The sequence below is a fragment of the Micromonospora zhanjiangensis genome (genome assembly GCF_042650605.1).
GTDB lineage: Bacteria > Actinomycetota > Actinomycetes > Mycobacteriales > Micromonosporaceae > Micromonospora_J > Micromonospora_J zhanjiangensis.
This window is the reverse complement of the sequence record NZ_JBHSBN010000015.1, coordinates 57,672-113,500: the sequence shown is the minus strand read 5'-3', so window position 1 is coordinate 113,500 and position 55,829 is coordinate 57,672. Positions and strand designations below refer to the sequence as shown.

56 protein-coding genes and 2 tRNA genes (2 of these 58 cut by a window edge) are annotated in these 55,829 nt (G+C 71.6%); 41 read left to right on the top strand and 17 right to left on the bottom strand.

Annotated features, from left to right (window positions below; genetic code table 11):
* Positions 1-435 carry the 3' portion of a hypothetical protein gene (locus ACFOX0_RS21005; protein WP_377548743.1) on the top strand. It extends 111 nt beyond the left edge of the window, so 435 of the gene's 546 nt are visible here — the last part of the coding sequence; the start codon falls outside the window, past its left edge; it ends in the stop codon at positions 433-435.
* A 66-nt stretch (positions 436-501) separates the two neighbouring features.
* On the opposite strand, the gene ACFOX0_RS21000 is transcribed toward ACFOX0_RS21005, so the two are convergent.
* Positions 502-918 carry a PIN domain nuclease gene (locus tag ACFOX0_RS21000; protein ID WP_377548600.1) on the bottom strand — a complete coding sequence of 139 codons (417 nt, stop codon included), beginning with the start codon at positions 916-918 and terminating at the stop codon, positions 502-504.
* Positions 909-1,133: a type II toxin-antitoxin system VapB family antitoxin gene (gene vapB / locus ACFOX0_RS20995; RefSeq protein WP_377548597.1), complete on the bottom strand. Its 225-nt coding sequence runs from the start codon at positions 1,131-1,133 to the stop codon at positions 909-911. The genes ACFOX0_RS21000 and vapB overlap by 10 nt, the downstream gene beginning before the upstream one ends.
* 96 nt (positions 1,134-1,229) lie before the next feature.
* Here vapB and ACFOX0_RS20990 point away from each other — a divergent pair, with 96 nt between their 5' ends.
* Positions 1,230-2,162, top strand: coding sequence for an ABC transporter ATP-binding protein (locus ACFOX0_RS20990; protein WP_377548594.1), 933 nt, complete (start codon positions 1,230-1,232; stop codon positions 2,160-2,162).
* Positions 2,163-2,280: 118 nt separating this feature from the next.
* Here the strand turns inward: ACFOX0_RS20990 and ACFOX0_RS20985 are convergent, their stop codons facing one another.
* Positions 2,281-2,865 (bottom strand): TetR/AcrR family transcriptional regulator, encoded by a 585-nt coding sequence (locus tag ACFOX0_RS20985; protein WP_377548592.1) that lies wholly within the window; start codon positions 2,863-2,865, stop codon positions 2,281-2,283.
* A gap of 75 nt (positions 2,866-2,940) precedes the next feature.
* Between ACFOX0_RS20985 and ACFOX0_RS20980 the strand changes: the two genes are divergently transcribed.
* Together ACFOX0_RS20980 and ACFOX0_RS20975 are read left to right on the top strand one after the other, a co-directional pair.
* Positions 2,941-3,519, top strand: coding sequence for a dihydrofolate reductase family protein (locus ACFOX0_RS20980; RefSeq protein ID WP_377548589.1), 579 nt, complete (start codon positions 2,941-2,943; stop codon positions 3,517-3,519).
* 106 nt (positions 3,520-3,625) lie between these two features.
* Positions 3,626-4,843, top strand: coding sequence for a NosD domain-containing protein (locus tag ACFOX0_RS20975; RefSeq protein WP_377548587.1), 1,218 nt, complete (start codon positions 3,626-3,628; stop codon positions 4,841-4,843).
* A gap of 102 nt (positions 4,844-4,945) precedes the next feature.
* On the opposite strand, the gene ACFOX0_RS20970 is transcribed toward ACFOX0_RS20975, so the two are convergent.
* The gene (locus ACFOX0_RS20970; RefSeq protein WP_377548584.1) at positions 4,946-7,234 is read right to left on the bottom strand and encodes an ATP-binding cassette domain-containing protein; all 2,289 of its coding nucleotides are present in this window, start codon (positions 7,232-7,234) and stop codon (positions 4,946-4,948) included.
* Positions 7,235-7,305: 71 nt separating this feature from the next.
* On the opposite strand from ACFOX0_RS20970, the gene ACFOX0_RS20965 reads away from it, so the two are divergent.
* The 20 genes from ACFOX0_RS20965 (at position 7,306) to ACFOX0_RS20870 (ending at position 32,364) form a co-directional block, all read left to right on the top strand.
* Positions 7,306-8,157, top strand: a complete 852-nt coding sequence (locus ACFOX0_RS20965; RefSeq protein WP_377548582.1) for a TetR/AcrR family transcriptional regulator — start codon at positions 7,306-7,308, stop codon at positions 8,155-8,157.
* 79 nt (positions 8,158-8,236) lie between these two features.
* Positions 8,237-9,046, top strand: a complete 810-nt coding sequence (locus ACFOX0_RS20960) for an ABC transporter permease (protein WP_377548579.1) — start codon at positions 8,237-8,239, stop codon at positions 9,044-9,046.
* Positions 9,047-9,056: 10 nt separating this feature from the next.
* Positions 9,057-9,866: an ABC transporter permease gene (locus ACFOX0_RS20955; protein ID WP_377548577.1), complete on the top strand. Its 810-nt coding sequence runs from the start codon at positions 9,057-9,059 to the stop codon at positions 9,864-9,866.
* Positions 9,867-9,928: 62 nt separating this feature from the next.
* Complete coding sequence (locus tag ACFOX0_RS20950) at positions 9,929-11,062, top strand: YihY/virulence factor BrkB family protein (RefSeq protein WP_377548575.1); 1,134 nt, start codon at positions 9,929-9,931, stop codon at positions 11,060-11,062.
* A gap of 160 nt (positions 11,063-11,222) precedes the next feature.
* On the top strand, positions 11,223-12,401 hold the full coding sequence (locus ACFOX0_RS20945) for an ROK family protein (protein ID WP_377548573.1): 1,179 nt from the start codon (positions 11,223-11,225) through the stop codon (positions 12,399-12,401).
* A gap of 32 nt (positions 12,402-12,433) precedes the next feature.
* A complete protein-coding gene (locus ACFOX0_RS20940; RefSeq protein ID WP_377548571.1) occupies positions 12,434-13,999 on the top strand; it encodes a sugar ABC transporter ATP-binding protein in 1,566 nt (521 codons plus the stop codon).
* Positions 14,000-14,166: 167 nt separating this feature from the next.
* A complete protein-coding gene (locus ACFOX0_RS20935; RefSeq protein ID WP_377548740.1) occupies positions 14,167-15,279 on the top strand; it encodes an ABC transporter permease in 1,113 nt (370 codons plus the stop codon).
* Positions 15,280-15,369: 90 nt separating this feature from the next.
* Positions 15,370-16,437, top strand: a complete 1,068-nt coding sequence (locus ACFOX0_RS20930; protein ID WP_377548568.1) for a substrate-binding domain-containing protein — start codon at positions 15,370-15,372, stop codon at positions 16,435-16,437.
* Between the two features lie 54 nt (positions 16,438-16,491).
* Positions 16,492-17,676 carry a Gfo/Idh/MocA family protein gene (locus tag ACFOX0_RS20925; protein WP_377548738.1) on the top strand — a complete coding sequence of 395 codons (1,185 nt, stop codon included), beginning with the start codon at positions 16,492-16,494 and terminating at the stop codon, positions 17,674-17,676.
* A gap of 341 nt (positions 17,677-18,017) precedes the next feature.
* Positions 18,018-19,163 (top strand): inositol-3-phosphate synthase, encoded by a 1,146-nt coding sequence (locus ACFOX0_RS20920; protein WP_377548565.1) that lies wholly within the window; start codon positions 18,018-18,020, stop codon positions 19,161-19,163.
* Positions 19,160-20,116, top strand: a complete 957-nt coding sequence (locus ACFOX0_RS20915) for an SCO3242 family prenyltransferase (protein ID WP_377548562.1) — start codon at positions 19,160-19,162, stop codon at positions 20,114-20,116. The genes ACFOX0_RS20920 and ACFOX0_RS20915 overlap by 4 nt, the downstream gene beginning before the upstream one ends.
* Positions 20,113-21,099, top strand: coding sequence for a sugar phosphate isomerase/epimerase family protein (locus ACFOX0_RS20910; RefSeq protein ID WP_377548559.1), 987 nt, complete (start codon positions 20,113-20,115; stop codon positions 21,097-21,099). The genes ACFOX0_RS20915 and ACFOX0_RS20910 overlap by 4 nt, the downstream gene beginning before the upstream one ends.
* Complete coding sequence (locus ACFOX0_RS20905) at positions 21,075-21,689, top strand: EboA domain-containing protein (protein ID WP_377548556.1); 615 nt, start codon at positions 21,075-21,077, stop codon at positions 21,687-21,689. Before ACFOX0_RS20910 ends, ACFOX0_RS20905 begins: the two co-directional genes overlap by 25 nt.
* Positions 21,689-22,591 (top strand): TatD family hydrolase, encoded by a 903-nt coding sequence (locus ACFOX0_RS20900; protein WP_377548554.1) that lies wholly within the window; start codon positions 21,689-21,691, stop codon positions 22,589-22,591. The genes ACFOX0_RS20905 and ACFOX0_RS20900 overlap by 1 nt, the downstream gene beginning before the upstream one ends.
* Positions 22,591-23,829, top strand: coding sequence for a metabolite traffic protein EboE (eboE, locus tag ACFOX0_RS20895; protein WP_377548552.1), 1,239 nt, complete (start codon positions 22,591-22,593; stop codon positions 23,827-23,829). The genes ACFOX0_RS20900 and eboE overlap by 1 nt, the downstream gene beginning before the upstream one ends.
* Positions 23,826-25,259: an alkaline phosphatase family protein gene (locus ACFOX0_RS20890; protein WP_377548549.1), complete on the top strand. Its 1,434-nt coding sequence runs from the start codon at positions 23,826-23,828 to the stop codon at positions 25,257-25,259. Before eboE ends, ACFOX0_RS20890 begins: the two co-directional genes overlap by 4 nt.
* On the top strand, positions 25,256-26,326 hold the full coding sequence (locus ACFOX0_RS20885) for a polyprenyl synthetase family protein (protein WP_377548546.1): 1,071 nt from the start codon (positions 25,256-25,258) through the stop codon (positions 26,324-26,326). Before ACFOX0_RS20890 ends, ACFOX0_RS20885 begins: the two co-directional genes overlap by 4 nt.
* Positions 26,327-26,493: 167 nt before the next feature.
* Positions 26,494-29,346, top strand: coding sequence for a PQQ-dependent sugar dehydrogenase (locus tag ACFOX0_RS20880; RefSeq protein ID WP_377548544.1), 2,853 nt, complete (start codon positions 26,494-26,496; stop codon positions 29,344-29,346).
* A gap of 28 nt (positions 29,347-29,374) precedes the next feature.
* A complete protein-coding gene (locus ACFOX0_RS20875; protein WP_377548541.1) occupies positions 29,375-31,078 on the top strand; it encodes a ThuA domain-containing protein in 1,704 nt (567 codons plus the stop codon).
* Between the two features lie 281 nt (positions 31,079-31,359).
* Positions 31,360-32,364 carry a sugar phosphate isomerase/epimerase family protein gene (locus ACFOX0_RS20870; protein ID WP_377548539.1) on the top strand — a complete coding sequence of 335 codons (1,005 nt, stop codon included), beginning with the start codon at positions 31,360-31,362 and terminating at the stop codon, positions 32,362-32,364.
* On the opposite strand, the gene ACFOX0_RS20865 is transcribed toward ACFOX0_RS20870, so the two are convergent.
* Positions 32,351-32,704 (bottom strand): transposase, encoded by a 354-nt coding sequence (locus tag ACFOX0_RS20865; protein WP_377548736.1) that lies wholly within the window; start codon positions 32,702-32,704, stop codon positions 32,351-32,353. The two genes, ACFOX0_RS20870 and ACFOX0_RS20865, sit on opposite strands and share 14 nt — an antisense overlap.
* Positions 32,705-32,772: 68 nt before the next feature.
* On the opposite strand from ACFOX0_RS20865, the gene ACFOX0_RS20860 reads away from it, so the two are divergent.
* A complete protein-coding gene (locus ACFOX0_RS20860; RefSeq protein ID WP_377548536.1) occupies positions 32,773-33,924 on the top strand; it encodes an RNA-guided endonuclease InsQ/TnpB family protein in 1,152 nt (383 codons plus the stop codon).
* A gap of 175 nt (positions 33,925-34,099) precedes the next feature.
* Here the strand turns inward: ACFOX0_RS20860 and ACFOX0_RS20855 are convergent, their stop codons facing one another.
* Positions 34,100-34,477 carry a hypothetical protein gene (locus tag ACFOX0_RS20855; RefSeq protein ID WP_377548533.1) on the bottom strand — a complete coding sequence of 126 codons (378 nt, stop codon included), beginning with the start codon at positions 34,475-34,477 and terminating at the stop codon, positions 34,100-34,102.
* A gap of 329 nt (positions 34,478-34,806) precedes the next feature.
* Here ACFOX0_RS20855 and ACFOX0_RS20850 point away from each other — a divergent pair.
* The 3 genes from ACFOX0_RS20850 (at position 34,807) to ACFOX0_RS20840 (ending at position 38,564) form a co-directional block, all read left to right on the top strand.
* Positions 34,807-34,879 (top strand) — tRNA-Asn (locus ACFOX0_RS20850).
* Positions 34,880-35,038: 159 nt separating this feature from the next.
* Positions 35,039-37,291, top strand: coding sequence for an MMPL family transporter (locus ACFOX0_RS20845; protein ID WP_377548531.1), 2,253 nt, complete (start codon positions 35,039-35,041; stop codon positions 37,289-37,291).
* A complete protein-coding gene (locus ACFOX0_RS20840; protein WP_377548528.1) occupies positions 37,266-38,564 on the top strand; it encodes an NAD(P)/FAD-dependent oxidoreductase in 1,299 nt (432 codons plus the stop codon). Before ACFOX0_RS20845 ends, ACFOX0_RS20840 begins: the two co-directional genes overlap by 26 nt.
* Here ACFOX0_RS20840 and ACFOX0_RS20835 read toward each other — a convergent pair.
* Together ACFOX0_RS20835 and ACFOX0_RS20830 are read right to left on the bottom strand one after the other, a co-directional pair.
* Complete coding sequence (locus tag ACFOX0_RS20835; RefSeq protein ID WP_377548526.1) at positions 38,545-39,447, bottom strand: TIGR02452 family protein; 903 nt, start codon at positions 39,445-39,447, stop codon at positions 38,545-38,547. The two genes, ACFOX0_RS20840 and ACFOX0_RS20835, sit on opposite strands and share 20 nt — an antisense overlap.
* 74 nt (positions 39,448-39,521) lie before the next feature.
* Complete coding sequence (locus ACFOX0_RS20830; RefSeq protein WP_377548524.1) at positions 39,522-40,079, bottom strand: TetR/AcrR family transcriptional regulator; 558 nt, start codon at positions 40,077-40,079, stop codon at positions 39,522-39,524.
* A gap of 105 nt (positions 40,080-40,184) precedes the next feature.
* Between ACFOX0_RS20830 and ACFOX0_RS20825 the strand changes: the two genes are divergently transcribed.
* Positions 40,185-40,646 (top strand): nuclear transport factor 2 family protein, encoded by a 462-nt coding sequence (locus tag ACFOX0_RS20825; RefSeq protein ID WP_377548522.1) that lies wholly within the window; start codon positions 40,185-40,187, stop codon positions 40,644-40,646.
* A 43-nt stretch (positions 40,647-40,689) separates the two neighbouring features.
* Positions 40,690-40,766, top strand: a tRNA-Ile gene (locus ACFOX0_RS20820).
* A 68-nt stretch (positions 40,767-40,834) separates the two neighbouring features.
* Here the strand turns inward: ACFOX0_RS20820 and ACFOX0_RS20815 are convergent.
* Positions 40,835-41,356, bottom strand: a complete 522-nt coding sequence (locus ACFOX0_RS20815) for a VOC family protein (RefSeq protein ID WP_377548520.1) — start codon at positions 41,354-41,356, stop codon at positions 40,835-40,837.
* Between the two features lie 30 nt (positions 41,357-41,386).
* On the bottom strand, positions 41,387-42,295 hold the full coding sequence (locus tag ACFOX0_RS20810) for a LysR family transcriptional regulator (RefSeq protein ID WP_377548518.1): 909 nt from the start codon (positions 42,293-42,295) through the stop codon (positions 41,387-41,389).
* Between the two features lie 262 nt (positions 42,296-42,557).
* Between ACFOX0_RS20810 and ACFOX0_RS20805 the strand changes: the two genes are divergently transcribed.
* On the top strand, positions 42,558-43,025 hold the full coding sequence (locus ACFOX0_RS20805; RefSeq protein ID WP_377548515.1) for a GNAT family N-acetyltransferase: 468 nt from the start codon (positions 42,558-42,560) through the stop codon (positions 43,023-43,025).
* A gap of 44 nt (positions 43,026-43,069) precedes the next feature.
* Complete coding sequence (locus tag ACFOX0_RS20800) at positions 43,070-43,234, top strand: hypothetical protein (protein WP_377548765.1); 165 nt, start codon at positions 43,070-43,072, stop codon at positions 43,232-43,234.
* 37 nt (positions 43,235-43,271) lie between these two features.
* Here ACFOX0_RS20800 and ACFOX0_RS20795 read toward each other — a convergent pair whose 3' ends face one another.
* Positions 43,272-44,753 carry an FAD-dependent oxidoreductase gene (locus ACFOX0_RS20795; protein ID WP_377548513.1) on the bottom strand — a complete coding sequence of 494 codons (1,482 nt, stop codon included), beginning with the start codon at positions 44,751-44,753 and terminating at the stop codon, positions 43,272-43,274.
* 34 nt (positions 44,754-44,787) lie between these two features.
* Between ACFOX0_RS20795 and ACFOX0_RS20790 the strand changes: the two genes are divergently transcribed.
* On the top strand, positions 44,788-45,525 hold the full coding sequence (locus tag ACFOX0_RS20790) for a TetR/AcrR family transcriptional regulator (RefSeq protein WP_377548511.1): 738 nt from the start codon (positions 44,788-44,790) through the stop codon (positions 45,523-45,525).
* Between the two features lie 67 nt (positions 45,526-45,592).
* Here the strand turns inward: ACFOX0_RS20790 and ACFOX0_RS20785 are convergent, their stop codons facing one another.
* The 4 genes from ACFOX0_RS20785 to ACFOX0_RS20770 form a co-directional block, all read right to left on the bottom strand.
* The gene (locus ACFOX0_RS20785; protein WP_377548509.1) at positions 45,593-45,991 is read right to left on the bottom strand and encodes a type II toxin-antitoxin system VapC family toxin; all 399 of its coding nucleotides are present in this window, start codon (positions 45,989-45,991) and stop codon (positions 45,593-45,595) included.
* Positions 45,976-46,233 (bottom strand): type II toxin-antitoxin system Phd/YefM family antitoxin, encoded by a 258-nt coding sequence (locus tag ACFOX0_RS20780; protein ID WP_377548507.1) that lies wholly within the window; start codon positions 46,231-46,233, stop codon positions 45,976-45,978. Before ACFOX0_RS20780 ends, ACFOX0_RS20785 begins: the two co-directional genes overlap by 16 nt.
* 132 nt (positions 46,234-46,365) lie before the next feature.
* The gene (locus tag ACFOX0_RS20775) at positions 46,366-46,611 is read right to left on the bottom strand and encodes a FitA-like ribbon-helix-helix domain-containing protein (RefSeq protein WP_377548734.1); all 246 of its coding nucleotides are present in this window, start codon (positions 46,609-46,611) and stop codon (positions 46,366-46,368) included.
* A 99-nt stretch (positions 46,612-46,710) separates the two neighbouring features.
* Positions 46,711-46,959, bottom strand: a complete 249-nt coding sequence (locus tag ACFOX0_RS20770; protein ID WP_377548505.1) for a GntR family transcriptional regulator — start codon at positions 46,957-46,959, stop codon at positions 46,711-46,713.
* A 212-nt stretch (positions 46,960-47,171) separates the two neighbouring features.
* Here ACFOX0_RS20770 and ACFOX0_RS20765 point away from each other — a divergent pair, with 212 nt between their 5' ends.
* The 6 genes from ACFOX0_RS20765 to ACFOX0_RS20740 all read left to right on the top strand — a co-directional run bounded on the left by ACFOX0_RS20765 (position 47,172) and on the right by ACFOX0_RS20740 (position 53,338).
* Complete coding sequence (locus ACFOX0_RS20765; protein ID WP_377548503.1) at positions 47,172-47,456, top strand: hypothetical protein; 285 nt, start codon at positions 47,172-47,174, stop codon at positions 47,454-47,456.
* Positions 47,457-47,777: 321 nt separating this feature from the next.
* A complete protein-coding gene (locus tag ACFOX0_RS20760) occupies positions 47,778-48,137 on the top strand; it encodes a PadR family transcriptional regulator (RefSeq protein ID WP_377548501.1) in 360 nt (119 codons plus the stop codon).
* 2 nt (positions 48,138-48,139) lie between these two features.
* Positions 48,140-48,520: a DUF1048 domain-containing protein gene (locus tag ACFOX0_RS20755; RefSeq protein ID WP_377548498.1), complete on the top strand. Its 381-nt coding sequence runs from the start codon at positions 48,140-48,142 to the stop codon at positions 48,518-48,520.
* The gene (locus tag ACFOX0_RS20750; RefSeq protein ID WP_377548495.1) at positions 48,517-49,320 is read left to right on the top strand and encodes an ABC transporter ATP-binding protein; all 804 of its coding nucleotides are present in this window, start codon (positions 48,517-48,519) and stop codon (positions 49,318-49,320) included. Before ACFOX0_RS20755 ends, ACFOX0_RS20750 begins: the two co-directional genes overlap by 4 nt.
* A complete protein-coding gene (locus ACFOX0_RS20745; protein ID WP_377548493.1) occupies positions 49,317-50,081 on the top strand; it encodes an ABC transporter permease in 765 nt (254 codons plus the stop codon). The genes ACFOX0_RS20750 and ACFOX0_RS20745 overlap by 4 nt, the downstream gene beginning before the upstream one ends.
* A gap of 149 nt (positions 50,082-50,230) precedes the next feature.
* On the top strand, positions 50,231-53,338 hold the full coding sequence (locus ACFOX0_RS20740) for a BTAD domain-containing putative transcriptional regulator (RefSeq protein ID WP_377548490.1): 3,108 nt from the start codon (positions 50,231-50,233) through the stop codon (positions 53,336-53,338).
* On the opposite strand, the gene ACFOX0_RS20735 is transcribed toward ACFOX0_RS20740, so the two are convergent.
* Complete coding sequence (locus tag ACFOX0_RS20735) at positions 53,293-54,060, bottom strand: ABC transporter permease (RefSeq protein ID WP_377548487.1); 768 nt, start codon at positions 54,058-54,060, stop codon at positions 53,293-53,295. The genes ACFOX0_RS20740 and ACFOX0_RS20735 overlap by 46 nt on opposite strands.
* Positions 54,057-55,016 (bottom strand): ATP-binding cassette domain-containing protein, encoded by a 960-nt coding sequence (locus ACFOX0_RS20730; RefSeq protein ID WP_377548485.1) that lies wholly within the window; start codon positions 55,014-55,016, stop codon positions 54,057-54,059. The genes ACFOX0_RS20735 and ACFOX0_RS20730 overlap by 4 nt, the downstream gene beginning before the upstream one ends.
* Before the next feature lie 282 nt (positions 55,017-55,298).
* On the opposite strand from ACFOX0_RS20730, the gene ACFOX0_RS20725 reads away from it, so the two are divergent.
* Both ACFOX0_RS20725 and ACFOX0_RS20720 read left to right on the top strand, forming a co-directional pair.
* The gene (locus ACFOX0_RS20725; RefSeq protein WP_377548482.1) at positions 55,299-55,553 is read left to right on the top strand and encodes a hypothetical protein; all 255 of its coding nucleotides are present in this window, start codon (positions 55,299-55,301) and stop codon (positions 55,551-55,553) included.
* 50 nt (positions 55,554-55,603) lie between these two features.
* A protein-coding gene (locus ACFOX0_RS20720; RefSeq protein ID WP_377548480.1) for a sensor histidine kinase crosses the window boundary here: on the top strand, positions 55,604-55,829 show its 5' end (the start). The gene runs 1,355 nt beyond the window's last position; only the first 226 of its 1,581 coding nucleotides appear in the window; it begins with the start codon at positions 55,604-55,606; its stop codon lies off the right edge, out of view.

The following is a 55,829-nucleotide window of genomic DNA, read 5'->3' as shown; positions in this document are numbered from 1 at the left end:
GCCGGTCCGGCCCGCCCCGTGGTGGTGACCAACCTGGGGTTGTGGCTGCCCGGCCGGGAGCACCGGCTGGGCTGGCACGACGTGCACAAGGCGGTCTGGTCGGGGCGGGAGCTGACCGTCACGCCCGCCGAGCGGGTCGCCGAGCGGGACGGTTACCTGGTGGTCGCCGACCGGCCGGTCGAGACGTACCTGCTGCTCGAACCGGGTGACGTGCCCGAGCAGGTGCGTGCCCGGGTGACCCGGTCGGTGGGTTACACCGCGCATCACCCGCTCGACTCCGGCGGCGTCCGGGTGGTCGGTCGCCGGGTCGCCGGGGTGGACGGACTGAGCTGGGCGGTGCGGTACGACGCCGGCACCCCGGCCGACGACCCGGCGGTGGTCGAGGCCACCGACCAGTTGGTCGCCGCCGCCCGCGCGGCCGTCGTACCGCGCTGAGGCCGTGAGGGATGGACTCCGGTTTCTCCTGCGGATCTGAGGAGTCTTGCGTCCGGGTGGGAGCGCTCAGCCGGCGATGCTTTCGACCGGTTGACCGGTGACGGCGGCGATGAGGTCGAAGTCCTTGTCGACAGCCAGGACCGTCAGCCCCGTCTTTTCCGCAGTCGCCGCGATCAGCAGGTCGGGAATTGACGGGGCGCGGTGCTGTCCGCGGTCGGCGAGCAGCAGTTGCACCTCCAAGGCCCGGTCCTCGATGGCAGGTGTCAGGTGTTCAACCGGCATCAGGGACAGCGGTGGAACGGCGAACTGCCCACGCCCCGCATCGCCGGATCGTGCCGAGTAGCCGAGTTCCAAGCGGGTGATCGTCGAGAGCCGGACGAGTCCACGGCTGATGCGTGCACTCCACTCGTCGCGGTTCGCCACATGGCCGAGTTGGAGTCGAATGTACGCGGACTTGTCGATCAGCCAGCTCGTCACCGCCACGCGGCCTCCATCACCGCGGGGTCGGCCAGGTCCGCGAACACCTCTGCGGACCGTTGCCAGTCCTCATCGGTGACCGTCCGGTCGCCGGCGGAGCTGATGTTCTCCTCGAAACGACGGCGTAGGTACTCGTTGCGGGACAGCCCGAGGTTGGCGGCCGCCGCGTCGATGCGGTCGACGGCGTCCTGGCTGAGATCGCGGATGAGGATGTTGGGCATGTGAATCACCTCCGGTCGGGATGATGATATCACGATATCACGCTTGTTGTAGGAAACTCGGTGGGCGGTGTCGGAGGTCGCGGTTAGGGTCGGCCGATGAGCACTGCGCAGCCACTCATCCGGGCCCGGGGACTGGTGAAACGGTTCGGCGACTTCACCGCCGTCGACGGGATCGACGTCGAGGTGCGGGCCGGCGAGGCGTTCGGCTTCCTCGGCCCCAACGGCGCCGGCAAGTCCTCGACCATGCGGATGGTCGGCTGCGTCTCCCCGCCGACCGGCGGTGAGCTGCGGATCCTCGGCATGGACCCGGTCTCCGACGGCCCGGCCATCCGGGCCAGGCTGGGCGTCTGCCCACAGCTGGACAACCTCGACCCCGAGCTGACCGTCCAGGAGAATCTCACCACCTACGCCCGCTACTTCGGCATCTCCCGACGGGTGGCCCGGGCGCGGGCCGCCGAGCTGCTCGACTTCGTCCAGCTCGCCGACCGGGCGAACAGCAAGGTCGAACCGCTCTCCGGCGGGATGAAGCGCCGGCTCACCATCGCCCGCGCGCTGGTCAACGAGCCGGAGATCGTGCTGCTCGACGAGCCGACCACGGGCCTGGACCCGCAGGCCCGGCACCTGGTCTGGGAGCGGTTGTTCCGGCTCAAGCAGCAGGGCGTCACGCTGGTGCTGACCACCCACTACATGGACGAGGCCGAGCAGCTCTGCGACCGGCTGGTGGTGATGGACGGCGGCCGGATCGTGGCCGAGGGCGGCCCGCGCGAGCTGATCGAGAAATACTCCACCCGCGAGGTGGTGGAGCTGCGGTTCGCCGCCGATTCGCAGGAGGAGTTCGCCGGCAAGCTCGACGGGATCGGCGACCGGGTCGAGGTGCTGCCGGACCGGATCCTGCTCTACGTCGGCAACGGCGACGAGGCGGTGGCCGAGGTGAACGCCCGGGCGCTGGCCCCGGCCAGCGTGCTGGTCCGGCGCAGCAGCTTGGAGGACGTGTTTCTGCACCTCACGGGCCGCACCCTGGTGGAGTGAGTCTTGTTTCGGCGGCTGCCGCGCTAGCCGTCCACGACCTCGGCGTCGTACAAACTGTTTGTACTACAAACTGTTTGTAGTACAAGGGCCGTGTTCTGCGTGCGGTCGTTTCGGGCTCTCAGGGCGTCCGGGCTGCCGGACCGACCAGGCGGTCGACCAGGGCGGTGACGGCCTCGTCCGGGGTCAGGTCGGCGCCGATCGAGGTGGTCAGCAGGTCCAGCAGCAGACCGTCCATCGCGTAGTGCAGCAGGGCGAGTTCGCGCGCCCCGCCGGGCAGGCCGGTGCCCTCGTGGAAGGCGATCTCCTCCCGGTAGTTGCGGCGCAGCATACCGCCGAGGATCTCGGCCAACGCCGGCCGGCGTACCGCCTCCAGCCGCAGTTCGATAAGCGCCCGGGTCAGCTCGGGCTGCCGGGTGGTGCGTTCCAGCACGTAGCGCAGGTAGTCGGCGAACAGTTCCAGCGAGGGCTCCCGGGCCGCGAGCCCGGCCAGCACCGTTTCGTCCGGGGCGAACCGTTCCATGATCCGCTCGCCGAGCGCGCCGAGCAGGGCGTCCCGGGAGGGGAAGTAGTTGGACGCCGTACCGGTGGGGACGCCGGCCTCGGCGTCCACCGCCCGGTGGGTCAGGCCCCGCGCGCCCGCCTCGGCCAACACCCGCAGGCCCGCGTCGGCGAGCAGGGCGCGTCGTTCGATGTTCTTCGCCACAAAAAAAGACTAACACCAACCACGACACCTGTTGTACGTTGAACCACGACAGCAGTAGTGATTGGAGACCCCGGTATGCGACAGCTCGTCTACTACGTGGCCAGCACCATCGATGGTCGGATCGCCGGGCCGGACGGGCAGTTCGACTTCTTCCCGTTCGCGCCGGGCACCGAGATCAGCGACTACATCAACGCCCGGTACCCGGAGACCCTGCCGACCGGATTCCGCACCGCTCTCGGCATCGACGCGCCGCACGGCCGGTACGACACCGTCCTGATGGGCCGGGGCACCTACGAGCCGGCCCTGAAGGCGGGCGTCACCAGCCCGTACGCGCACCTGAGGCAGTACGTCTTCTCCCGTACCCTGCCGCCCGCACCGGAGCCCGAGGTGGAGATCGTCGCCGGTGACCCGGTGGCGTTCGTCCGCGACCTCAAGCGGCAGGACGGCCGGGACATCTGGCTCTGCGGCGGCGGGCAGCTCGCCGGGCAGTTGCTGCCGGAGATCGACGAACTGTTCGTGAAGCTGAATCCGATCGTGGCCGGTGCCGGCATCCCGATCGTCGACCGGGACTTCGACCCGCGCCACTTCACTCTCGTCGAGGCGAGACCGTTCGACACCGGGGTGGTGGTGCTGCGCTACCGCGCGACGACCTGATTCGGGCGAAACGCGGTCGGCTCGGTGACAGAAAGCTTCCGACCGGCAACCCTTCGTACTCAGATGGCAGTAAACGCTATCCGAGCATTACGAAAGGGGGATGGTCATGGCACGGGAGCGACTGCTGACCGTTCTGCTCGCCGTGTCGGCCCTGCTGGTCATGCCGGCGACCCCCGCGGTGGCCGCGCCGGTGGTGGCCTGCGGTGCCACCCTCACGGCGAGCGTGACCCTGCGGGCCGACCTGAACTGCACCGGGGACGGGCTGATCGTGGGGGCCGACGGCGTCACCGTCAACCTGAACGGGCACGTGATCGGCGGCCCGCGCACCGGCGTCGGCACCGGTATCGCGACGACCTCGCACCACAACGTCCGGATCACGAACGGCACCGTGCACAGCTTCGGCCGGGGCGTCGCGTTGTCGAACGTGAACGGGGCCACCCTGACCAACGTCCAACTGCTCTACAACGGGCTGACCGCCTCCAGCGTCACCAACCTGCGGATCACCGGTGGGCTGATCACCGACCCGCCGACCGGCCCGGTCGTCTCCGTGCAGAACACGGTCACGGTCAGCATCGACCGGGTCGAGGTGCTCGGCGACATGTTCTTCACCTACACGGCCGGAGTGTCGATCAGCAACAGCACGCTGCACATCGGCAATCTGGGCTTCGCGACCACCGGCCAGGTGGCGATCCGCAACAACCTGCTGACCGACCGCGTCATCACGCTCTCCCAGGCCGGCAACACGGCGATCACCGGCAACGACTCGGCCGGCGGCGGGATCTCGGTCGCCCTCTCCAACGGTGTGCTGGTCCAGAACAACCGGTTGCGGGCCTCCCAGTACGGTGTCGTGGTCTCCACTGCCCCGAGCTACGACCTGCGGGTTCAGGGCAACTTCATGGACGGCAACGAGTACGGCGTCTCGGCCCGGGCGCGCCTGCTGACCGACCTGTCCGGCCTCACCGTCACCGGGAACACCCTCACCGGCAATCATCAGGCCGCGGTGTTCGTCGAGGCCGCCCAGATCACACCGTCGGCCGCGGTGGCCCCGGCCCAGGTGCCGAGCCCGCTGACGATCTCCGGCAACCAGATGCGGGCCAACGGGTTCGGCTCGACCGACCACGACGCGGCGGGCCGCGTCATCAACGACGGTCTGCACACCAACGTCCCGACGGGCAGCCCGGTGGTGGTGGGGAGCAATCAGGCCTTCGCCAACGCCGAGTACGGCATCGAGGCGGCGCCGAACGGCACCGTCCAAGACGCCGGCGGCAACGTCTCCATCGCCGACCCCCGCGGCTGCCTCGGCGTCACCTGCGCCACGGCCTGACCCGCGCACCCGAAGAGCGCCCCATGATCGTTGACAGTTCTCCGGTACGACGCGCCGGGAAGGCGCCGGAAAAACTGTCAACGATCATGGAAGTCCGAGGGGTCAGTCGGTGCCGGCGTCGACGTAGGCGCGCAGATGGCGGGCGGTGAGGGAGTCGCCCTTGGCGACCAGGTCGGCCGGGGCGCCGGTGAAGACCACCCGACCGCCGTCGGAGCCGGCGCCCGGGCCCAGGTCGATGATCCAGTCGGCGTGCGCCATCACCGCCTGGTGGTGCTCGATGACCACGACCGTGTTGCCGGCGTCGACCAGCCGGTCCAGCAGCCCGAGCAGTTGGTCGACGTCGGCCAGGTGCAGCCCGGTGGTCGGCTCGTCCAGTACGTAGGTGACCGCCTTCTCGGCCATCCGGATGGCCAGCTTGAGCCGCTGCCGCTCGCCGCCGGAGAGGGTGGTGAGCGGCTGGCCCAGGCTGAGGTAGCCCAGCCCGACGTCGCCGAGCCGGTCCAGCACCGCCCGGGCCGGCCCGCTGCCGAAGAAGTCGCGCGCCTGCGCCACCGACATGGCCAGCACCTCGCTGATGTTCTTGCCGCGCAGCGTGTAGGTGAGCACCTCCGGGGTGAACCGTCTGCCCTCGCACTGTTCGCAGATTGTGGCCACCCCGGCCATCATCGCCAGGTCGGTGTAGACCGTCCCGATTCCCTTGCAGGTCGGGCAGGCGCCCTCGGAGTTGGCGCTGAACAGCGCGGCCTTGACCCCGTTGGCCTTGGCGAAGGCGGTCCGGATCGAGTCGAGCAGCCCGGTGTAGGTGGCCGGGTTGCTGCGTCGCGAGCCGCGGATGGCGGACTGGTCGACCACCACGACGCCGTCCCGCCGGGACAGCGAGCCGTGGATCAGTGAGCTCTTGCCGGAGCCGGCCACGCCGGTGACCACGGTCAGCACGCCGAGCGGCACGTCCACGTCGACGTCCTTCAGATTGTGCAGGTTGGCGCCGGTGATGGCGAGGTGACCGGTCGGCTGGCGGACCTTGTCCCGCAGCCGGGCCCGGTGGTCCAGGTGCCGGCCGGTCAGCGTGTCGGACCGGCGCAGCGCCGCCACGTCCCCGGTGAAGCAGACCCGACCACCGGCCGTGCCGGCACCCGGTCCGAGGTCGACCACGTGGTCGGCGATCTCGATCACCTCGGGCTTGTGCTCCACCACCAGCACCGTGTTGCCCTTGTCGCGCAGCATGAGCAGCAGGTTGTTCATCCGCTGGATGTCGTGCGGGTGCAGCCCGACCGTGGGCTCGTCGAACACGTACGTCACGTCGGTGAGGCTGGAGCCGAGGTGCCGGACCATCTTGACCCGTTGCGCCTCGCCGCCGGAGAGCGTGCCGGACTCCCGGTCCAGGCTGAGGTAGCCCAGCCCGATGCCGACCATCGAGTCCAGCGTCTCGCTCAGGTTGGCCAGCAGCGGGCGTACCGATTCGTCGTCGATCCCGCGGACGAAGGCCGCCAGGTCGCTGATCTGCATCGCCGCGCAGTCGGCGATGTTCCGGCCGTTGATCCGCGACGACAGCGCGGCGGGGTTGAGCCGGGCGCCGGCACACGCCGGGCAGCGGGCGAAGACCACCGCCCGGTCGACGAAGGCCCGGATGTGCGGCTGCATCGCCTCCCGGTCCTTGGCCAGGTAGAGCCGCCGGACCTTGACCAGCAACCCCTCGTACGTGGTGTTGATGCCGGCGATCCGCAACTTGGTCGACGGCTTGTGCAGGAAGTCCGCCCACTGCTGTTCGGTGAAGTCCTTCAGTTTCACGTCCGGGTCGTACAGGCCGGACTGGGCCAGCCCGCGCCAGTACCAGCTGTCGACGCCGAAGTTGGGCACCGTGATCGCGCCCTCGTTCAACGTCTTGTCGACGTCGACGAGCTGGTGCACGTCGATGTCGGAGACCTTGCCCAGCCCCTCGCACTCCGGGCACATGCCCTCGGGCAGGTTGAAGCTGAACGCGCCCGAGGTGCCGACGTGTGGGCTGCCGATCCGGCTGAAGACGATCCGCAGCAGGGTGTGCGCGTCGGTGGCGGTGCCGACGGTGGAGCGGGAGTTGGCACCCATCCGCTCCTGGTCGACGACGATCGCGGCGCTGAGGTTGCGCAGCGCGTCGACGTCGGGGCGGCCGATGGACGGCATGAAGGACTGCAGGAAAGCGGTGTAGGTCTCGTTGATCAACCGCTGCGACTCGGCCGCGATGGTGCCGAAGACCAGGGACGACTTGCCGGAACCGGAGACCCCGGTGAAGACGGTTAGTCGTCGCTTGGGAATGTCCAGGCAGACGTCACGCAGGTTGTTCTCCCGGGCGCCGCGTACCTCGATCATGTCGTGGCTGTCGGCGGCGGTCCGGCCGGCCGGTTGCTGATCCATGCGTTCCCCCTGATACTTTACGGCGTAAAGCGAAGCTCGGCCACGTTACTTTATGGCATAAGGAGTTGCAAGTGGTGGTCTACGCCGGGCAGGGTGACCCGCGCCGCTCGATGGCCCTGTTGTGGCGTACCGGGAAGGCCGACGACGGTCCGACGCCCGGCCCTCGGCCCGCGCTCAGCGTGGACCTGATCGTCGAGGCGGCGCTCGCGGTGGCCGACGTCGAGGGCATGGCCGCGCTGTCCATGCGCGCGGTGGGCGACCGGCTCGGCCGTACGGCGATGGCGCTCTACACGTACGTCCCGGGCAAGGCCGAGTTGATCGACCTGATGTACGACCGGGTGCTGGCGGAGTTGCCCACCGACTACGACCTCGACGCGGGCTGGCGGGCCGCGGTCACCGCCTGGGCCGAGGACTTCTGGGCCCTCTGCCTGCGGCACCCGTGGCTGCTGCAGGTCTCGCACGCCCGGCCGGTGCTCGGCCCCAACGAGTACGTGATGACCGAGACGCTGGTCCGGATCGTGCACCGCACCGGGCTGGCCGGTCCGTTGCTCTGGCGCGTGGTCGGCACGCTGCTCAACTTCGTCCGGGGTGCCGCCGGCACGGTCGCCGAGGCGCGACAGGCCCGGGCCGTCACCGGCGTCTCCGACGACCAGTGGTGGCAGGCCCGGTCCGCGATGCTGGACGAGATGGCGCCGGACTTCGCCGACCGGTTCCCGATGCTGACCCGGCTGGCCGGCGAGCGGGCCTTCGAAATGGCCGACCCCGACACGCCGTACCTGGAACAGGAGGCCCGGGAAACCTTCGAGGTAGGCCTCGCTCTCCTCCTGGACGGCATCGAAACCACCCTCATCCGCGCCATCCAGCCGTCGCCGCATCCCTCCGGCGGAGGAAATGGGGTGAGCGGGGGTGGGGGGAGGACGTAGGTTCTGCGGTCGGGGGCGGGTGGCGGTGTCGTACCCGGGGAGTAGACACGACGGGTGGCGGCGAGTGGGGGGCGGTTCGATGAGTGTTGAGACGGTCGAGCGGGACCGGACCACCCGGCCCCGGCTGCCCCGGGTGCCGGCGCTGCCGGTGCTGGAGTACCACCTCGTCGCCTACCGGTGCACCTTCCGGGGCAGCGTCTTCTCGTCATTCCTGCTGCCGCTGCTGACCGTGCTCGGCTTCGGCGTCGGCGTCGGGGCGTACGTCCGCCAGGGCGTCGGGGGGTTCTCCTACCTGGACTGGGTGCTGCCCGGCCTGCTCGCCTCCACCGCGTTGCAGGTCGCCGTCGCCGAGTCGAGCTGGCCGGTGCTCGGCAACTTCGAGTGGATCAAGATCTACTTCGCCCAGGCGGCGGCGCCGCTGCGGGTGGTCGACATCCTCGGCGGGCACCTGGCCTTCGTCCTGTTCCGGGTGCTCACCAGTTCCCTCGCCTTCCTGCTGGTCGCGGCGGCGTTCGGCGCCCTGCACTCGGTCTGGGCGCTGGCCGTGCCGGTGCTGGTCCTGCTGATCGGGCTGGCGGTGTCCGCGCCGACCGTCGCCTTCACGGCGAGCATCAGGACCGACAGCTACCTGGCCATCCTGTTCCGCTTCGCGGTGGTGCCGATGACGCTGTTCTCCGGGGTGTTCTTCCCGGTGGACGCCCTGCCCATGGTGCTGCGCTGGCTGGCCTACGTCTCGCCGCTGTGGCACGGGGTGGACCTGGTCCGGTCGGCCGTCCTCGGCGTCGCGCCGCAGTGGTCGATCGTGGGGCACCTGCTCTACCTGGCCGCCTGGGCGGCGGTCGGCTGGCTGCTGGCCGTGGCCCGGTTCCGCCGTCGGCTCGTGATCTGAGGAGACTTTCGTGGTCAGCATCGTCCTGCCCCGGCTGATCAGCTTCGAGGGCGCACCCCGCCGCGCGACCTCGGTGGCCGAGCGCAACCTCGCCGCGCTGAAGTCCGCCTACTGGATCGTGATGATCTCGGGCTTCGTCGAGCCGGTGCTCTACCTGCTCTCCATCGGGGTCGGCGTCGGCGCCCTGGTCGGCGACCTCACCCTGCCCGGCGGTCGGGTGGTGAGCTACGCCGCCTTCGTGGCGCCGGCGATGCTCGCCTCGTCGGCGATGACCGGCGCGTTGGCCGAGACGACGTTCAACTTCTTCGGCAAGTTCAAGTACATGAAGCTGTACGACGGCGTGATCGCCACACCCGTGCAGCCGTTCGAGATCGCGCTCGGCGAGCTGGGCTGGGCGATGCTGCGCGGGACGGCGTACTCGGCGGCCTTTCTGGCGCTGATGGTCGGCCTGGACCTGACCAGCCCCGGCCGGGCGCTGACCGCCTTCCCGGCGGCGGTGCTGGTCGGCTTCGCCTTCGGCGCGCTCGGCATGGCGCTGTCCACCTTCATGCGCAGTTGGCAGGACTTCGACCTGATGGGTTCGGCGCAGTTCACGCTGTTCCTGTTCTCCGGCACGTTCGTGCCGGCCGAGGCGTACCCGGCGGTGCTGCGCTGGCTGGTCGAGGTCACCCCGCTCTACCGCTCGGTGCACCTGATCCGCGGCATCAGCGTCGGCGGCGCCGGCTGGACCTGGCTGCTGGACCTGCTCTACCTGTTGGCGGTGCTGGCGCTCGGGTTGTTCGTGGCGTCCCGGCGGATGGGCAAACTGTTGTACAAGTGAGCGGTTATCCGGCGGCCCGCCGGGGCATCAGGTCAGGGACCGAGCACCGTGAGGAGCGCCCCATGACCTCCGACAAGACCCCCACCGGCCGGGACGCCGCCGCCGGTACCCCCGGAACCACCGACGCCGACGCGCGGAGTGCCGACGCGCGGAACGCCGACGTGCGGAGTGCCGACGTGCGGAACGTCGAGGCGCGGTCGGCCGGCGGGCCCGTGGAGACCGGACCGGTCGGGCCGGAGGACGGGCCGGACAGCCCGACCGACCTGGCGGCGACCTCCTGGTGGGCCGCGTTCAAGCGGACCGCCCGCGAGTTCCAGGAGGACAACCTCGCCGACTGGGCCGCCGCGCTCACCTACTACTCGGTGTTGTCGATCTTCCCCGGGTTGCTGGTGCTGGTCTCGCTGCTCGGCCTGCTCGGTGACAAGACCGCCAGCGACGTCAAGGGCACCATCGCCGGTCTGGTACCGCAGGACCAGGTCAAGCAGATCCTCACCGACGCCATCGCCCAGGTGCAGACCAGCCCGACGGCCGGCCTGGTGGCGATCTTCGGTCTGCTCGGCGCGTTCTGGTCGGCCTCGGGTTACATCGGCGCGTTCATGCGGGCGACCAACGCCATCTACGACGTACCGGAGGGGCGGCCGATCTGGAAGACGCTGCCGATCCGGATCGCGGTGACCGCGGTGGTCGGGATCATGCTGCTGGCCAGCGCGCTGATCGTGGTGTTCACCGGCAAGTTCGCCGAGCTGGCCGGCAGCGCGCTGGGGCTCGGCTCGGCGGCGGTGACGGTCTGGGACATCGCCAAGTGGCCGGTGCTGCTGATCCTGGTCAGCCTGATCTTCGCGCTCCTGTACTGGGCCTCGCCGAACGCCCGGCACGGCGGGTTCCGCTGGGTCAGCCCGGGCAGCCTGTTCGCGGTGCTGGTCTGGTTGGTGGTCTCCGGCCTGTTCGCCTTCTACGTGGCCAACTTCGGCTCCTACAACAAGACGTACGGCGCGCTGGCCAGCGTGATCATCTTCCTGGTCTGGCTGTGGCTGACCAACCTGGCCATCCTGATCGGCGCGGAACTGGACGCCGAGCTGGAGCGGGGCCGGGCGATCGCCGCCGGGCTGCGGCCGGCGGACCAGGAGCCGTTCGTCGAACTCCGGGACGACCGGAAGATCCGGAAGGAGCACGAGCACGACCATGACCTGCGCTGATGCGCGCCGGGCCGGCACCGCAAGCTTTTGTTCTTCCTAGCAAAAGTTAGTGTCAGATTGAGGGAAGCTCTAGACAGGCGGTACGGAACGCTTCTACTGTGTCGGACACAACACGTCGGCGTTTCGTCGATGTGGTCGAGGCCCGACCGGAGGTCGTTCCGTGCGCCCGAACGAAGGTCTACACCTGCGGCTGCTCCGGTTGCTGCGCGACCGCGGAGCGGTCTCGCGGGCCGAGCTGGCCGACCGGTTGGAGGTGCCCCGGCCCCGGCTGCTCGCCGAGGTGGAGCGCCTGGTGGGGGCCGGCTTCGTCGCCGAGGCGGGGATGGCCGCCTCGCGTGGCGGTCGACGTTCCACCATGGTGGAGCTCAACCCGGACATGCGGTTCGCGGCCGTCGACCTCGGCGCCAGCTCCATCGACGTGGAGGTCACCAACGGGCGGCTCGAACCGCTCGCCGCCTACCGGGAGTCGGCCGACATCCGGTCCGGCCCCAAGGTGATCCTGCACCGGGTCAACGAGATCCTGGCCAAGGCCCGCACCGACGAGGCGTACGAGCGGCTGGACGCGATCGGCATCGGCGTGCCCGGGCCGGTGAGCTTCCGCGACGGCGTACCGGTGTCCCCGCCGATCATGCCGGGCTGGGACCGCTACCCGGTCCGGGAGATGCTGACCCGGGAACACGGCTGCCCGGCCGTGGTCGACAACGACGTCAACATCATGGCCATCGGCGAGCGGTACGGCGGCGTCGCGCACTCGGTCGACGACTTCCTCTTCGTGAAGATCGGCACCGGGGTCGGCTGCGGCATCTACCTGGCCGGTCAGGTCTACCGGGGCACGGACGGCTGCGCCGGCGACATCGGGCACATCCAGGTCGACGCGCACGGGCCGGTCTGTTCGTGTGGCAACGTCGGCTGCCTGGAGGCCGTCTTCAGCGGTGCCGCGCTGGCCAAGGAGGCGCTGGTGGCCGCCCGGTCCGGCAGCTCGCCGGCACTGGCCGAGCGGCTCGCCGCCGCCGGGACGGTGAGCGCCCTGGACGTCGCGCAGGGCGCCGGCGAGGGCGACGTGACCTGCATCCGGCTGATCCGCGACGGCGGCCGGGACGTCGGTCGGGTGCTGGCCGGCCTGGTCAGCTTCGCCAACCCGTCGATGATCGTGATCGGCGGCGGGCTGGCCCACCTCGGGCACATCCTGCTCGCCGAGATCCGCAGCGTGGTCTACCGCCGGTCGCTGCCGCTGGCCACCGGCAACCTGCCGGTGGTGCTCTCCGAGCTCGGCCCGCGCGCCGGCGTCGCCGGCGCCGCCGTACTCGCCAGCGACCTCGCCTTCGGGGAGGCGTCATGACGGCCCCCGCGCACGAGGGGAGGCACCCCGAAATGACCGGACAACCGCTGATCGAGGCGCCCGCCGACGCCGTACCCGGCGAGGTGGTGCTGCGGCTCACCGACGTGGTGAAGACCTTCCCCGGCGTACGCGCGCTGGACGGCGTGCAGCTGGAGGTCCGGGCCGGCGAGGTGCACTGCCTGCTCGGGCAGAACGGCGCCGGCAAGTCCACCCTGATCAAGGTGCTCTCCGGGGCGCACCGGCCCGACTCGGGCCAGGTGCAGTGGCTCGGCGAGCCGGTCACCTTCGCCAACCCGCAGGCCGCCATGCGGGCCGGCATCGCCACCATCTACCAGGAACTGGACCTGGTCGACGACCTGTCGGTGGCGGAGAACGCCTTCCTCGGCCACGAACCGCGCCGGTTCGGCTTCATCCGGCGGGGACACATCGCCCGGCGCACCCGGGCCATCCTCGGGCGGCTCGGACACCCCGAGATCCCGCCCCGGCGGATGGTCCGGTCGCTGCCCGCGGCCGGTAAGCAGATCGTCAGCATGGCCCGGGCGTTGTCCCACGAGGCCCGACTGATCATCATGGACGAGCCCAGCGCGGTGCTGGCCCACGACGAGGTGGGCAACCTGTTCCGGATCATCCGGGAGCTGACCGCCCAGGGCATCGCGGTCATCTACATCAGCCACCGCTTGGAGGAGATCCGCGAGATCGGCGACCGGGTCACCGTCCTGAAGGACGGCCGGACCACCGCGGCGAACCTGCCCGCCCGGGACACCCCGACCCGCGAGCTGGTCAGCCGGATGACCGGCCGGACCATCGAGTACGTCTTCCCGCCCCGGTCCGGCGACCCGGATGCCGACCGGGAGGAACTGCTCCGGGTCGACGGGCTGAGCCGCGCCGGCGAGTTCGCCGACGTGTCGCTGTCGGTGCGTGCCGGGGAGATCGTGGGCATCGCCGGCCTGGTCGGCTCGGGCCGGTCCGAGCTGTTGGAGACCATCTTCGGCGCCCGCCGGCCCAGCTCCGGCACGGTCCGGATGGCCGGCCGCCCGGTCCGACCGGGCAGCGTCGGCGCGGCCGTACGGGCCGGCATGGGGATGGCTCCCGAGGAGCGCAAGAGCCAGGCGCTGCTGCTGGGCGAGCCGATCTACCGCAACGTCACCCTCTCCACCTTCGGGCGCTACGCCCGGCTCGGCTTCACCGACGCCGGTCGGGAACGGGCCGAGGCCGACCGGCTGGCCGACACGCTGGAGTTGCGCCCGCGCGACGTACGCCGGCCGGTGCGCACCCTGTCCGGCGGCAACCAGCAGAAGGTGGTGGTCGCCCGCTGGCTGCTCGGCGACACCCGGCTGCTGCTGCTCGACGAGCCGACCCGGGGTGTCGACGTCGGCGCCCGGGCCGAGCTCTACCAGGTGATCCAGGCGCTGGCCGGACAGGGCGTGGGCGTCCTGCTGGTCTCCAGCGAGGTGCCCGAGGTGCTCGGCCTGGCCGATCGGGTGCTGGTCATGCGGGAGGGCCGGGTGGTGCACGAGGCACCGGCCGGCGAACTCGACGAAGACACCGTGCTCGACCTCGTCATGGCGGGGTCCCTGTTGGAGGGGGAAGCGGCATGACCGAACGCACCGAGCGCAGCGAGGGCCGTGAGGGCGTGCCAGGTCAGCTCGGCATGACCGAACGCACCGAGCGCAGCGAGGGCCGTGAGGGCGTGCCAGGTCAGCTCGGCATGACCGAACGCACCGAGCGCAGCGAGGGCCGTGAGGGCGTGCCGGGGGTGCTCAGCATGAGCGAGACTGCGGTGCCGGACCAGTCGGCGGACCTGCCCGCGCAGTCGTCGCCGGTGGCGGTCGCGGAGCCGGCGCCGGCCGATGCCGGGCACCGGCAGACCGGCGGCGGGTGGTGGCATGGCGACGCCAGCGAATCGGTACGCCGTAACCTCGCCCTGGTCGGGGTGCTGGTGGCGCTGATCGTCATCGGCGCCGTCACCAAACCCGACCTGTACGGCGACCCGGCCTGGGTGTGGAACAACGTCCTGTCGATCCTGAAGCTGGCCTCGGTGGTCGGCGTGGTGACGGTCGGGATGACCTTCGTGATCATCGGTGGCGGGATCGACCTGTCGGTGGGCGCCATCGTCGCGCTGGCCGGCGTCTGGTGCACCACCCTGGCGACGCAGAGCTACGGCGCCGCCGGAATGGTGTTCTGCGCCCTGGTCGTCGGGCTCTGCGTCGGACTGGTCAACGGGGTGCTCATCTCGTACGGGCGGTTGGTGCCGTTCATCGCGACGCTGGCGATGCTGGTGGCCGCCCGGGGCCTGGCCGCGGAGATCTCCAACAAGCAGACCCAGGTGTCCACCAACACCACCATCAACGACATCGCCAGCAACAGCCTGTTCGGCATCCCGCTGCTGGTCTACATCCTGGCGCTGGTCGGCGCCGCCGGCTGGGTGCTGCTCAACCGCACCACCTTCGGTCGCCGTACCGTGGCGATCGGCGGGAACGCCGAGGCGGCCCGGCTGGCCGGCATCAACGTCCGGTTCCAGACCGTGCTGCTCTACGGGTTGTCCGGGCTGTGCTGCGGGATCGCCGCCATCATGCTCACCTCCCAGGCCACCTCGGCCCAGGCGGCGATGGCCAACCTCTACGAACTCGACGCGATCGCCGCCGTGATCATCGGCGGGACGCTGTTGTCCGGCGGGCGGGGCACCATCATCGGTTCCCTGCTCGGGGTGGTCATCTTCGCCACCATCACCAACCTGTTCGCCATCAACGGCCTCTCCGTCGAATCCCAGAACATGGTCAAGGGCGGGATCATCGTCGCCGCCGTCCTGGTCCAGCAGTTCCGGTTCAAGTCACTCACACAGTTCCTGGCACGGAACCGGGTCACCTCGACGACCTGACGCCCCGTAACCCCGGGCGGGTGCCGACACGGCACCGGCCGGGACCGTCACACCCTTGTTCGCCTGATTCCCCTGACACAGGAGGTCGTCATGACACAGCACGACCCGCTCCGGCCCGTGCGGGACCTGTCACGTCGCCGGTTGCTGCTCGGCGGCGCCGCGCTCGGCGCGGGCGCCCTGCTCACCGGTTGCACCAGTAACGAGGCCGCGCCGAACAACGCCCAGGTCAAGGACGCCGGGGCCACCGGCAACGCCGAGCCCGGCAAGAAGGTCACCATCGGCTTCTCCGCGCCGGCCGCCGACCACGGCTGGATCGCAGCCATCACCAACAACGCCAAGGCGCAGGCCGCGGCGTACAAGGACGTGGAGCTGAAGTCGGTCGAGGCCGGCGCGGACGCGGCGGCCCAGCGGGCGGCGCTGTCGACCTTGATCGCGCAGAAGCCGGACGTGATCGTGTTGCTGCCGCACGACGGCAAGGAACTCAACGCGTTCGGCCTGGAGGCGATGAAGGCCGGCATCCCGGTGGTGAACCTGGACCGGGCCTTCCCGGACGCGCTCGCCTACCGGTTGCAGATCAAGGGCGACAACTACGGCATGGGCGTCTCGGCCGGCCGCTTCATCGGCGAGCAGCTCAAGGCGAAGAACGTGACCAACCCGATCATCGGCGAGATCGCCGGCATGGACGAGTTGGAACTGACCCAGGAACGGTCCGCCGGCTTCAAGGCCGAGCTGGCCACCTTCGGGTTCAAGGTGGCCAACCGGCGGGCGGCCCGGTTCACCGCCGACACCGGCCAGTCCGAGGCCTCCCAGCTGCTGCAGGCGCTGCCCAAGATGGACGCGCTCTGGAACCACGACGACGACCAGGGCATCGGCGTGCTGGCGGCGATCAAGCAGGCCAACCGTTCCGAGTTCTTCATGGTCGGCGGTGCCGGTTCCAAGGCGGCGATCGACGCGATCCAGGCGGACAACAGCGTGCTGAAGGCGACCGTCACCTACAGCCCGTCGATGGCCTCCTCGGCGATCTCGCTGGCCCGGCTGATCGGTCAGGGCAAGGGCATGTCCGACCTGGTGGAACTCCAGGTGCCCAAGGAGATCACGCTGGCGTCGGAGACCATCACCAAGGAGAACGCGGGCACCTACAGCAAGCTCGGGTTCTGACGTACGGGGGGAGACCTCACTGTGTCCACTAGCGACAACGAACTGCGGATCGGCATGGTCGGCTACGCCTTCATGGGCGCCGCGCACTCACAGGCGTGGCGCACCGTGAACCGGGTGTACGACCTGCCGGTCCGGGCCCGGACGGCGCTGATCTGCGGCCGTGACCCCGGGCAGGTGGCCACCGCCGCCGACCGGCTCGGCTGGGCCGGGTACACCACCGACTGGCGGGATCTGGTCACCCGGGACGACATCGACGTGGTGGACGTCTGCACCCCCGGCGACAGCCATGCCGAGATCGCCATCGCCGCGCTCGAGGCAGGCAAGCACGTGCTGTGCGAGAAGCCGCTGGCTAACACGGTCGACGAGGCCCGTGCCATGGTCGCGGCGGCGGACCGGGCGCGGGCGGCCGGGATCCGGTCGATGTGCGGGTACAACTACCGGCGGGTGCCGGCGGTGACCATGATGCGGCAACTGGTGGCCGCCGGCCGGATCGGCACGGTCCGGCACGTCCGCGCCGTCTACCTGCAGGACTGGATCGTCGATCCGCAGTTCCCGCTGGTCTGGCGGTTGCAGAAGGACCGGGCCGGGTCGGGCGCGCTGGGCGACATCGGCGCGCACATCATCGACCTGACCCAGTTCGTGACCGGTCAGCGGATCGCCGGGGTCAGCGCGCTGACCGAGACGTTCGTCAAGGAACGTCCGCTGCCGGCCGGCTCCAGCGGGCTCGCGGCCACCGTGGACGGTGACTCGCCCGAGGGGCGGGCCACCGGCCCGGTCACCGTCGACGACGCCGCGTTGTTCATCGCCCGGCTGGACGGCGGGGCGGTGGCCAGTTACGAGGCGAGCCGGTTCGCCACCGGGCGCAAGAACGCGCTGCGGGTCGAGGTCAACGGCTCGCTCGGCAGCCTGGCGTTCGACCTGGAACGCCTGAACGAGCTGGAGTTCTACGACGGCACCGCCGCCGGCACCGAGCAGGGTTTCACCCGGATCCTGATGACCGAGCCGGACCACCCGTACCTGTCGGCCTGGTGGCCACCGGGCCACCTGATCGGGTACGAGCACTCGTTCACCCACCAGATGCGCGACTTCCTGGAGGCGATCGCCACCGAGACCGACCCGACGCCCTCGTTCGCCGACGCCCTGCAGGTCCAGCTGGTGCTGGACGCGGTACAGCGGTCGGCGGGTGCGGGCTCCTCGTGGACCGACGTGGAACCGTCGTTGGCGCCGGTCGCGGCCTGACGAGCGGCCCACCCGAACCGTGGTCGCCCCGCCCGGCGGAGCGTCCACCCGATGAACAGGCTTCCCGGGCCGGCCGGCGAGGGACGGCCGCGGTTGCGCCCCGCGGTCGGGTGCGGTCGGTACCGGGAGGGCGCGGATCCCCGGACGGCGCGACGATCGGCCGTCCGGGGCCAGGCAGCCGGCAGTGCGGGGGAGGCGAGGTCGCGACGCCGACCGGCCTGGCCTGCCGGTCCCGCCCGCCCGACTCCGGTCGGGCGGGCGGGAATCCTGGACAAATAGACCTCGATCAATGTTATTTTCGGCTCTCGATCAGGTACTCCTCCCGATCCTAAGGAGCGGACATGGCCACAGGCGTCTGGTTGATCGGGGCACGAGGCTCGGTCGCCGTCACGAGCATGGTCGGCGCGCTCGCGTTGCGGGCCGGGCTGGCCGAACCGGTCGGCTGTGTCTGCGAACTTCCCCAGCTGCGCGGTCCCGCCCTGCCGGGCCTCAGTGAGCTGGTCTTCGGCGGGCACGACGTGGTGACCACCCCGCTGTCCAAGAAGGCCGAGGCGCTGGCCGCCGCTGGAGTGCTCCCCGGCCGGCTGGTGACCGCCCTGACCGACGAGCTGCACGCCGTCGAGGACGACCTGCGGCCGGTCCCGGAGGGCGACCGGCAGGCCGAGGTCGCCGCGGCGATGGAAGCCGACCTGGCGGCGTTCCGGGACAGGCACCGACTGGACCGGGTGGTGGTGGTCAACGTCGCGTCCACCGAGCCGGCCGCGGCACCGCACCCGGCGCACGACGACCTGGCCGCCCTGGTCGAGGCGTTGGCCGCACCGGGCGCCGTGCTGCCGCCCAGCTCGCTGGCGGCGTACGCGGCGTTCCGGGCCGGCTGCCCGTTCGTCGATTTCACCCCGTCGACCGGGGCGCGGTTGCCGGCCCTGGACGAGTTGGCGGTCCGGGAGCGGGTGCCGTACGCCGGCAGCGACGGCAAGACCGGGGAGACGCTGGTGAAATCGGTGCTGGCGCCGATGTTCGCGATGCGCAACCTGGCCGTCCGGACCTGGTCCGGGGTCAACCTGCTCGGCGGCGGGGACGGCGCGAACCTGGCCGACCCGGCCGCCAACGCCGCGAAGGCGGCCAGCAAGCAGCGGGTGCTCGGCGAGACCCTCGGCTATCTCCCGCAGGGCACCACCCGGATCGAGTACGTGGACGACATCGGCGACTTCAAGACCGCCTGGGACCTGATCACGTTCTCCGGGTTCCTCGGCACCCCGATGCGGATGGAGTTCACCTGGCACGGCTGCGACTCGGCACTGGCCGCCCCGCTGGTGCTGGACCTGGCCCGGATCACCGCCGCCGCGCACCGGGCCGGGCGCGGTGGCCCGCTGCCCGAGCTGGCCTTCTTCTTCAAGGACCCGCTCGGAGCCGGCGGACATTCGCTGGCCGAGCAGTGGGCCATCCTGTGCGACCTGGTGCGCCGACTCGGGACCGGCCCCCGTTGACCTCCCGGCCCGGCCCGTCGGCCGTCGAACGGGGACCGGATCGGCCGCGGCTGGCCGACCTGGTGGAGTTGGTGCGGGCGCCGGCGGCGCTGTCCGTACCGGGTGACGTGCTCGCCGGGGCGGCGGCCGCGGGGCGGGTCGGACCGGCCGCGGCCGGCCTGGCCGGCGCCTCGGTGCTGCTCTACTGGGCCGGGATGGCGGCCAACGACTGGGCCGACCGGCGGCTGGACGCCCGCGAACGACCGGAGCGGCCGATCCCCAGCGGCCGGGTGTCAGCCGGCACCGCGCTCGGCCTCTCCGTCGGCCTCACCGCGGCCGGGCTGGCCGTGGCCGGCCTGGCCGGCGGGCGCCGGGCGCTGGCCGTGGCGGCGCCGCTGGCGGCCACCGTCTGGGCCTACGACCTGGCCGCCAAGAACACCGCGGCCGGTCCGGCCGTGATGGCCGCCTGCCGCGGCCTGGACGTGCTGCTCGGCGCGACCCCGGGCCGGCCGGCCCGGGCGGTCCCGGCTGCGATCACCGTGGCGGCGCACACCTGGACGGTCACCGCGCTGTCCCGCCGCGAGGTGGCCGGTGCGGACCGCCGGCTGCCGCTGGTCACCCTGGCCGGCACCGCCGCGGTCGCCGCCGCCGCGGCCCGGCCCGGTGGCCCCGCCCGGGCGGCGCGACGGTCGTCCTGGCCGACCGACCGGTCGACCGGCCCGGTGGGATGGTCGACCGTGCTGCCGGTGGCGCTGGCCGGCTGGTACGCCGCGCAGTACGGCGCCGCCCAGGCCCGGGTGGCCGCCGAACCGGTCGCCTCCCGGGTCCGGGCCGCGGTCGGCGCCGGCATCACCGGCCTGCCCGCGCTGCAGGGCGCGCTGGTGGCCCGCGCCGGTGCCGGCCTGCTCGGCCTGGCCGTCGCCGCCGCCGCGCCGCTGGGCCGCCGCCTCGCCCGGAAGATCAGCCCGACATGACCACCCCGACCGACCCGTCCACCGCTCCCGCCGCGACCGGCCCGTCCGCCGCTTCGGCCGGAGCCACCGCCGGTGCCGGACTGCGGTTCGGGTACGGCACGAACGGGTTCGCCAACCACCGGCTGCACGACGCCCTCGGGGTGCTCGCCGACCTGGGCTACGTCGGCGTGGCGCTGACCCTGGACCACGACCACCTCGACCCGTACGCGCCGGGGCTGGCCGCCCGGGTGGCCGCGGTCGGCCGGCGGCTCGACGCCCTGGGGCTGGGCCTGGTGATCGAGACCGGCGCCCGGTACCTGCTCGACCCGTGGCGCAAGCACGCACCGACCTTCCTGGACGACGATCCGTCCCGCCGGGTGGACTTCCTGCGCCGGGCCGTACGGATCGGCGCCGACCTGGGCGCCGAGGCGGTCTCCTGCTGGGCCGGCGTACGACCGGCCGCGGTGGACGAGGCGACCGCCTGGGACCGGCTGGTGGCCGGCTGCGCCGAGGTCGTGTCGGCGGCGGACGCGGCCGGCGTGCCGCTCGGCTTCGAGCCCGAGCCGGGCATGCTGGTCGAGGACATCGCCGGCTGGCACCGGCTGCGCCGGGCGCTGGGCGAGCCGCCCGGCTTCGGCATCACCCTGGACGTCGGGCACTGCCGCTGCCTGGAGCCGCTGCCCGTACCGGACTGTGTCGCGGCGGTGGCGCCGTACCTGGTCAACGTGCAGATCGACGACATGCGCCGGGGCACGCACGAGCACCTGGAGTTCGGCACCGGCGAGATCGACTTCCCGCCGGTGCTGGCGGCCCTCGCCGCCGCCGGCTATCCCGGCCTGGTCGCCGTCGAACTACCCCGGCACTCGCACGCCGCGCCCACCGTCGCCCGCGACTCGCTGACCTTCCTGCGCACGGCCGCCGACCGGTCCGGTACCCCGGTGGCCGGGCGACACCGAACCAGCACCGAAGGGGAGGCGCTATGCACGAGGAACCCGACGAACTGAGGGCCGCGCTGGCGGCCGTACCGGACGGGGGGTGGTTGGCCGAGGCGGTGCGCCGGGTCGGGGCCGAGCCCGGCGCGGTCACCCGGTTGTTCGCCGCCGCCGGCCGGCGCTGCGGTCGGGACGTCCTGCCGGCGGCCCCGGACTGGACCGCCGACGACGCCGCCCGGGTCGTGCTGCTCGCCGCGCTGCCGCCCGGCGAGGCCACCGCCCGGGTCGACCAGCTCTACCGGTACGGGGACGCGGCGGAGAAGCGGGCCGTGCTGCGCGCCCTGCCGGTGCTGCCGGTGGGTGACACGGCCGTGCCGCTGCTGCACGACGCGTTGCGCACCAACGACACCCGGCTGGTCGCCGCCGCACTCGGCCGCTACGCCCGGCAGCTGGACCAGGCGGCCTGGCGGCAGGGCGTCCTCAAGGCCGTCTTCATGGGCCTGCCGCTGTCCGTGGTGGACCGGCTGGACGACCGCGCCGACCGCGAACTGGCGGTGATGCTGGGCGGGCTGGCCGACGAACGCCGGGCCGCCGGCCGGGAGATGCCGGCCGACGCGCTCGCCCTGCTGGACCGGTTGGGCAATCCGAGGGAGGACGCCTGATGCGCATCTTCGACCCGCACATCCACATGACCTCGCGCACCACCGACGACTACGAGCGGATGGCCGCCGCCGGGGTCCGCGCCCTGGTCGAGCCGGCGTTCTGGCTGGGCCAGCCGCGCACCAGCGCCGCCTCGTTCGTCGACTACTTCGACGCGCTGATCGGCTGGGAGCCGTTCCGCGCCGGGCAGTTCGGCATCCGGCACCACGCCACCATCGCGCTCAACCCCAAGGAGGCCAACGACCCGCGCTGCCGGCCGGTGCTGGACCTGCTGCCGCGGTACCTCGACAAGGACGGCGTGGTCGCGGTCGGCGAGATCGGCTACGACTCGATGACGCCCGAGGAGGACGAGGCGTTCGCCGCCCAACTCGCCCTGGCGGTCGAGTACGACCTGCCGGCGCTGGTGCACACCCCGCACCGGGACAAGGCCCGGGGCACCAGGCGGAGCCTGGACGTGGTCGGCGAGTCCGGCATCGACCCCGGTCGGGTGGTGATCGACCACCTCAACGAGGTCACCGTGGAGCTGGTCCGGGACACCGGCTGCTGGCTCGGCTTCTCGATCTACCCGGAGACCAAGATGTCCCCGCCCCGGATGGTGGAGCTGCTGCGCCGGTACGGCACGGACCGGATGCTGGTGAACTCGGCCGCCGACTGGGGCCGGTCCGACCCGCTGCTGACCCGGGCCACCGGCGAGGCGATGCTGGCCGCCGGGTTCTCCGCCGACGACGTGGACCGGGTGCTGTGGCGTAACCCGGTGGAGTTCTACGGTCGGTCCGGCCGGCTGGACCTGCCCGCCGACCCGGCACCGGACGCCGCGACGGCCGGGGACGCGCCGACGGCCGGGGACGCGCCGACGGTCGGGACCACCTTCGCCGGTAACTCGATCCTGCGCGGCGGCAGCTGATGCGGCTGCGACACGTCGACGGGCAGACCGTCCACCTCGGCTACTGCACCAACGTCCACCCGGCCGAGGACCTGGCCGGCGTCCTGGCCCAGCTGGACGCGTACGCGCTGCCGATCCGGCGGCGGCTGGGCACGGACGTACTCGGGTTGGGGTTGTGGCTGGCCGCGCCGGTGGCCGCCGGGCTGGCCGCCGAGCCGGCGGCCCGGCGTCGGCTGCGCGCCGAGCTGGACGCCCGCGGCCTGGAGGTGGTGACCCTCAACGGCTTCCCGTACCGGGCGTTCCAGTCGCCGGTGGTCAAGCACGCCGTCTACCGGCCCGACTGGACCAGCCGGGATCGGCTGGACTACACGGTGAACCTGGCCCGGGTGCTGGTCGACCTGCTGCCCGTCGACGCGGCCCGCGGTTCGATCTCCACCCTGCCGCTGGCCTGGCGGGATCCGTGGGACGCCGGCCGGGCCGAGGCCACCACCCGGATGCTGGACCGGCTGGCCGGCGCGCTGACCGAGCTGGCCTGGTCGACCGGGCGGGCGGTCCGGGTCGCCTTCGAACCCGAGCCGGGCTGCGTGGTGGAACGCACCGGGCAGGCGGTCCGGTTGTTGTCCGGGGTGGACACCGACCGGCTGGGCGTCTGCCTGGACCTGGCCCACCTCGCGTGCGCCTGGGAGGAGCCCGCCGCCGCGCTGGCGACGTTGGAGTCGGCCGGGCTGCCGGTGGTCAAGGTCCAGGTCTCCGCCGCGCTGGAGGCCGCCGACCCGGTCGCCGCCGCCGACCGGCTCCGGGAGTACGTCGAGCCGCGGTTCCTGCACCAGACCCGGTGCGCGGCCGGTGCCGGTGCGGCGGACCCGGCCGATCCGGCGTACGCCGCCGACGACCTGGACGAGGCGTTGGCCCGGAACCTGCCCGGCCCGTGGCGGGTGCACTACCACGTGCCGTTGCACGCCGTACCGGAGCCGCCGGTGCGCTCGACGGTGCCGGTGCTGCGGGCGGCGCTGGCCGAGCTGCTGGCCGGTCCGGTCGCGGCCTGCGACCACTACGACGTCGAGACGTACACCTGGGGGGTGCTGCCGGCCGCCCGGCGGCCGCGGACGGCCGGGCAACTGGCCGACGGGATCGCGGCGGAGCTGGCCTTCGCCCGCGCCGAACTGCTCGCCCTCGGCCTGGCGGACGGGTCGGCCCCCGGGCCGGCGCCGGCCGCCGCGCCCGGGTTGTCCGCTGATCACGACAAGGAGGTGCGGTGATGCGGCCGTTGATGGTGTTGGACGTGGTGGGGTTGACGCCGCGACTGCTGGCCCACATGCCTCGGTTGCGGGCGGTGGCCGAGCGCGGTTTCACCGCCGAGTTGGGTACCGTGCTGCCGGCGGTGACCTGTTCGGCGCAGGCCACCTTCCTGACCGGGGAACCGCCCGCGGGGCACGGCGTGGTGGGCAACGGTTGGTACTTCCGCGACCTGGGCGAGGTGCTGCTCTGGCGGCAGCACCACGCGCTGATGGGCGGCGAGAAGGTGTGGCAGACGGCCCGCCGGGACCGGCCCGGCTACACGGTGGCCAACGTCTGCTGGTGGTACGCCATGGGCGCGGACGTGGACTGGACGGTCACCCCGCGTCCGGTCTACTACGCCGACGGGCGCAAGGAACCGGACTGCTACACCGACCCGCCGGAGCTGCACGACGAGCTGACCGCCGCGTTGGGCACCTTCCCGCTGTTCACCTACTGGGGGCCGGGCGCCGGGCTGGCCTCGTCCCGGTGGATCGCCCGGGCCGCCGAGCGGATCATGGCGGCGCACGACCCGGACCTGACCCTGGTCTACCTGCCCCACCTGGACTACGACCTGCAACGCTTCGGTCCGGCCGCGCCGCAGGCGGCGGCCGCCGCGGCCGCCCTGGACGAGGTGCTCGGCCCGCTGCTGGCCGCGGCCGCCGACCGGGACGCGGTGGTGGTGGCGCTCTCCGAGTACGGCATCACCGACGTGTCCCGGCCGGTCGACGTGAACCGGCTGCTGCGCGCCGAGGGGCTGCTGCGGGTGTACACCCAGGACGGGATGGAGTACCTCGACCCGTGGGTCTCGCGGGCCTTCGCGGTGGCCGACCACCAGGTGGCGCACGTCTACGTCCGCGACCCGGCCGACGTGCCGCGGGTGGCCGCGTTGTGCGCGGGGCTGCCCGGGGTGGCCGAGGTGCTGGACGCCGCCGGCCAGGCCCGGTACGGGCTGGACCATCCGCGCGCCGGCGAACTGGTGCTGGTCGCCGAGCCGGACGCCTGGTTCACCTACTACTACTGGCTGGACGACGGCGCCGCGCCGGACTTCGCCCGACTGGTGGAGATCCACCGTAAACCGGGTTACGACCCGGCCGAGCTGTTCTTCGACCCGGCCGCCCCGGGGGCCGCCAAGCGACGGGCCGCGGTGGCCCTGGCCCGCAAGAAGCTCGGCTTCCGGTACCTGATGAACGTGGTGGGTCTGGACGCCGGGGCGCGGGCGGTCCGCGGTTCGCACGGTCGGCTGCCGGCGGATCCGGCCGACGGTCCGGTGCTGCTGTGCTCCGAGCCGGCCGCGGCCCGGGACCGGTTCGCCGCCACCGAGGTGAAGGACCTGCTGCTGCGGCTGATCGGTCCGCCCGACGACGCGAGCCGATCGGCCGGGACGGGCGGGTCGGTCCGGGAGCGGCGGTGACCGTCGGGGCGGCACCGACCAGCCGGTCGCAGCCGCTGCGGTCCCGGTTCGACGCCGAACTCGGCGCGTTCCTGGACCGGCAGGACCCGGCCTGGCCGGACGGTGCGCCGCGCGGGGTGTTCAGCACGCTGCGCCGGTTCGTGTTGACCGGCGGCAAGCGGCTGCGACCGCTGTTCTGCTACTGGGGCTGGCGCGGGGCGGGCGGCCCGGACGGTACGCCGATCGTGGTCGCGGCGGCGGCGCTGGAACTGTTCCACGCCTTCGCGCTGATCCACGACGACATCATGGACGGCAGCGACCTGCGCCGGGGTCATCCCTCCGTGCACCGGGTCTTCGCCGACCTGCACGCCCGGTCGTCCTGGCGCGGCGACCCGGCCGCGTACGGGCGCAGCACCGCGCTGCTCTGCGGCGACCTCTGCGCGGCCTGGGCCGACCAGATGTTCCACGAGTGCGGGCTGGACCCGGAGCAGGTGGGCCGGGGCTACCGGGTGTTCGCCACCATGCGCACCGAGGTCATCGCCGGGCAGTACCTGGACCTGGTCTCCGGGGTGGGGGACGGGTCGGTGGCCAGCGCGCTGACCGTGGTGCGGATGAAGGCGGCCCGGTACACGGTGACCCGGCCGTTGCAGATCGGCGCCGCGCTGGCCGGTGCCGACCCGGAGCTGCTGGCGGCGCTGGTGGCCTTCGGTGATCCGCTCGGCGACGCGTTCCAGCTGCGCGACGACGTGCTGGGCGTGTTCGGCGATCCGGCGGTGACCGGCAAGTCCGTCCTGGACGACCTGCGCGAGGGCAAGCCGACGGTGATGATGGCGCTGGCCCGCAGCGGTGCCGACCGGACCCAGGCGGCCCGGTTGAAGGCGCTGTTCGGCAATCCGGAGCTGGACCCGGACGGCGCCGCCGAGTTGCGCGACATCATCACGGCCACCGGCGCCAGGGAGCGGATCGAGCAGATGATCCGGGTCCGCAGCGAGGCGGCGCTGACCGCGCTCGCCGCCGCACCGGTCGGCGCCGAGGCCCGCGCCACGCTGCTCGCCCTCGTCGGCGAGGCGGTCGACCGCGACCAGTGAGGGCAACTTTTATCGATATTGACAAAAGTTGCCTCCGGTCCTCCGGAAGTATGGACACATCGAAATTTTGTAATTAGCGTGAAGTCAATCCGAAACTCTTTCGTCGAACCGACCGGCGGCGCGGTCGGGTCATCGACGGGTGACCTCCGAGGAAGGGACCACCGTCCATGTCCAACTCGGACGACCGCCGCACCCTGCGCAGACGCCTGACGGCGACCGGCGCGACCCTGCTGCTCGTCGCCACGGCCGCCGGCACGGCGGCCCTCGGGCCGGCCGTCCCGGCCGCCGCCCACCCGATCACCGCCGTCGACTTCCAACAGGTCGAACTGGCCCGCGGCGTCGCCGAGACCGGCGAGCCGATGTCCCTGGCCGTGCTGCCCGACCGCTCGGTGCTGCACACCGCGCGGGACGGCACACTGCGGCGCACCGACGCGGCCGGCAGCACCGCCGTCGTCGGCCGGCTCGCCGTCTACAACCACGACGAGGAGGGGTTGCAGGGCGTCGGGGTCGACCCGAACTTCGCCAGCAACCGGTTCATCTACCTCTACCACGCGCCGCCGCTGTCCACCCCGGCCGGCGACGCGCCCGCCACCGGTACGGACTGGTCGGCCTGGCAGGGCGTCAACCGGCTGTCCCGGTTCACCCTGAAGGCCGACTGGACCCTCGACCCGGGCAGCCAGGTCACCGTCCTGGACGTGCCGGCCGACCGGGGGATCTGCTGTCACGTCGGCGGGGACATCGACTTCGACGCCGCCGGCAACCTCTACCTGTCCACCGGGGACGACAGCAACCCGTTCGACTCGGCCGGCTACGCGCCGATCGACGAGCGCACCAACCGCAACCCCGCCTACGACGCCCAGCGCAGCGCCGGCAACACCAACGACCTGCGCGGCAAGATCCTGCGGATCAAGGTGAACGCCGACGGGTCGTACTCGATCCCGGCCGGCAACCTGTTCCCGCCCGGCACGGCGAAGACCCGGCCCGAGATCTACGCGATGGGCTTCCGCAACCCGTTCCGGATGAGCGTCGACAAGGCCACCGGCGTCGTCTACGTCGGCGACTACGGGCCGGACGCCGGCAGCTCCGACCCGGGCCGCGGGCCGAGCGGGCAGGTCGAGTTCGACCGGGTCACCGGCCCCGGCAACTACGGCTGGCCGTACTGCACCGGGACGAACACCGCCGCCGAGACGTACAACGAGTGGACCTTCCCGAACGGCCCGTCCGGCGCCAAGTACGACTGCGCCGGCGGCCCGACCAACAACTCGTTCCGCAACACCGGCCAGGGCACCCTGCCGCCGGCCCGCCCGGCCTGGATCCGGTACGGCGGCGACGTCGGCTCGCCACCGGAGTTCGGCGGCGGCTCCGAGTCGCCGATGGCCGGCCCGGTCTACCGGTACGACCCGAACCTCAACTCGTCGACGAAGTTCCCGCAGTCCTTCGACGGGCAGTTCTTCGCGACCGAGTTCGGCCGGGGCTGGATCAAGCCGATCCACCTCACCGGCGACGGCTCGCCGGGGACGATCGACAGCTTCCCGTGGGCCGGCAAACAGGTGATGGACTCGGCGTTCGGGCCGGACGGCGCGTACTACGTGCTGGACTACGGCACCGGCTACTTCAACGGCGACGCCAACTCGGCGCTGTACCGGTTCGACTACGTCGGCGGCAGCAACCGGGCACCCACCGCGCGGGCCGCCGGCACCCCCACCTCGGGCACCGCGCCGCTGACCGTCGCCTTCTCCTCGGCCGGCTCGACCGACCCCGAGGGCGGGGCGTTGACGTACCGCTGGGCGTTCGGCGACGGCGGCACCTCGACGGCGGCCAACCCGTCGCACACCTTCACCGCGAACGGGACGTACACCGCGACGCTGACCGTCACGGACCCGGCCGGCGCCACCGGCAGCGCCGGCGTGGTGATCACCGTGGGCAACACCGCGCCGACGGTGACCATCGGCGCCCCCGGCAACGGGCAGCTCTTCTCGTTCGGTGACAGCGTGCCGTTCCAGATCACGGTGACCGACCCGGAGGACCGCACCATCGACTGCGCCAAGGTCAAGATGACCTACGTGCTCGGCCACGACCAGCACGGCCACCAGATCACCTCGAAGAACGGCTGCTCCGGCTCGCTCGACATCCCGGTCGACGGCGAGCACGACAGCGCGGCGAACATCTTCGCTGTCTTCGACGCCGAGTACACCGACGCGGGCGGGCTGACCACGCACGCCCAGCACACCCTGCAACCGCGGCACCGGCAGGCCGAGCACTTCAGGACCTCGGCCGGGATCAACACGTTCGACAAGACCCCGGCCGAGGGCGGCAAGACGGTCGGCGACATCCACAACGGCGACTGGATCGCGTTCGAGCCGTACCGGCTGGGCGACGTCACCTCGTTCAGCGCCCGGGTCTCCTCGGCCGGCGCCGGCGGCACCGTGCAGCTGCGGGCCGGTTCGCCCACCGGCGCGGTGCTCGGCTCGGCCACCGTCCCGGTCACCGGCGGCTGGGACGTCTTCACCGACGTCACCGACGCGGTGTCCGGCGCACCGGCGGGGACCACCACGCTCTACCTCACCTTCGCCAACCCGGCCACCACCGGCGCGCTGTTCGACCTGGACGCGTTCACCCTGGTCACCGGCGGTGGCGGTGGTGGGACCGGCCCGGTGGTCGGGCTGGCCGGCAAGTGCCTGGACGTGGCCGGTGCCGGCACCGCCGACGGGACGAAGGTGCAGCTCTACACCTGCAACGGCACGGCGGCCCAGCGCTGGACCGTGGCCGGTGGCCTGGTCACGGCGTTGGGCAAGTGCCTGGACGTAGCCGGTGCCGGCACCGCCGACGGGACGAAGACGCAGCTCTACACCTGCAACGGCACCGGGGCACAGAACTGGGCGGCCCAGCCGGACGGCACCGTCCGCAACCCGCAGTCGGGCAAGTGCCTGGACGTGGCCGGGAACAGCTCGGCCGACGGCACGCAGGTGCACATCTGGACCTGCACCGGTGCCGCCAACCAACGCTGGACCCTGCCCTGAGCCGCCGCCCGCGAGAAGGAGAGTGACGATGCGTAGATTCCTCCGGTCGGCCGTCGGGCTGACCACCGCGATGCTTGCGACCCTGGCCTGCACCGTTCAGGCTGGACCGGTGACCGCCGCCGACACCACGTACGAGGTACTGGTCTACTCCCGGACGGCGGGCTTCCGGCACGACGCCATCCCGGCCGGCATCCAGACCGTCCGGGAGCTGGGCGCGGCGAACAACTTCACCGTCACCGCCACCGAGGACCCGACCGCCTTCACCACCGGCAACCTCGCCCGGTACGCCACCGTGATCTTCCTGAACACCACCGGCGACGTGCTGGACGCCGGCCAACAGGCCGCCTTCGAGTCGTACATCCGCGGCGGCGGCGGGTACGTCGGCGTGCACTCGGCCGCCGACACCGAGTACGACTGGCCGTTCTACGGCGACCTGGTCGGCGCGTACTTCGCCTCGCACCCGCAGATCCAGCAGGCCAAGGTGAACGTGGAGGACCGGGCGCACGCGGCCACCGCGCACCTGCCGCAGACCTGGACCCGCACCGACGAGTGGTACAACTACCGCACCAACGCCCGGGCCACGGCGCACGTGTTGACCTCGCTGGACGAGTCGTCGTACTCCGGCGGCGGGATGGGCGCCGACCACCCGCACTCCTGGTGCAAGTCGTACTCCGGCGGGCGGTCCTTCTACACCGGCGCCGGGCACACCATCGAGTCGTACGCCGATCCGGCGTTCCGGGCGCACCTGCTCGGCGGCATCCGGTACGCGGCCGGGAAGGTCCGCGCCGACTGCCGGCCCGAGGTCGGCTACACCGCGCTGTACAACGGCTCCACCGCCGGCTGGTCGCAGGCCGGGCCGGGCGGCTTCACCAACTCCGACGCCACCCTGTCCTCGTCCGGCGGGATGGGCCTGTTCTGGTACAGCGCCAAGCAGTTCACGTCGTACTCGCTGAAGCTGGACTGGAAGCTCACCGGCGACGACAACTCGGGCGTGTTCCTCGGCTTCCCACCGTCCGACGACCCCTGGTCGGCGGTGGACAACGGCTACGAGGTGCAGATCGACGCCACCGACGCGCCGGACCGCACCACCGGGTCGGTCTACACGTTCCAGGCCGCGGACGCGGCGGCCCGGGACGCGGCGCTCAACCCGCCGGGCGAGTGGAACACCTACGAGCTGCTGGTCGAGGGCGAACGGTTGCAGGTGTTCCTGAACGGGGTGAAGATCAACGACTTCACCAACACCGACCCGGCCCGGTCCCTGGCCGGCCACATCGGCATCCAGAATCACGGTGACGCGGACCACGCCGCGTTCCGCAACATCCGGATCAAGGACCTGGGCGGTGGCGGTGGTGGCGGCACCGGTCCGGTGGTCGGGCTGGCCGGCAAGTGCCTGGACGTGGCCGGTGCCGGCACCGCCGACGGGACGAAGGTGCAGCTCTACACCTGCAACGGCACGGCGGCCCAGCGGTGGACCGTCGCCGGATCGGTCCTCAAGGCGCTGAACAAGTGCCTGGACGTCGCCGGGGGTGGCACCGTCGACGGCACCAAGGTGCAGTTGTGGACCTGCAACGGCACCGGGGCGCAGAACTGGGCCGCCCAGCCGGACGGCACCGTCCGCAACCCGCAGTCCGGCAGGTGCCTGGACGTCTCCGGCAACAATTCCGCCGACGGCAGCCAGATCCACATCTGGACCTGCCACACCGGCGCCAACCAACGCTGGACCCTGCCCTGAGCGACCCGGCCGTGAGCGACCGGCCCGGGGTGACCCGGCCGTGAGACGGGGCCCGGCCCACGACCGCCGCCGCGCGGGGAGTGGGCCGGGCCCTTCCGTACGGGTGGGTCGCGCGCCTAGAGTTGGCGGTGCGGCCGGGAACGGTCGCCGGTGACCGTGCGGGAGGCGCAACCCGCGCGGGCTCGGTGCGGCAGCACCCGCCGGCGGTCGACCCGTGGTCGCACCGGTTCGGACCGGTCTCCCTCGCGCCTGTCCATTCGATGTCGACAGGGGAGTAGACCATGGCGCGACCCATCACCCTCTTCACCGGCCAGTGGGCCGACCTGCCGTTCGAGGAGGTGTGCCGGCTCGCCTCGGAGTGGGGTTACGACGGTCTGGAGATCGCCTGCTGGGGCGACCACTTCGAGGTGGACAAGGCGCTGGCCGACGAGTCGTACGTCGAGCGCAAGCGTGAGACGCTGGCCAAGCACAACCTGCAGGTGTTCGCGATCTCCAACCACCTGGTCGGGCAGGCGGTCTGCGACCACCCGATCGACGAGCGGCACCAGGGCATCCTGCCGGCCCGGATCTGGGGCGACGGCGAACCGGAGGGGGTCCGGCGGCGGGCCGCCGAGGAGATCAAGGACACCGCGCGGGCGGCGGCCCGGCTCGGCGTACGGACGGTGGTCGGGTTCACCGGCTCGTCGATCTGGCACACGCTGGCGATGTTCCCGCCGGTCCCGCCCAGCATGATCGAGAAGGGGTACCAGGACTTCGCCGACCGGTGGCACCCGATCCTGGACGTCTTCGACGCCGAGGGCGTCCGGTTCGCGCACGAGGTACACCCGAGCGAGATCGCGTACGACTACTGGACCACCCGACGCACCCTGGAGGCGATCGGCAACCGTCCGGCGTTCGGGCTGAACTGGGATCCGTCGCACTTCGTCTGGCAGGAGCTGGACCCGGTCAACTTCATCCTCGATTTCGCCGACCGGATCTACCACGTGGACTGCAAGGACGCGAAGGTCCGTACCGGCGACGGGCGGCGTGGCCGGCTCGCCTCCCACCTGCCCTGGGCGGACCTGCGCCGGGGGTGGGACTTCGTCTCCACCGGGCACGGCGACGTGCCGTGGGAGGACTGCTTCCGGGCGTTGAACGCGATCGGCTACGACGGGCCGATCTCGGTCGAGTGGGAGGACGCGGGAATGGACCGGCTGGTCGGCGCGCCGGAGGCGCTGCGGTTCGTCCGCCGGTTGGCCTTCGACGCGCCGACCGCCGCGTTCGACGCGGCCTTCAGCAGTAATTAAGGCGGGATCCCGGCCGTTTACGGCCGGGAGGAACGCCGTCCCGATCCGGGACGTTTCTGGTTCTCGATGTCTTCGCGGGGGACGGTGAGGGGTGTGCGGGCGCTCGGTCCGGCGACGTACGACGGTGACCACAGGTGGTCGCCCCACAGGGGCGGTGTGGATGTGCGTGGTGTTCCTGTGGTGGTCGCCGGACCGAGACGCCCTTGAGGCTGTTGACCAGACGCGACAACGCGACCGACGGCGGGTAGTGCACGAGCAGGTGGACGTGGTCGTCCTCGCCGTTGAACTCGCGTAACTGAGCGCCGAAGTCGACGCGGACTGCCGCGGTGGGGATCTGGATAACGGTTCGGCGCGCCGTACGCCGGGACCGGTGTCCATTGTGACGGAGGGCGATGGGATGATGTCGGTGTGAAGTTGGTGGTGCAGGTGAAGCTTCTGCCGACGCCGGGGCAGGCGGCGGCGTTGGAGTCCACCCTGCGGGCCTGTAACACCGCCGCGTGTGAGGTTGCCGTGACGGCCCGACAGGTCGGCTGTTACCGCAACTACGACCTGCGTAAGCACGTCTACCAGGGCATCAAGGTCGGGTATCGGCTGGGTGCGCAGGCTGCCCAGCATGTGATCAAGAAGGTGTGCGACGCGTACGCGACCCTCAACGCGAATCTACGGACCGGCCGGTACGGCCAGCCGGGCAGCAGACGCCGCCGCAGGGTGGAGGCCAACCCGGTCGGCTTCCGCTGGGACGCCGCGCAACCCTATGACGCGCGGATGCTGTCCTGGCAGCACGACGCCCGGACCGTGTCGATCTGGACGGTCGACGGACGCCTCAAAGGTGTCCCTTTCACCGGGTCACCCGATCAGGTCAAAGCCGTCGCCGGCCTGCCGGTCGGCGAGTGCGACCTGGTGCACCGGGACGGCATGTGGTTCCTGTACGCCACCGTCGAGGTCGCCGTGCCGGAGTTGATCTGCCCGGACGGGTTCCTCGGTGTGGACATGGGCATCGTCAACATCGCCTACGACTCCGACGGCACCGGATACGCCTGCGGACGACTCAACGGCTACCGGCGCCGCCAGCAACGCCTACGCCGCCGACTACAGGCCAAGGGCACCCAGTCAGCCCGACGGCTACTCGCTCGCCGGCGGCGTAAGGAAGCGCGGCATGCCGCGCACGTCAACCACGTCATTGCCAAGACCATCGTGACCGAGGCTGCACGCACCGGACGCGGCATCGCCGTCGAAGATTTGACGGGGATCCGTGACCGGGTCCGGCTCCGAAAGCCCCAACGGGTCACCCTCTCCTCATGGTCGTTCCACCAGCTCGGCAGCTTCCTGGCCTACAAGGCCCGCCGCGCCGGCATACCCCTGGTCCAGGTGGACCCGCGGTACACCTCCCAGACCTGCAACCGGTGCGGACACCGCGACAGGCGCAACCGTCCCGATCAGGAAACCTTCATCTGTCGGTCGTGCGGGGTCGTTGCCCACGCCGACCACAACGCAGCCCTCAACATCGCTTCGCGCGGCGTCGAGCGCTGGGGCGCAGTCAACCGACCACACGTGGCCTGACCTCGCAGCCAGCAGGGGAAGAGACCCACAAGCCCGCACCATTCATGGGCGGGTAGTTGACCAGCGGGGACTGACCCGACCCAGAGAACCGGCCGCCAGCTGGCGGCCGGTTCTCTTTCCTTCGCCCCGGTAAAGACCTGAGAGATGCTTCGCGGGGTACGTCCGTCGGGGCGGCTCAGAAGCTCGTGCTGTTGGTCCCGGTCCCGGTGCCGGTGGTCTTGCTCCGGCTGGTCGAGGTGCCGGTGGTGCCGCTGGTCGAGCCGACCGAGGTGCCCGCCATCGCGTCGTCCGCGGCGGTCAGCTCGGTGGTGCGGGTGCCGGTGCCGGAGGTGCTCAGCTTCTCGCCCAGCTTGGTCTGGCTGAGCCGGTCCTTGCCCTCGGCGACGAGCCGGTTGGCCTGGGCCTGGGCGACGCCGGCCGCCTCCTGCACCGTCGGGTGGTCGAGGACCTTACGGCCCTTGACGACCAGCTCCTCGTACTTCTCGCGGCCGGCACGGGCGCCCAGGACGAACCCCGCAGCCAGCCCGCCGACGAACCAAAGCTTTCCGCGCATGGCGGCTCCTTTCGTTCCTGACGCGCGGTTGCCCACCGGATCCGTTTCCGGCGGTCAACCCGAACCGCGCCTGCTGTCGTCTGCGCTGACTTAACTACCCAGCCACCTTCGCGGTCATGCCTGTTCGGGACGTGAATGCCAGTTCACCCGAATCTCCGCAGGTCAGCGTCGCTGAGTCCGGCGTCACAAGCGGCCCGCCCGGGGCCGGGGCGGGGCGGCGCGCCGGCCGTACCGGTGGGGTGGGAAACCCGGTGGCGCGCCGTCCCGGATCGTCCTGTACTCTTATCGCGTCGCACGGCACGGGAGAGATCCGGTGCCGACCCACGCGATCCCCCGTAGCTCAATTGGCAGAGCAGCCGGCTGTTAACCGGCAGGTTTTTGGTTCGAGTCCAAACGGGGGAGCTTTTCCACCAATCTCGCCCGCCGGTCCACGCCGGCGGGCATCGTCGTATCCGGACCCGGTTCCGTGGTGGACCGGGCGCCTCGTGCTGCGTACCGACCAGTAGCTCCCCTACACGGCCAGGTGCGTCGGTTGGTGCGTCGATTTCAGGGGTGGGTGAGATGGCCGGAATGCGGAACCGGACCGGGTTGCTGATCGCGGTCGCGGTTGTCCTCGGTTGGCTGGTGATCGGTGGGGTGTCCGGGCCCTACTCCGGCAAGCTCGGCCAGGTCGCCACCAACGACAACGCGTCCTTCCTGCCCTCGGACGCCGAGGCGACCAAGGCGCAAACCCTGGCCAAGGGCTTCGTCGAGCAGCCGACCACCCCGGCCCTGGTGGTCTACGAGCGAACGAGCGGCATCACCGAGGCCGACAAGCAGAAGGCTGCCGCGGACGCCGTGAAGTTCGGCCAGATCCCCGGGGTCGTCTCGCCGCTGCCGCCGCCGGTGCCCAGCGCGGACAACCAGGCACTCCAGCTCATCGTGCCGATCTCGGACGCCGAGGGCGACCAGATCCGTGCCGTGGTCGACAAGATCCGGACGGACGCCCAGGCCGACGCCGGTGGGCTCACCGTGCACGTCGCCGGCCCGGCCGGGCTGCTCGCCGACCTGGTCGAGGTGTTCTCCTCCATCGACGGCCCGCTGCTGCTGGTGACCCTGTTCGTGGTGCTGGTGATCCTGCTCATCGTCTACCGCAGCCCGGTGTTGTGGATCATCCCGCTGCTGGCGGCCGGCATGTCGTACTCGCTGGCCGCGCTGGCCGTCTACTTCATGGCCGACTCCGGGATCATCCAGCTCAACGGGCAGGCCCAGGGCATCCTCACCGTGCTGGTCTTCGGTGCCGGCACCGACTACGCGCTGCTGATGATCGCTCGCTACCGGGAGGAGTTGCACCACCACATCCGCCCGGTCGACGCGATGAGGGCCGCCTGGCGGGGCGCGGTACCGGCGATCCTCGCCTCCGGCAGCACGGTCATCGCGGGCCTGCTCTGCCTGCTGCTGTCCAGCCTCAACTCCAACCGGGCCCTCGGTCCGGTCTCCGCGCTCGGCATCGGCGCGACGCTTGTCGTCATGCTCACCTTCCTGCCGGCGCTGCTGGTGCTCGGTGGTCGGTGGGCGTTCTGGCCGAAGGTGCCGCGCGACGACGACGCCGAGGCGATCGGCCGGCTGTGGCACCCGACCGCCCGGTTCGTCGGCCGGCACTCCCGGCTGGTCTGGGCGCTCACCACGCTCGGCCTGCTCGCCCTCGCCCTGGGCCTGACCCAGCAGGGCGAGAGCAAGCTCGCCCAGACCGAGCTGTTCATCCAGCGGACCGACTCGGTTGCCGGCCAGGGCGTGATCACCAAGCACTACCCGGGCGGGCAGGGCAGCCCGGCGAACATCTTCGTCACCGCCGGCGCGGCGCAACAGGTGACGGCCGCGGTCAAGGGCATCCAGGGCGTCGCCGACGTCAAGCCGCTGACCGCCGCCGGCCCCGGCGGCGCCGCCCCCGGCGGCCAGCAGCCGGGTGGGTCGCAGCCGGGTGGGTCGTCGCCCGGTGGCCAGCAGCCGGGTGGCCAGCAGCCGGGTGGCCAGCAGCCGGGTGGCCAGCAGCCGGGTGGTCAGGACGGCACGCCGTTGCCGCCCAAGGTGGTCGACGGCCGGGTCCAGTTGCAGGCCACCCTCACCGACCCGGCCGACAGCTCGGCGGCCGAGGAAACCGTACGGAAGATCCGCGAGGTCACCCACGCCGTCCCCGGCGCGAACGCGGTGGTCGGCGGGTTCAGCGCGATCGACCTGGACACCGCCGACGCGTCCACCCGGGACCGCAACGTCATCATCCCGGTGGTGCTGGCCGTGATCCTGGTGATCCTGGCCCTGCTGCTGCGCTCCCTGCTTGCCCCGATCCTGCTGGTCCTGACCGTGGTGCTGTCCTTCCTGGCCACCCTGGGGCTGTGCTTCATCCTGTTCCGGCACGGCTTCGGCTACCCCGGCAGCGACGCGTCGTTCCCGCTGTTCGCGTTCGTCTTCCTGGTCGCGCTGGGGATCGACTACAACATCTTCCTGATGAGTCGAGTCCGCGAGGAGTCGCTGAAACGGGGCACCCGGTCCGGGGTGCTGCGCGGGCTGGTGGTCACCGGCGGCGTGATCACCTCGGCCGGCGTGGTGCTCGCCGCGACCTTCTCGGCCCTGACCATACTGCCGTTGGTGGTGCTCGTCGAACTCGGCGTCGCGGTCGCGGTCGGCGTACTGCTGGACACCATCGTGGTGCGGACGCTGCTGGTGCCGGCGTTGGCCTTCGACCTCGGCCGGAAGATCTGGTGGCCCAGCGCGCTGTCCCGCACCGACAAGAACCTGGACGGGGAGTCCCGTGACCGGGCCACGCACGAGCAATGACCAGGACGTCGTCATCGTCGGCGGTGGGCTGGCCGGGGTCGCCGCAGCCCGACGGCTGCACCGGGCCGGGATCCCGTGGCGGCTGGTCGAGGCCGCCGACCGGCTCGGCGGTCGGGTGGCCACCGACGTCGTCGACGGCTACCGCCTGGACCGTGGCTTCCAGGTGCTCAACACCGCCTATCCCCGGCTCGGCACGCTGCTCGACCTGGCCACGCTGAACCTCGGCTTCTTCACCTCCGGGGTGCTGGTCCGCCGGGGCGAACACCTGCACCGGCTGGCCAACCCCCTCCGCGAGCCGGTCACCGCCGGGCGCACGGCGCTGGCCGGCGTGGGCAGCCTCGCCGACCGGCTCCGGTTCGCCGCGCTGGCCACCCGGTACGCCACCGCGTCGCCGGCCCGGCTGCTGGCCGAACCGGAGGTCGACGCCGAACGCGCGCTGCGCCGGGCCGGCCTGTCCGACGCGTTCGTCGAGGAGTTGCTCCGGCCGTTCCTGTCCGGCGTCCTCGCCGAACGGGAACTGGCCACCTCCAGCCACGTCCTCGCGATGATCCTGCGCTCGTTCGCCCGCGGCCGGATCGGCCTGCCGGCCGACGGCATGGCGGCGCTGCCCCGGGCGATCGCCGCCCCGCTGCCGACCTCCCTGATCGACCTGGGCACCCGGGTCACCGCCGTCGCACCCGGACTGGTCCGCACCACCGGCGGCGAACTGCGCTGCCGGGCGGTCCTGGTGGCGGTCGACCCGCCCACCGCGATCAGGCTGCTGCCCGCGCTGGATCCGGTCCGGACGCATTCGCTGACCACCTACTACCACTGCACCGCCGAGCCGCCGCTGGACGAGCCGATCCTGCTGCTCGACGGCGACCGCCGGGAACTGGTGGCGAACACCGTCGTGCCCAGCCGGGCCGCACCGACGTACGCGCCGGCCGGCCGGCACCTGGTGGCCACCTCCGTGGTCGGCGCCGCCGCCCAGCCCGAACCGTTGATCCGCGCCGAACTGGCCCGCCTCTACGGCCGGCCCACCGCCGACTGGAACCACCTGGAGACGGTGTCGATCCCGGACGCGCTGCCCGCCGCGCCACCGCCGCGCGGACGGCTGCGCCGGCCGGTCACCCTCGGCGACGGCCTGTACGTGGCCGGTGACCACCGGGACAGTCCGTCCATCCAGGGCGCCCTGGCCAGCGGCTGGCGCGCCGCCGGCGCGATCATCGCCGCGCTGCGCCGCCCTTCCGCCCAGCCGTGGCGCCCACGGACGGTCACCGGGCGGCGCCCGTGAAGACCTGCTCGAAGGCCCGCCGGGTGGGCGAGTCGGCGGCCCGGTCCCAGACCGCGAAGGTGACCCGGTCGAACCGGTCCACCTCGCGCAGCGCGTCGGCGAACGCGGCCGCCACGGTGGCCGGGTCGTTCCGGAACACCCCGCACCCCCAGGCGCCGAGCACCAGCCCGCGGTGCCCGTGCGCGGCGGCCACCGCGAGCACCCGTGCGGCCCGCCGCCGCAACACCGCCGGTACGTCCGCCGCCAGCTCCGGCCGGTTGTTCCGGATCGCGCCGAGGTTGGGCGCCGCCGCGGTCAGGAAACTCAACGGGTACGGCTCGATCAGCCGGGCCCGGTCGTCCCGGATCACCGGCACGTCGGGGGAGTAGATCACCCGGTCGCTGTAGCGCAGGTCGTCCTGTTGCCGGTGGAAGGCGTAGAACTCCTCGGCGCGCAGCAGGCAGGCGTACAGGGCGGAGGCGCGGGCGATGTCCTCCTCCTGGGCGCGGGCACCGCCGAGGAACCCGCCGCCCGGGTTCTTGGCGGAGGCGAAGACCAGGCACGCCGTACCCGGACCGAGCCGGCGCCCGGCGGCCAGGGTGGTCTCGTCGGTCACCTCGACCACGGCGGCGGCCGGGGTCTGCTCCCGCACCGACGCGGGTCCGGCGGCCGGCGGTCGCGCGTCGGTCGGCGCGGGTCCGGCGGCTGCTGGTCGCGGGTCGGTCGGGGCGGGTCCGGCGGCCGGGAGCGGGTCGTCGGGCAGGTACAGCCGGGTGCCGGCCAGCGCGCGGGCCACCGCGTCGCCGACCCGCACCGGCACGCCGTCGGCCGTCTGGTAGCCGCCGGCCTCGACCGCCGCCACGGTCCGCCGGGCGATCTCCCGCCGCGATCCCTTGCCGTCCACGCCCACGGAGGTTAGGGCCCACCGCGGTACGCGGCAACGCGATTCCCGCCAGCGGCGTGACCGGACACGGCCGGTCAGGCCCGGAGTCCGTCCAGCAGCACCGCCAGGGTGCGGGCCTGGACCGTCCGGTCCGGGGTGTGCTCGGCGGCCCGGGACATCCCGACCAGCAGGGCGAACAACTCGGGCAGGCCGATGTCCGTCCGGACCGCGCCGGCCCGCTGGGCCCGGTCCAGCAGCTCGCCGAGCGCGGACCGCAGTTCGGCCCGGACCGGTGCGATCGCGTCGCCGACGTCGATCCCGGCGGCGGCCAGCGCGTCGGTGTACGCGGTCTTGGTGGCCGCGGTCTCGACCATCCCGGTGAGGAATCCGAAGAACGCGCCGCCCGGATCGTCAGCGTCGCGCAGCGCCTGCGCGTCGGCGGCGATCCGGTGCAGCCGGGCGACCAGGACCGCCTCCAGCAGCGCCTCCTTGGTGGGGAAATGCCGGAAGACGGTGCCGATGCCGACCCCGGCAGCGCGAGCGATCTCCTCGGTCGAGGCGCCGGTGCCGCGCTCGGCGAAGACCTCGTCGGCCACCTCCAGCAGCCGGGCCCGGTTGCGCCGGGCGTCGGCCCGCATCGGTCGCCCGCTCATCTCCGTGCACCCGGGGTCTGGACAACCGGAGTGATCAGTCCGTATATTTTTAGCGGAGTCACGGCTCCGATTCTATTCGGCCCATCCGTCGACAAGGAGGCGGCCATGCCCGCGCCCAGCAGCCCCCGCGAGGTCTTCGAACGCCTCACCCATGGCATCGCCACCTGGAACCTCGCCCAACTTCCCGACCTGTACGCCGAGGACTGCCTGGTCGAGCACCCGTTCGCGCCGCCCGGCCCGGCCCGCCGGATCGAGGGCCGGGCGGCGATCCGCCGACACTTCGCCCAAGCCGCCGACGGTCCACTCCGGATGCGTCCCGGGGTGCTCGCGATCCACGAGACCACCGATCCCGAGGTGGTGATCGGCGAGGTCACCCAGCACTTCCGGATGCTCGACACCGGCCGGGAGTTCACCGCGGACGCGATTTTCGTACTCCGGGTCCGGGGCGGCCTGATCGTGACCTCCCGCGACTACGCCAACCACCTGAGCATCGCGCACCGGGCCGGTTGGCTGCCTCAGTTGATCGAGGCGCTGGACGCTGAATCCGGCGCGACGGGCCTGGCGTGAGCCGGATTCGAGGCGTCGGTAGGTTAGGCTTTCGCCCGGCAGGGGGGCGGTAGCTCAGCCGGTTAGAGCAGTCGACTCATAATCGATCGGTCACGGGTTCGAGTCCCGTCCGCCCCACCAACACCGCCTGGGCTCTTCTGCCTGGCTCCGGGTCGGTGGACGCAACCGCAGCCGAGCCGCCTTGATCATCAAGGCGTCGCCGCTACGGCCAGACCGTTCTCGGCAAGCCAGCGTGGATCCGCAGCCACCATCTGCAGCACTTCGACGAGAAGCCCGTCGGGACCCGCGACCTGGAACCGGCGCTGGCCCCAGGGCTCGGTCACCAGTGGCATGACCACCTCCAGACCCGCCGCACGCAACCGTTCGTACTCGGTGTCTACATCGGCGACCAGGAACGCCATCAGCGTGCCGACCACGGCCTTGCCCTGGGTCGCCCGCGGCCACGACTGGTGATCCCGCTGCACGAAGTCCAGGCTCACGGTCGGATGATCAGCATGCTGCGTGCTCGCGTACCAGCCCAGATCTATCCCGACCTTGAACCCGAAATGCTCGGCGAACCATGCCGCGCTCGCGGCCGGGTTCTCCGCCGCCACCGCCATTCCGATCAACGTGAACTGCATAACCGGTGCCTTTCTCTCACTGAGCTGTCGGAGGTCTTCAGCCTCGGGCAGGCGCCTGCCCGGATCAACGACGACCTCGACCAGGATCATTAAGCTCTGGTTAATGATCGAAGCGCGGAGCTACCCGACCTCAGGTCCGACAACTCCCGCGTTCACGGCCGTCTCTGCCAGCGCGTGAACGAGTTCAGTCTTCTGGGTCGTCGTCGACCAGACCATGGCGATCTCACCGAGCGGCGCGTCGATAAGCGGCAGGTACACGACGTCCCGCCGTGGATAGAAGCGTGCCATCTGTTCGACGACGAGGGCGACGCACTTGCCGGCGCCGCACAGTGCCAGGCCTGCCTGGATGGTGTCAACCTGAAGGGAGTACGTGATCGGTCGACCCGACGGAGTGTGTGGCGGCATGAAATGTTCGACCCAGTACCTGGGTGCCGACTCGCCCAGAGTCACCACTGTCTCGCCGATGAGATCCTCCAGTGACGCCGCGTCCTGGCCAGCCAACGGGTGGTTCGCGGGAACGGCCACCATCTGCCGCTCGCGCAGGATCACCGGTCCGACGGTGATGTCGGGTTCCCGTACCGGCAGGTGTGTCGCGACGACATCGACCCGGTCGTTCCGCAAGGGCTGTAGATGGTTGCCCACCTCGACCTCGAGCACGATCCGCGCGCTCGCCGCCGGATACGCCTGGGCGAACTGCTCGATGAGCGCGGACAGCCGATCTGCGGACGCCGGGCCGAGAAAGCCCAGCCGTAGCACACCGCGGACGCCGCGGCCCGCTGCCGTGGCTCGCTGTATGGCCGCCAGGATGCCGAGGTGATGCGGCGTCAGGTCGGTGTTCAACTGCCGGCCGAGATCGGTCAGGCGCACCGTCCGGCTGGTTCGGGCGAACAGGGGCGCACCGATCTGGCGTTCCAGCTTCTGGATGATCTGCGTGACACGCGCCGGCGTGATCCGAAGGCGTTGGGCGGTCCGGCCGAAGTGCAACTCCTCGGAGAGCGTCAGAAACGTTTCGATCTCTTGGCGTTCCATCGGCAGACGACCCCCTTCCAATCGTTCAAATCAGCTTAACGGCAGCTGACCGACGCTTGATCGTGTCGCAAAGCCACGTGCGCCGCGGTCGGCCCGTCGTGTCGGAACACGTACGGGGTGATGCCGGAGGTTGGCGGTCCGGCGGGATGGTCTGAGCTGCACGGGCGTGGCGTGGTGTGCCGCGAAACGTGGTGCCAAGCCCAGCGGCAGCGCCGCCGGAACCTCGTCGTCCCACGGATGAGCTGCGTCTAGGCTCAGTCACATGATCAATTCTGAGCTGCGTGACCGTGCCGGCCGGCACGTGACCCTGCGGCCGGTGGACGACGACAACTGGCGGGCCGTGGCGGACATCGTGCCCCGCGACGACCAGCGCGCCTGGGTGGCCGCTCTGGCCGCCCGCTACCTGCTGCTGACTATGCGATCGGACGTCTGGACGTCGCTGGCTGTGTACGCGGACGAGACGGTGGTCGGGCACGTCATGTGGGGCGTGGACGACGACGATTCCCGCTGGATCGGCGGCATGGTGATCGACGCGGCCGAGCAAGGCCGGGGCGTCGGCCGGGCTGCCGTGCGTACCCTCGCCGACTGGCTCGCCACCGCTGGCCACCCGATCCGCCTCAGCTACCACCCCGACAACACCCAGGCCGCCGCCCTCTACACCTCCATGGGCTTTCGCCCGACAGGCGCCAAGGAGGACGACGAGTTGATCGCCGAACTGACGCGCGCCTGACCACCCCACCACACTTGCCGGGCCGGTGCTATTAGGCCGCCGTCGTGTTCACCTCGCCGCCGGCCGTCCTGGGGTTCAGCAGACGGCTTGAGGCGCCGCAATGGGTCACAGATGTGCTTGTCGCGGGGACTCTGGCGACTGGTGACTACATCCCCTGCGTCAGCGACCTCGATCTGGTCGCCTTCGTCGACGTCGACGTCGATGCCTGACGGCGCGGCCGGGCCCCGGCCCGGCCGCGCCACGAGGTCACGACCGGTGCAGCAGTCCGTCGAGGACGTCGGTGAGCCGTTCCGCCGCCGAGGCGTCCGGCGCGGACCAGGCGACGATCCCGTCCGGGCGTACCAGCAGCGCGCCGCTGTCGACGCAGTAGTTCGCCACCTGTGCGGCCGGTAGGCCGGCTGCTCCGGCGGCGGCCAGCCAGGGGCCGCCGGAAGGGCCGGTGAGCAGGCCGAATCCCCGCCCGCAGATGTCCAGGGTGGAACGGCCGTCGGCCAGCCAGACGTGCGGCACCCTGGTCCCGGAGCGGCCGGCGAGCGAGAGGCGATCCATCGGCTGCGGACCGGCGCCGTCGTCGACGAGCGCACCCGAGGCGTAGCGGTAGCCGGTGACCAGGGCGAACGGGTGCGCCAGGCCGTCCTTCGGCTCGGCCATCTCCCGTAGACCACCGGTACGCGCCGCGGACTGCTCCGCGGCGTAGGTGCCGGCCGGGTGGCGCTCCTCGTGGTAGGTGTCGAGCAGGGCCGGACCGGCCTCGCCGCGCAGCACCATCGCCAGTTTCCAGGCCAGGTTGGCACCGTCCTGGATGCCGGTGTTGGCGCCCAGCGCGGCGAACGGCGGCATCACGTGCGCCGCGTCGCCGGCGAGGAACACCCGGCCGACGGAGAACCGGTCGGCCACCAGTACGGCCGGTCGCCACGCCTGGACGCTGCGGACGTGGATGTCGATGTCGTCCTTTCCGATTGCCGTGCGCAGAACCGTCGCCCAGCGCTCGGCCGGTGCGTCCGTCGGGAGGATCTCGCCGGTGTAGAAGAGCCAGCGGTGGTGGCCGTCGACGGACGCGAAGGCGCCAGGCGCCCCCGGCGTCTCGACCTGACACAGGTTGAACTCGCGGCCACGGGTCACGTCGCCCAGGTCGGCGTCGAAGTCGACGGTCACCGCGCGGCTCAACTCACCGGCGCCGCTGCGGGTGATGCCGAGCAGCTCCCGGACGGCGCTGCGGGCGCCGTCGGCCCCGATCACGTACGGCACGGTGAGCTCCTGCTCCCGCAGGCGTACGACGACCTCGTCGGCGCCCGGCGCGAGGCCGGTCACCTCGGTGTCGAAATCGACGGTGGCCCCCCGCTCGCGGGCCAGCCGGAGCAGCACCGGTTCGAGGGCGTCCTGAGCCACCAGGCAGGACTGCTCGGGGCTGAGCTCCAGCAGCTCCCGGAAGTCGATGTGCGGCGGGGCCGGCAGCGGCTCCGCGTCGACGAGCGTACGGCCGGCGCGCATGCCCTGGTGGTCGGCGAGCCCCTTGGCCGCCTCGGCGACCTCCTGGGCGATTCCCTGCGAGCGGAACACCTCCATGGTGCGGAAATTGAAGCGCCGGGCCTTCGGCTGGATCGACGTACCCGGGTGCCGCTCCACCACGCGCACGTCGATTCCCGTCTGCCGCAGCGCGATCGCCGTCGAGAGGCCGACAAGCCCGGCTCCGACGATCAACACCTCGGGTGTACGTCGTACATTCATGTGTACAACGTATACGGGATCGTACGATGTGGGAATGTCCGAGCCCACGCCCCTTGTCTGGGACCTGCCGGCGGAGCCGCGCGGCGCGCGCCTGCACCTGAGCCAGGCCGCCATCGCGGCGGCGGCGATCCGGGTGGCGGACGCGGACGGCGAACACGCCGTGACCATGCGCCGGGTCGCCAAGGAACTGGGCGCCGCCACGCCGATGTCGCTGTACCGCTACGTCGGCGGCAAGGACGGCATCATCGACCTCATGCTCGACCAGGTCTTCGGCGAGATCGGCCTGCCGAAGAAGCCCGCCGAGCACTGGCGGGAGTCGATGCACATCCTCGCCACCAGGTCTCGCGGGGCGCTGCGCCGCCATCCCTGGTTCACCGCCCTGGCGCACCAGCGGCCCCTGTTCGGGCCGAACGCCCTGGCGCACAACGAGTGGTCCCTGACCGCGCTCGCCGGGCTGGGCCTGCCCATCGGTACCGCGATGTCCGTCGTCACGATGGTGTTCGGCTACGCCGTCTCGTACGCGCAGAACGAGGCGGAGGAGGACCGCATGCGCAGCCGGATCGGGGTGCACACCGACGCCGAACTCCGGGCCACCGCCGCGCCGTACATCGAGCGGATCGTGAACGACGGGCGTTACCCGCTGCTCGCCCGCTGGATCAGCGAAGGCGCCGCGGCCCAGCCCGACGACCAGTTCCTCCTCGGCCTGGACTGCCTCCTCGACGGCATCCAGTCCCGCATTCTCAACGCCGGCCTGCCCCCGGGCGGAAACTAGACCGCAGGCGCCGGACTCATTCGTAGGTCCGTCCGAAGTCGGCGCCCTCCGCTCATGGTGTGATTGCTCAGGGGTGCGCTGTCAGGACGTTGGGCAGGTCGCCGAAGCGAGCTTTTGCGTCACGGCTGAGGATGATGCGCCCGGTCTCGGCCGCGTGGGCGGCGATGATCAGGTCGTGCGCGCCACGGGGGGTGCCTGCGCGTCGTGCGTGAGCGATGAGTCGGGCGTGGTGCGCGGCCGTTGCGTCGGTGTAGTCGAGAACGTCGACTGCGGAGACGATCGCAGCCAAGGCTCGGGCCCGGTCGGCCGCGTGGGCGACGGTGTCGGCCAGTTCGATGCCGACCCGGTATTCGGCGACGGTGACGGCGGCGATCGCCAGTTCGTCCTCGTCGAGCAGGGCGCGGTCGAGTGTGCCGCGTTCGTAGGCGATGAGGATGTTGGTGTCGAGGATCAGGCGTCGGCCCATGGGTCCGCCCGCTCGTTCGTCACGTACCGGAGGGCGTCGGCGAGGTCTGCTTCGAAGTGATCGTCAGGCGCGGGTACGTCGGCGAGTGCCGCTCGTAGGTCCCGACCGGTGCGGCGGTGGGCCGGGTGGATCTCGGCGATCGGGCGGTTGCCGCGGGTGACGACGACGCTCTCGCCGCGCTCGATGGCGTCGAGGAGATCGGAGAACCTCCGTGAGGCTTCCGTGGCCGAGATGGTTCGCATGGAGGCAGCATATCTGATAATCAGACCCTTCGTGCCTTGGTTATGCGAGGATAGTGATCCTGAGCGCGAAGTGGACCGCCCCGCGGCCCGGGGCGGTCATACCGCGCTTGCGGCGGGTGGCGAGAACGATCATCACTCGGGCAGGCGCGCCGCGCGGGGTGAGGTGGAACGGGCCGGCAGGTTCATTTCAACCCCACCGAGTCTGGTGAATCGATCGGTGAGCGCGCTGAACAGGTCGTTTCCCGGCGTGTCCTCGGCGACGGCGGCGGTGAGGATATCCCGGATCTCAGCCTCCATGGACCTGCCGTGTTGCGCGGCTCGGATGCGCAGCTTCTCCCGGACCGCGTCGTCAAGATCTCTGATGCTGAGGGCTTTCACCGCTTTCCTCCAGTCTGAGTCCGCCACCTGCGCGGCCGGTAGGCCGCCTGCTCTGGCGGCGGCCAGCCAGGGGCCGCCGGACGGGCCGGTGAGCGCGGGCTATCGCCCAGCCTGCGGCCGTTTGGAGACGACATACGTGCCGCGCCCCACGATGGTCACCACGAGCCCGCGTTCGCGGAGCAGCTGGATCGTCTTGCGGGCAGTGCCGCGCGCAATGCCGTATTCCTGCACGAGCTGATTCTCTGACGGGACCGGCCGGTCCGGCAGCAATTCTCCAGCCTCGATCCGGGCCGCAATGGCGTCGGCTACCTGTACGTACAAAGGCGTTGGGCCTTCATGGTCGATCACAGTTCTGACCATCTCACCGGCTGGGCGACCGAGGTCCTCAAAGGGGAACCATGGTGAACCATGTACAGGAGTGAGGAGTTGGCGGTAGTGTCGATCCCGGATGACCGGCGTGGCGGGGACCGCACCGTGTCGTGGATCAATGTCTCATTGGCCAGAAGCGCCTGTCCGGGTGGCTGGCAGCGAGCCTGCGGCTCAGCGGAAGGAGAACCACAGTGGGTGTCCAGGATCCACTTCACCAGATCGCCGAGCGGGTCGCCGACTGCATCGCCGACTCCGGCTACGCGTTCGTCGAACAGGACAACATCGACGAACTTGCCGTCGCGCTGAACTCATTCCTCACCGAAGCCGGCATCCAAACGCACCCACCCCAGGACGAGCCGCACGACCGAGACATGGTTCTCGCTCGCCCGGCTGGTGCCGACCTCCGCCGTCGTGGAGACGCTGCTAGTGACAGCCGGGGATCGAGTCCAGTCGTTCGCCGGGCGGGCACTGGCTGACCATTGACGAACCGCCCGGATCGGCGCGAACCGCAGCTCGGGTGGCGGGATCGTCACGGTCGATGACGGCGCGTCCGAGCGGTCGGCAAGGGCATGCACGAGGGTGCTCTTGCTGGCGGTGCGCGGACCATCCCCGTCCGCATCTGCAGGTTCTGGATTCCGCATCCTGCAGGCAGTTTCTTCCGCGATCTGCAACCGCTCCCCGGCGCTGTGACCAAGCTCTGCTGGCGGCAGGGTCGGTATTCAGTCTTGCTATCTACCGGTACCTAGCGTTACTGTCTACCGGTAGTCAGTGATGCTTGGTAGCGAGGGGACGGCGGCATGGGCAACCAGATGACGGAGATGCTGAAGGGAACTCTCGAAGGGATCGTCCTGGCGATCCTGGCCCGCAGATCCGCGTACGGCTACGAGATCACCGCGTGGCTGCGCGACCGCGGATTCTCGGACATCGCGGAAGGCACCATCTACGCCCTGCTCGTCCGCGTCGAACAGCGCGGGTTCGTGGACGTGGCGAAGGTTCCCTCGGAGAAGGGCCCCCCGCGGAAGGTGTATTCGCTCAACGCGAAGGGGCGGGAGCAACTCGCCGAGTTCTGGCGGACGTGGACCGTCCTCGCCGACCGCATCGAGCAACTCCACCACGACGACGACCAACAAGACGACAACCAACACCAAGGAGCATGAGCATGGCCGCGAAGTGGATCGAGACGCTCGTCGGATCGCTTGAGCAGAAGAAGCAGTACAAGCAGCACATGGCCCGGATCGAGGCCCTGCCCGAGCCCCATCGCGACGCGGCCAAGGCTCTCCAGCGGTACTTCATGTACCAGGGCGGGATCGTCGACGGCGACACGCTGGTCACGATGCTCGGCGACCTCGTCGACCTCTGGGAGCGCGCGGCCGCCGACGGAACGCCGGTCCGCGCGGTCGTCGGCGACGACCCGGTCGAGTTCGCCGAGACGTTCGTGCAGGCGTACTCCGGCAGGCAGTGGATAGACAAGGAACGCGGGCGCCTCCGGAAGGCGATCGACGCCGCCGCCGGCGACAACGGCGAGGGGAAGAGCGCATGACCACCGCGACACGCGAACCCGCGATCAGGGTACGGGGCGTCACCAAGTCCTACCGGGACCTGCACGTGCTGCGGGGCGTCGACTTCGACGTGGCGGCCGGGAGCATCTTCGCCCTGCTCGGCTCGAACGGCGCCGGAAAGACCACCCTGGTACGGATCCTGTCCACGTTGTTGAAGGCGAACAGCGGCACCGCGACCGTCCACGGCTTCGACGTGTCCTCGGCACCGGGCGACGTACGCCGGTCGATCAGCCTGACCGGCCAGTTCGCCGCGGTCGACGAGGTGCTCACCGGCCGGGAGAATCTGGTCCTGGTCGCGAAGCTCCGCCATCTGCGGAATCCGGGTGCGATCGCCGACGACATGCTCGCCCGTTTCTCGCTCACCGACGCCGGGAATCGCCGGGCGGGGACGTACTCGGGCGGCATGCGCCGGCGGCTGGACATCGCGATGAGCCTGGTCGGCAACCCGCCGGTGATATTCCTCGACGAGCCGACCACCGGCCTCGACCCGCAGGCCCGCGCCGAGGTCTGGCAGACGGTGCGGCAGCTCGCCGAGAACGGCACCACCATCCTGCTGACCACCCAGTACCTCGACGAGGCCGAGCAGCTCGCCGACCGGATCGCGATCCTGCACCGGGGCACGATCATCCAGAACGGCACCCTCGCCGAGCTGAAGCAACTCCTCCCGTCCGCCAAGGTCGAGTACGTCGAGAAGCAGCCGACCCTCGAGGACGTCTTCCTCGCCCTCGTCGGCGACACCGCCGACGAGGCCACCGTGTCCGCGGGAAAGGAAACCCGATGACAGTCCACGTGCTCAGCGACACCGGAACGCTCACCGGTCGCTCCCTGCGGCACATCCTCCGCAGCCCGGACACCATCATCACCACGGCGGTCACCCCGATCGCGCTGATGCTGATTTTCGTGTACGTGCTGGGCGGCGCCATCAACACCGGTTCCGGCGGGTCGTACATCAACTACCTGCTCCCGGGCATCCTGCTCATCACGATCGCATCCGGCATCGCCTACACGGCGTACCGCCTGTTCCTCGACATGCAGGGCGGCATCTTCGAGCGTTTCCAGTCGATGCCCATCCCACGACCCTCCGTGCTCTGGGCCCATGTCCTGACGTCACTGGTCGGCAACCTGGCCTCGCTCGCGATCGTCACCGGCGTCGCGCTGATCATGGGTTTCCGCACCGGCGCGTCCGTGGTCGACTGGCTCGCCGTCGCCGGCATCCTGATCCTGTTCACCCTCGCCCTCACCTGGATCGCCGTGATAGCCGGCCTGTCCGCCAAGACCGTCGACGGCGCGAGCGCCTTCAGCTACCCGCTGATCTTTCTGCCCTTCATCAGCTCGGCGTTCGTCCCCACCGACTCGATGCCCGGCCCGGTCGCCTGGTTCGCCGAGAACCAGCCGGTGACGTACATCGTGAACACCCTCCGCGCGCTGTTCGCGCAGCAACCCGTCGGCGACGACATCTGGATCGCCCTCGCCTGGTGCGCCGGCCTGCTCGTGGCCGCTTATGCCGCCGCGACAGCGATCTACCGCAAGAAGATCAGCTGACCGATCGCGGGAAGACGGCGCCGCATCCACCCGGATGCGGCGCCGTCCCGCCACGCGGGGGAGGGGTCGTGGCGGGGCCGCCCCCGGGCGGTGGCAGCGACGGCTTCGCGGCCCGGGACGTGCCTGCCGGGGTGACTAGACTCCCGGGCGTGACCGTCGAGCTGGTCCTGCTGTCCCGGGTGGCCTTCCGCGGCCGGGAGATCACCGGCTCGGGACCCCGCGGCCTGCTGGCTCTGCTGGCCGAGGAGCCGCGCGCGGGCGCCAGCACCGGTCGGCTGATCGACGGGTTGTGGCCGGAGGACGCGCCGGAACACCCCACGAAGGCCCTGCAGCTCCTGGTGTCCCGGCTGCGGGCCCGGCTCGGCCCGGCCGTCATCGCCACCACGACCACCGGCTACCGGCTGGCGCTGGCGCCGGAGCAGGTGGACGCGTCGGCCGTGGTCATGTGCGCACGGGCGAGCGACCGGGCGGCCCGGACCGGTGACCACGCCGAGGCCCTCCGCCAGGCCGAGGCCGGCCTCGCCCTGTGTGACGGTGCCGCCGGCTGGGACGGCGGCGGCGACGATCCGTTGTCGGCGCTACGGGCGGCCCGGCTGCCGACCTGGCAGGCGCTGGCGCGGGACCGCGCGCTCGCCCTGTCCCGGCTGGACCGTCCCACCGAGGCGATCGGTCCACTGCGTCGGTTGGCCGCCGAGCAGCCACGTGACGAGGAGGTGCTGGCCGAACTGTTGCGCTGCGAGGCGGCGGTGCTGGGTCCGGCCACGGCGCTGGCCCGGTACGACGCGTACCGCCGCGAACTGCGCGACGAGTTGGGCAGCGACCCGGGTGCCGCGGTGCGCCAGATCCACCGGGAGTTGCTGGCCGGCGACCCGCCGGTGGTCCGGCGAGGACTGGCGGAGGAGCCCAACCGGATGCTCGGCCGGGACACGGAGATCGCCGCGGTCGCCGACCTGCTCCGTACGTCCCGGGTCGTCTCGGTCGTCGGACCCGGCGGCCTCGGCAAGACCCGGCTCGCGAATGCCGTCGCCCGCCGGGCGACGCAACGGATCGTGTACGTCGTGGGGCTGGTGGGCGTCACCACCGACGACGATGTCGCGGCCGAGGTCGCCTCGGCGCTGGGGGTGGGGGCGGCCGGGCTCGCCCCGGGCCTGCCACCGGGCCGGAACGACAGGGTGGCCGCGATCGCCGACGCGCTCGGACCCGGCCCCGCCCTGCTGGTGCTGGACAACTGCGAGCACGTGGTGCGCGGAGCCGCCGAGCTGGTCCGCGCCCTGGTGTCGGCGAGCCGGGAGCTGCGCGTGCTGACCACCAGTCGCGCTCCGCTGCGGATCTCCGCCGAGTCGGTGTTCCCGTTGCCGGGGCTCGACCTGCCGACGACGGTCGAGCTGTTCGGCCAGCGGGCGCGGGCGACCCGACCCGACGTGGGGCTGCCGCCGGCCGAGGTGGCGGAGCTCTGCGGCCGCCTCGACGGCCTGCCGCTCGCGGTTGAACTCGCCGCGGCCCGCGTCCGGGTGATGTCGGTGGCGGAGATCGCCCGGCGGCTGGAGGACCGGTTCGCCCTGCTGCGCGGCGGCCCGCGGGACGCGCCCGACCGGCACCGCACCCTGCACGCGGTGATCGACTGGAGCTGGCACCTGTTGGACCCCGACGGCCAAGCGGCGATGCGCGTGCTGTCGGTGTTCCCCGACGGCTTCACCGCCGAGGCGGCACGGTACGTGCTGGGCGCGGACGCCTTCCTCGAAGAACTGGTCGACCAGTCGTTGCTGCTGCTGACCGAGGGCCCGTCCGGCGCGCGGTTCCGGATGCTGGAGACGGTGCGCGAGTTCGCCGCCGCGCGCCGGGCGGAGGCCGGCGAGACCGGCTCGGCGGTCGACCGCCTCCTCGGCTGGGCCCGCGACGTCGCCGCGCGGTGTGTCGTGGGCAAGCTCGGCATCCCCGACGTCGAGGTGATCCGTGCCGAGCAGGACAACCTCGTGCAGGCGCTCCGGTACGGCCTGGACCGCCAAGACGGTGCGAGTGTGGTGGCGACGGCGGCGCTGCTCGGCGGCCTCTGGATCGTCGAGTCGAACGTCACCCGGCTGGCCACGCTGGTGCGGGACACCTGCTGGCTGCTGTCCCACTTCCGGCCCGGCCCCGAACTGGTCGAGGCCGCCCGGCTGGTGGCGGTCCTGGGCACGCTGTTCGGGTTCCTCATGCCGGAGCTCGGTCCGGGGCGTGCCCTGGTCGCCCTGCGGCGGCTGCCACCCGCGTCCCCGGACGACCCGGTCCGGGCCATCGACGTGGCGCTGCGCGTCCGCGACGCGGCCGAGCTGAACACCCTGGCCGACGACGACCGCCCGATGCTGGCCGCGATGGCCAACTACGTCATCAGCTACCGGTTGGAGCAGGCCAACGAGCCGGTGCGGGCGCTGGCCGTGGCCCGGCGGATGCTGGCCGGCCTGCCGGACGACATGCCGGTGATGGCCGCCCTGGCGCACAGCCGGGTCGGCGAGCTGTGCCTGTACGTCGAACCGGGCGACGCGGCGTTCCGGCACCTCGACGCGGCCTTGTCGATCACCCGACGGCTCGGCTGGCCGACCAGGAACCGCGGTCGGTGGGCGCTCGTGCAGGCCAACCTGATGCGCGGCGCGTACGACGAGGCCGAACGCGGGCTCGCGGAGATCGGCTACGGCCCCGGCGAGGACCCGGTCGACGTCGCGCGGTTCGAACTCGGCGCCCGGGCGCAGATCCGGCTGGGACGCGGCGACATCGACGGTGGTCTGCGCCTGTGGCGGCAGGCCGTCGCGGCGCGCCGGGCCGGGGGAGACGGCACCGAGTTCGGCGTGTGGCCCGGCGAGATCGAGGCCGTCGCGGTGCTCGTACACGCCCGCCACGGCCGGGTCGACCAGGTCCAGGAGACCGTCGACGCGCTGCCGGGCATGCTGTCGGCCGTCGCCCCGACGGCGACGCCGATGATGTTCCCGGTCTGCGGCACGCTCCTGCTCGCCCTGGCGGTGGCCGACCCCGGGCACCGTCCCGCCGCGTCGACCGCCCGGCTGGTCGCGCTCGCGGAATGCCTCGGCGTCCTGCGCGGCCTGCAGCCGGACCTGACCGGCGAGCGGATCACCGAACTCGGTCGGGGCGCCGACGGGCCGGCGTACGACGACGCGGTGTCGTCGTACGCCCGCCTCGACCAGGACGGCCTGCGGGCCGCGACGCTGGCCGCGCTCGATCAGGTCGCCGGGTCCCGGCGGAACAGCAGCCGCGCCCAGCCGTAGCCGGCCACGGCCAGTCCGGCGCACCAGGCGAGGGCCACCGCCCCGCCGTGCGGCACGGGTGTGCCGAGCAGCAGGGCGCGGATCGCGTCGATGACCGGCGTGAACGGCTCGTTGGCGGCGAACCAGCGCACCGCGCCCGACATCGATCCCGGCGGCACGAACGCGCTGCTGACGAACGGCAGCAGTTGGACCACGAACAGGAACGGCGTCGTACCCTCCGCCGACCTGGCGGCCAGCCCGACCGCCACCGCCAGCCAGGTCAGGGCCAGGGTGAGCAGGGCCAGCAGACCGGCCGCGCCGAGCCAGCCGGCGACGCCGGCGCCGGAGCGGAACCCCAGCAGTACGGCGACGGCCGTCACCAGCGCCGCGCTGACCAGGGTCCGTACGGTGGACACGAGCACGTGCCCGGTGAGCACCGAGGCGCGGGATATCGCCATCGTCCGGAACCGGGAGATGATGCCCGTCGTCACGTCCTGGTTGACGGCCATCGCCGTCTGGCTCGCCCCGTAGCCCACGGCCATCAGCAGGATGCCGGGCAGCAGGTAGTCGATGTAGTCCTTGCCCTGGGCGGCCGCGCCGAAGCCCGCCTTCAGCGCGTCACCGAAGATCCCGACGAACAGCAGCAGCATGAACACCGGCAGCGCGATGGTCATGATCAGCACGATCGGATTCCGCCGCGTGTGCCGGACGTTCCGCCGTACCATCGTGATCGCGTCGCTCATCGGACCGCCTCCTGCCGCGCCGTGGGGTGCCCGGTCAGGGCGAAGAACACGTCGTCGAGATCGGGCGTGTGCACCGACAGGTCCTCGACCTCGATCGCGGCCTGCTCCAGCCGGCCCAGCAACGCCTTCAGCGCGTGGACGCCGCCGTCGCCGGGCACCGCGAGGGTGAGCGCCTCGTCGTCGCGGGACGCGTCGGGGAAGACGACCGCGGCGGCGGCGAGGCCGGTCGCGTCGGCGAACCGCAGCCGGACGTGGCCGCCCGGCAGTCCCCGTTTCAGCTCCTGCGCGGTCCCGGCGGCGACCACCCGGCCCCGATCGAGTACGGCGATCCGGTCGGCGAGCTCGTCGGCCTCCGCCAGGTACTGCGTGGTGAGGAAGATCGTGACGCCGTCCGCCGTCAGGCTCCGGATGATCTCCCACATGATGCGCCGGCTGCGCGGGTCCAGCCCGGTGGTCGGCTCGTCGAGGAAGATCACCCGCGGGTCGCCGACCAGCGTCATCGCCAGGTCCAGCTTGCGACGCATGCCGCCGGAGTAGGTCGACGCCAGCTTCCCCGCCGCGTCGGTGAGGTCGAAGCGGTCGAGCAGGGCGGCGACCCGCCGTCGCCGCTGCGCGCGGTCGAGGTGGTGCAGGTCCGCCATCAGGACCAGGTTCTCCTCGCCGGTGAGCAGGTTGTCGACCGCCGAGAACTGTCCGGTCACGCCGATCGCGGCCCGTACCGCGTCGGCCTCGGTGACGACGTCGTGCCCGGCCACCCGGGCCTGGCCGCCGTCGAAGCCGATCAGGGTCGACAGGATCCGCACCGCGGTCGTCTTGCCGGCCCCGTTCGGGCCCAGCAGGGCGAACACGGTGCCGGTCCCGACCTCCAGGTCGAGCCCGTCGAGCACCGCCTTGTCCCCGAACGACTTACGTAGCCCGGTCGCCACGATCGCCGTCGACGATGGAACGCTGGCCATTGCCTTTCCTCCCCGTACCGTGGCCCCGTCGGCCACGTCCGGGGCAAGGATGCGGGCGACCGGTGTCACGCGGGCTTCACCCCGGTGTCCCCCGGCACCGGGCGGGCGTGAGGAGCGCCGCCGCAGCCGCCACCAGGCGCGCCGGGGGCTGCGCGCCCGCCTCGGTGAAGGCCGGCCGGCGCGTACGGCGGCGCGGGTCAACGAAAGTGGGACCCGACGGGAGTAGGTGTTCAGTCGTTCCGCAGACGCGGGGCAGCCTCGGGGTCCGGCATGCTTCGGGGCATGACATGGCAAGTGATAGTTCTCATCGGTGCCGTCGGAATCATCATGCTGATCGGCTCGGCGCTGCTGAACCGGCGTGCCCAGCGCCTCGCCGAGGGTCGGCCGGTCGACTGGGAGGCACTGCGGACGGACGTCGCGGCGGCGCTCGACCGGGACGACCTGGCGGGAGCCGTGAAGATCTACCGGCAGCGGACCAACGCGGGCCTTCTCGCGGCGGCCGACGCGGTGCAGCAGATCGACGGTGACCGTCGCTGAGTCGTCGGAGCTCGTTACGATCACTCACCTCGGCGGCCCGAGGAGGACGGATGGGTCTTGGCCGGCTGGCCCGGCTGCGGGAAGTCGTCCGGTCCGTGGGCGGCTGGCAGACGGCGTACGAGATCGGTCTGGCGCTGGTGGTGACCGCGGCGGTGACGATCCCGGCGGCCGCGGCCGAGGTGCACCCGCTCGCGCCGTGGGTGACCGCGGTGACCACGCCGGTGCTGTTGTTGCTGCGGCTGACCAACGCGCCGGCGGCCTACGTCGCCGCCGCGC

Coding starts and splice junctions, on each gene's coding strand:
- vapB (WP_377548597.1), bottom strand. CDS start 1,133: ATGCCCAACATCCTCATCCGCGATCTCAGCCAGGACGCCGTCGACCGC.
- ACFOX0_RS20735 (WP_377548487.1), bottom strand. CDS start 54,060: ATGAGCGACGCGATCACGATGGTACGGCGGAACGTCCGGCACACGCGG.
- ACFOX0_RS20790 (WP_377548511.1), top strand. CDS start 44,788: ATGTCCGAGCCCACGCCCCTTGTCTGGGACCTGCCGGCGGAGCCGCGC.
- ACFOX0_RS20940 (WP_377548571.1), top strand. CDS start 12,434: ATGACCGGACAACCGCTGATCGAGGCGCCCGCCGACGCCGTACCCGGC.
- ACFOX0_RS20975 (WP_377548587.1), top strand. CDS start 3,626: ATGGCACGGGAGCGACTGCTGACCGTTCTGCTCGCCGTGTCGGCCCTG.
- ACFOX0_RS20930 (WP_377548568.1), top strand. CDS start 15,370: ATGACACAGCACGACCCGCTCCGGCCCGTGCGGGACCTGTCACGTCGC.
- ACFOX0_RS20880 (WP_377548544.1), top strand. CDS start 26,494: ATGTCCAACTCGGACGACCGCCGCACCCTGCGCAGACGCCTGACGGCG.
- ACFOX0_RS20815 (WP_377548520.1), bottom strand. CDS start 41,356: ATGATCCTGGTCGAGGTCGTCGTTGATCCGGGCAGGCGCCTGCCCGAG.
- ACFOX0_RS20825 (WP_377548522.1), top strand. CDS start 40,185: ATGCCCGCGCCCAGCAGCCCCCGCGAGGTCTTCGAACGCCTCACCCAT.
- ACFOX0_RS20980 (WP_377548589.1), top strand. CDS start 2,941: ATGCGACAGCTCGTCTACTACGTGGCCAGCACCATCGATGGTCGGATC.
- ACFOX0_RS20870 (WP_377548539.1), top strand. CDS start 31,360: ATGGCGCGACCCATCACCCTCTTCACCGGCCAGTGGGCCGACCTGCCG.
- ACFOX0_RS20855 (WP_377548533.1), bottom strand. CDS start 34,477: ATGCGCGGAAAGCTTTGGTTCGTCGGCGGGCTGGCTGCGGGGTTCGTC.
- ACFOX0_RS20905 (WP_377548556.1), top strand. CDS start 21,075: ATGCACGAGGAACCCGACGAACTGAGGGCCGCGCTGGCGGCCGTACCG.
- ACFOX0_RS20910 (WP_377548559.1), top strand. CDS start 20,113: ATGACCACCCCGACCGACCCGTCCACCGCTCCCGCCGCGACCGGCCCG.
- ACFOX0_RS20970 (WP_377548584.1), bottom strand. CDS start 7,234: ATGGATCAGCAACCGGCCGGCCGGACCGCCGCCGACAGCCACGACATG.
- ACFOX0_RS20830 (WP_377548524.1), bottom strand. CDS start 40,079: ATGAGCGGGCGACCGATGCGGGCCGACGCCCGGCGCAACCGGGCCCGG.
- ACFOX0_RS20920 (WP_377548565.1), top strand. CDS start 18,018: ATGGCCACAGGCGTCTGGTTGATCGGGGCACGAGGCTCGGTCGCCGTC.
- ACFOX0_RS20990 (WP_377548594.1), top strand. CDS start 1,230: ATGAGCACTGCGCAGCCACTCATCCGGGCCCGGGGACTGGTGAAACGG.
- ACFOX0_RS20925 (WP_377548738.1), top strand. CDS start 16,492: ATGGTCGGCTACGCCTTCATGGGCGCCGCGCACTCACAGGCGTGGCGC.
- ACFOX0_RS20900 (WP_377548554.1), top strand. CDS start 21,689: ATGCGCATCTTCGACCCGCACATCCACATGACCTCGCGCACCACCGAC.
- ACFOX0_RS20730 (WP_377548485.1), bottom strand. CDS start 55,016: ATGGCCAGCGTTCCATCGTCGACGGCGATCGTGGCGACCGGGCTACGT.
- ACFOX0_RS20725 (WP_377548482.1), top strand. CDS start 55,299: ATGACATGGCAAGTGATAGTTCTCATCGGTGCCGTCGGAATCATCATG.
- ACFOX0_RS20755 (WP_377548498.1), top strand. CDS start 48,140: ATGGCCGCGAAGTGGATCGAGACGCTCGTCGGATCGCTTGAGCAGAAG.
- ACFOX0_RS20795 (WP_377548513.1), bottom strand. CDS start 44,753: ATGAATGTACGACGTACACCCGAGGTGTTGATCGTCGGAGCCGGGCTT.
- ACFOX0_RS20950 (WP_377548575.1), top strand. CDS start 9,929: ATGACCTCCGACAAGACCCCCACCGGCCGGGACGCCGCCGCCGGTACC.
- ACFOX0_RS20810 (WP_377548518.1), bottom strand. CDS start 42,295: ATGGAACGCCAAGAGATCGAAACGTTTCTGACGCTCTCCGAGGAGTTG.
- ACFOX0_RS20875 (WP_377548541.1), top strand. CDS start 29,375: ATGCGTAGATTCCTCCGGTCGGCCGTCGGGCTGACCACCGCGATGCTT.
- ACFOX0_RS20960 (WP_377548579.1), top strand. CDS start 8,237: ATGAGTGTTGAGACGGTCGAGCGGGACCGGACCACCCGGCCCCGGCTG.
- eboE (WP_377548552.1), top strand. CDS start 22,591: ATGCGGCTGCGACACGTCGACGGGCAGACCGTCCACCTCGGCTACTGC.
- ACFOX0_RS20805 (WP_377548515.1), top strand. CDS start 42,558: ATGATCAATTCTGAGCTGCGTGACCGTGCCGGCCGGCACGTGACCCTG.
- ACFOX0_RS20760 (WP_377548501.1), top strand. CDS start 47,778: ATGGGCAACCAGATGACGGAGATGCTGAAGGGAACTCTCGAAGGGATC.
- ACFOX0_RS20745 (WP_377548493.1), top strand. CDS start 49,317: ATGACAGTCCACGTGCTCAGCGACACCGGAACGCTCACCGGTCGCTCC.
- ACFOX0_RS20935 (WP_377548740.1), top strand. CDS start 14,167: ATGAGCGAGACTGCGGTGCCGGACCAGTCGGCGGACCTGCCCGCGCAG.
- ACFOX0_RS20750 (WP_377548495.1), top strand. CDS start 48,517: ATGACCACCGCGACACGCGAACCCGCGATCAGGGTACGGGGCGTCACC.
- ACFOX0_RS20785 (WP_377548509.1), bottom strand. CDS start 45,991: ATGGGCCGACGCCTGATCCTCGACACCAACATCCTCATCGCCTACGAA.
- ACFOX0_RS20780 (WP_377548507.1), bottom strand. CDS start 46,233: ATGCGAACCATCTCGGCCACGGAAGCCTCACGGAGGTTCTCCGATCTC.
- ACFOX0_RS20845 (WP_377548531.1), top strand. CDS start 35,039: ATGGCCGGAATGCGGAACCGGACCGGGTTGCTGATCGCGGTCGCGGTT.